Consider the following 48,637-nt stretch of genomic DNA (forward strand, 5'->3'; position numbering starts at 1 on the left):
TACCCCAATCCGTGATCTCACACATATCCGTGTTTCACGCATGGGTGACTATGTTATTCTCGATGTCAAAGCCAATGCGTTTTTACATCATATGGTGAGGAACATCACTGGCTCTTTATTGTTGATTGGTAGTGGTGAAAAGCCAGTAGATTGGTTAAAAACCCTGTTAATCGACAAAGACAGAACCAAAGCTGGGGCAACTGCCAAGCCTAATGGATTGTATTTAGTCGACGTGACTTATCCTGCTGAGTTTGATTTACCACGCAAGCCCTTAGGGCCATTATTTTTGGCGGATTAACCTTATATATTTCTTCCTTAAAACTGCACGTTTGTTGGCTGCACCGATTTTCCGCCGCCGTGCAAATGTATTGATAAGGGTATGCTTTTAACTTCTTAGACCAGTTTTATTTTCGTAAAGAATTGAATTTGTGCTTTAATAGCGGCCAACTTGGCCAGTAGGCTAAGAGAACTAAACCTTTACCCATGCCACGTGTCATACTTCATTATTCAGGCAATTAGGATTCAGATATGAGTTGGATTGAAAAAATACTACCACGCACTAAATCACCGACTAAAAGTAACGTACCTGAAGGGGTGTGGACTAAGTGTGCTGACTGCGATGCAGTGTTGTATAAGTCTGAATTAGAAAAGCAATTGGGTGTCTGCCCTAAATGTAATCACCACATGCGTATCACCGCACGTGCGCGGCTCAATAGTTTTCTCGATCAAAATGAACGTACTGAGTTAGGGGCCAATCTAGAGCCTCAGGACTTATTAAAGTTTAAAGATTCTAAACGTTACAAAGAACGTCTTGTTGCTGCACAAAAAGCCACTAATGAAAAAGATGCCTTGGTGGTCATGCAAGGTAAGCTTAAAGGCATGCCGGTAGCCGTTGCGGCTTTTGAATTTGCCTTTATGGGTGGTTCAATGGCCTCGGTCGTTGGCGCACGTTTTGTGGTCGCCGTTGAAGCCTGTTTGAAACATAACATGCCTTTGATTTGTTTTTCCACCAGTGGTGGAGCGCGTATGCAAGAAGCCTTGTTATCCTTGATGCAAATGGCAAAAACCAGTGCAGCTTTGGCTAAGATGAGTGAAAAAGGCCTACCTTACATTTCTGTTTTGACCGATCCGACAATGGGTGGTGTATCAGCTAGTTTGGCCATGTTAGGTGATATTAATGTTGCTGAGCCTAAAGCCTTGATTGGTTTTGCCGGACCTCGAGTAATCGAGCAAACAGTTCGTGAAACTTTACCTGTTGGTTTTCAGCGCAGTGAGTTTTTACTCGAAAAAGGCGCCATTGACCTGATTATTGACCGACGTGAAATGCGCGATCGCTTGCACGGTATCTTGACTAAGCTACATCATCAACATCACTAATGTCCGCTAAAAGCTCGCAAAAGGCCGCCGTACAAGCGGCCTGGTCTTTAGACCAATGGTTAGTTTATCTAGGTGAAATCCATCCCGCTAATATTGAGCTAGGACTTGAGCGAGTTGCTCAGGTTTTTCAGCGACTTAGGCTTGATTTGAGTCAACGCACCATCATTACAGTAGGTGGAACCAATGGCAAAGGCACTACTTGTGCAATGATAGAACAAGCCTTGTTGTTGCAAGGCAAAACTGTCGCCGTATTCAGCTCGCCTCATTTACTGGATTATCGTGAAAGAGTGCGTGTGCAGGGTAAGATGCTCAGTACGACAGAACATTGTCAGGCCTTTAGTAAGATTGAAGCGGCACGGCAAGATATCTCCCTGACCTATTTCGAATTTGGTACTTTGCAAGCTTTGCAATTAATGGCAGATTCTCAATGTGAGTTTTTGTTATTGGAAGTGGGTTTGGGTGGGCGCTTAGATGCCGTCAACATTGTGGATGCGGATATCGCGGTGATCACCAGTATTGATTTAGATCATCAAGAATGGCTAGGCCATACCCGTGAGGCCATTGCTACCGAAAAAGCCGGTATATTCCGCAAAGGTATTCCGGTGATCATTGGCGAACCAGAACCACCCTCAACCTTACTTGCTGCTGCTGAAAAGCTGAGGGTAAAAGCCAGTTGGCAGGGGCAGGAGTTTAATTATCAGCTGTGTGCTACTGGTTTTAATTGGTCTAATGCGACCTATCAATTTATTGATCTAATTAAACCTTTGATACCTGCACAAAACGCCTCAACGGCTTTGCAGGTGCTAAGTACCTTAGGTTTGCCTTTAGAACAGAGTTTTGTTCATCAGTTATTTAGTCAAACCAAATTAGCTGGACGGCGACAGATCATTCGCCAAAATCCCACGATCATGCTGGATGTGGCTCATAACCCTCACGCGACAAGACTATTAGCCAAAGAACTTAGTGGACAATCCTATGGACAGATAATTGCCGTAGTGGGGATGTTGGCTGATAAGGATATTCAACAAAGCCTCCTTCCCTTGGTTGATGTGGTGGATTGCTGGTATTGTGCATCATTACAAGTTCCGCGCGGTGCTCAGGCTAAGCAGTTAGTTTCTGTGTTAAGCCAAGGGAAATTGGTGTTAGAATTTGACTCAGTGAAGGCTGCCTATGGGACAGCTTGTGAAATAGCACAAAAGGATGACTTAATTTTGGTATTTGGTTCGTTTTACACAGTGGCAGAAGTATCAACTCTGTTAGAGGATAATTAAGGTGACTGCCGCTTTAAAAAACCGCTTGGTCGGTACCATTATTTTAGTTGCTATCGCGGTGATATTTTTGCCAGATTTACTCGATGGTAAAAAAGAATCTAAACAAAATCTGTTTGTTGAATTGCCACCTAAACCTAGTATTAAAAAAGTGGTTGCTCCTGATACTTTTGATAGTGAAACCGTGCAACAAGCTGCAAGCCGCAAGGTCGAAATTGTTAACGACGTTGCGCTAGACGATAAAACAAATAATCTATCTGAGCTTGAGTCAGCAGAACAAGATATCGCGCAGCAATTAGTAGCAACTCCCCCTGAAAACATTGTTGAAAGTGAATTAGCCCAAGCCACGGTAGTGGATAATAAAACACCAAAGTCTCTTGCCAGTGCAGGGTGGGTCGTGCAGTTGGGTAGTTTCAGGCACCAGAAAAATGTGCGTGAATTGCTCAGCACATTAGAAAAAAATGGTTACCGTGCTTTTAGCCGCCAAGTGCAAACTAGCTCAGGTATGTTAACTAAGGTATTTGTTGGGCCTGATTTGCAAAAAGATAAATTAGACAAAGCCTTGTCTCATTTAAAAGAAATTACCGCCTTACAAGGTAGAGTGACACCTTTTACCGTGCAATAAGGGCTGCAGCCCTTAATCACCATTGATATAAAATTTAGCAAGATTTTGACCATGCCATTTGATAGAATGCGCGCGATTTTAGTTCTTTGGTCAAGATTCGCTCTTCATACCAAAGTCTCACGAGCCAAGAAATACGAATCTTATGAATTGGATAGACTTTGCGATACTAGGTGTAATTTTACTTTCCACCGTTATTAGTTTAATTCGTGGTTTTATTAAAGAAGCAATTTCCCTCGCCATTTGGTTTAGTGCATTTTTTATTGCTAGCCAGTTTTATGCAGATTTGGCCGTTTATTTAACGCATTTTTCCGATCCCATGGTCCGCAACGGTGTGGCCATCGCGATTTTATTTGTCGCTACCTTAATCCTCGGTGGCCTCTTGAATTATCTTATTGCGCAGTTAGTGCAGTTTACTGGCTTAACAGGCACGGATAGAGCCTTGGGCGCTATTTTTGGTGCGTTACGTGGTGTACTCATTGTCAGTGCCCTGCTGTTTTTTCTCGATACTTTTACGCCCTCATCCAGTTCTGATTGGTGGCAGGCATCCATACTGGTGCCAGAATTTAGTTTAATTATTGAGTGGTTTTTCGAATATTTGCAAGGCAACTCAAGCTTTATAAAATCCGTTTAAAAAAGGTAATCTGAATGTGTGGTATTGTCGGAATTGTTGGTAAAAGCCCAGTTAACCAAGCGTTATATGATGCGTTGACTGTATTGCAACATAGAGGTCAGGATGCTGCTGGCATAGTGACCGTAGACAAGGGAAGGTTTAATTTACGTAAAGACAACGGCTTAGTAAAAGACGTTTTTCATACTCGTCACATGTTAAAACTAACCGGACAGTTAGGTATTGGTCATGTACGTTACCCCACTGCTGGTAGTTCAAGTTCTGCCGAAGCCCAGCCTTTTTATGTTAATTCACCTTTTGGTATTGCCTTTGCTCACAATGGTAATTTAACCAACGCCCATGAATTACATGATGAAGTAACTAAAGTATCACGTCGTCATATCAATACTACCTCTGACTCTGAATTACTGTTGAACATTGTTGCCCATGAATTGCAACACAGTGTTGGAATGAAACTCACCCCAGACGAGGTGTTTACAGCCGTAGCAGCGGTACACAAAAAAATTCGCGGTGCTTATGCTGTGGTTGCGACTATTATCGGTAACGGCATGTTAGCCTTTAGAGATCCTTTTGGTATCAGGCCACTTGCTTTGGGTAAACGTAAAACTGAATTTGGCGATGAATATATGGTCGCTTCAGAAAGTGTTGCTTTAGATGCTGTTGGTTTTACCTTCATCCGTGATGTAGCGCCTGGCGAAGCCATCTATGTGACAGAAGCAGGTGAGTTACACACTCAGCAATGTGCACAAAATCCGATTAGTTCACCGTGTATCTTTGAATTTGTTTATTTTGCACGTCCAGATTCCTTTATTGACGGTATTTCGGTATATGCCTCACGAGTGAATATGGGGCGTAAGCTCGGTAAAAAGATCGCACGTGAGTGGGCCGATTTAGATATTGATGTGGTCATTCCGATCCCAGAAACCTCAACCGATGTGGCTTTACAAATCGCCATCGAATTAGACAAACCTTATCGCCAAGGCTTTGTTAAAAATCGTTATATTGGCCGCACTTTTATCATGCCAGGGCAAACGATGCGCCGTAAGTCAGTGCGTCGTAAATTAAACGCCATATCGTCAGAGTTCAAAGACAAAAACGTATTGCTGGTTGATGACTCAATAGTACGTGGTACTACCTCAGAACAGATCATTGAGATGGCTCGTGAGTCTGGCGCAAAAAAGGTTTATTTTGCCTCTGCCGCGCCAGAAATTCGTTTCCCTAATGTTTACGGTATCGATATGCCCTCGGCTAATGAGTTAATTGCCTATGGCCGTGAAATTGACGAGGTGAGCGAACTTATCCGTGCTGACGGTTTGATTTTTCAAGACATTCAAGATTTGATTGACGCGGTCAGAGAACTTAATCCACAGATCACTCGTTTTGAAACTTCAGTATTTGATGGCAAGTATATAACCGGTGATATCAATCAGGCCTACTTAGAGCGTATTGATACCCAGCGTAATGAAGGGGCTAAAACCTCTGGCTTGCAAACTGAACTAAGTAACCTTGAAATGCATAATATGAGTAATGGCTAAACTGGGCTAATACTCTCAATCGGTTTTACTTTTGAAAATCCGCTGGCCCTTGGTCAGCGGATTTTTTTATTGGTATAGCGCTTGTAAATCAACAGCTTATTTGCCAATCTGAGTTTCTTTTGGCTGTTATGAACAATCATGCTTAATATTGCTACGGAAAAAATGCATCGTTTACGTGATGCGTTGATGCAGGTAAATCAGCTTGCAGACAGTAATGGCAGAGCAATTGCCGCAGAGACTGAGGCGGATATGACGGCAATGTTACAACGCTTTGAACCCTTTGCCGAAACATTGTTTTTAACCATGCTTAGTGATGGTGCGGCAGATGAAGATGAATTACTGGCTTTGCATGGTGGCTTACATATATTGTCCAACGGCAGTTTGCATCAGCAAATGATCGAAGCTATGTTGCGGCGTTTTGCACTCAATGTACAGCAGCAAGGTGTGGAATACCGCTTGCAAGTCATTGGTGCACATTTATGTCGTGATCAGGCTGATCGTGAAATTGCCTTTAAATTAGCTGCAACTGTGGCACTGGCCAACAATAAAATTGAAGATGCCGAAGAAAGGTTCCTAGTCACTATGGCTGAGTATTTTGGGATTTCCGCTAAACGCAGCCAAGTGTTATTGGGTGAAATATAAAGGTTTTTTCAGTAATAAATTACACAATATTATTCATATTCAGGTAGATGGCACTCGCTGACGCTAATGCCGTCCAGGCTAATAGTACATTGGATATGATGGCGATAACTTGCATCTACGCCTGCAAAGATACGTGGTACTTTAGCCGCGTTAACATACATTATTCCCTGTTGTTGTGTTTGCCAAGGGCGATGTAAGCCCCCTTTGGTGCGTAAGTGCATATGTCCGGCAAATACCCCCAGCACGTTTTTCCCTTGTGTAAGGGCGTAGGCTATCGCCTCGGCCAAATCAGGATCGCCCCAGTCGCCACCATCTGGTTTAAAGTCACAACCCCACATAGCTGCAGGTTCCGAACCCAGGCCCAAGGGACCATTATGACCCAGAAATATAATTTCCTGAGTGTGACAAGCATCGACCTGTTGCTTTAGCAGCTTGCTGGATTGTTCTAAATCGTGAATGCCAAAATTAGCTGTTAAGCGCTCAGCAAAGGCTAGGTTATTACCGCCCATGCTATGAGGTCTAGCAGCGATAAATGTGATGTCGAGCAAACGGGTAGTTACCCTGTGATTACTGTAACCCACTAAGGTCAGGGTTTCATGATGTGAGCCGTCGCCTAGTTCGATGTCAGCTAATAGACTCAGACCATTTTGTAAGGCAAATTCAGCCGCCAGCGCGGACATATCGTGAGTATCGTTATTGCCAGGCATCACAAGGGTAGGGCAGCTTAACTTTGATATTTGTTTGGCAACCTTTAAACTGCTGCCTGCCATGGCGTCACCCAAGTCGCCAGTAAAAAACAACAGATCATAATCAGCCGCACTAAATTGGCGTAGGTCGGTGTCATCCCAGTAAGTATGTAAGTCACCGATAATGCCGATACGCAGTTCATCTATTTGTGGACGTTTTAAGTGGGTTTGTTTGATCTGCATTCGGTATCTGTCCTTTTTTCTATGATTCAAACACAATTTTAGGCTTTGAGCATCCCTATTTTTATCCATAAAAAAACCACCGATGTGGTGGCTTTCTTCTGATAATAGTTTGATAACTATTAGTAGCTGGCGTTACCTGGAGTCCTTGGGAAGGGGATAACATCTCTTACGTTTTGCATGCCAGTGACATAAGCCACTAAACGCTCGAATCCTAAACCAAAACCTGAGTGCGGAACTGTGCCATAACGGCGTAAGTCACGATACCAACTGTAGTCTTCTTTGTTTAGGCCCATTTCTGCCAAGCGCTGATCAAATACATCTAAGCGCTCTTCTCGTTGTGATCCTCCAATGATTTCACCTATGCCAGGCGCAAGGATATCCATTGCTGCCACAGTTTTACCATCGTCGTTTATACGCATATAAAAGGCTTTAATATCTTTAGGATAGTTTTGCATGATAATAGGCGCGCCAACATGCTCTTCGGCCAAATAACGTTCGTGTTCTGAGGATAAGTCCACACCCCAAGAAACCGGGAACTCAAACTTTTTACCGCAATTTTGCAGGATCTCGATAGCATCGGTGTAGTTCATGCGCACAAAATCTTGTGAGATTACTTGTTCTAAGCGAGTTACGGCATCAGGTTTGATACGCTCGGCAAAAAACGCCATATCGTCGGCACGTTCTGTTAAGACAGCTTTAAACACATATTTCAGCATGTCTTCAGCTAATTGCGCCACATCGGCAAGATCAGCAAAAGCGACTTCTGGCTCGATCATCCAAAACTCCGCTAAGTGACGTGAGGTATTGGAGTTTTCAGCTCTAAAAGTTGGGCCAAAGGTATAAACCTTAGACATCGCAGTACAATAGGTTTCAACGTTTAACTGGCCAGATACGGTTAAAAAGGTTTCTTTGCCAAAAAAGTCCTGACTGTAGTCAACAGCACCTTGTTCGGTTGTAGGTACGTTAAGCATATCTAAGGTGGATACACGGAACATTTCCCCAGCACCTTCAGTATCACTGGCGGTTAATATGGGGGTGCTGATCCAGCAATAACCACGCTCGTGATAAAAACGGTGGATAGCCTGCGACAAACAGTTTCTAACTCGAGTTACCGCGCCCATGACATTAGTGCGTGGACGCAAATGAGCATGTTCACGTAAATATTCCATACTATGGCGTTTAGGCGCCATTGGATAGGTGTCTGGACTTTCGACCCAGCCAACAATTTCAAGGCTGTCGGCGTCGATTTCTAAAGCCTGACCTTGACCTTCAGAGGCTTGTAATTTGCCCTTAGCAATGATTGAACAACTAGTGGTCAAACGTGTGATATCTGCGTAGTTTTCCAAGGTATTTAAAGCGATAACTTGGATCGCATCAAAACAACTGCCATCGTGCAAGGCAACAAAGGATAAACCTGCTTTTGAGTCACGACGGGTTCTTACCCATCCCTTAACTGTGACATGTTCGCCAACTGTGTATTTACCGGCAAAAATATCTGCCACTGAGGCGTGTGCCATGTATTTCTTCTCCAAGCTAATTTTGGGGCATTCCCACATTTATGATATAAATTAATTTTTGCTCTAGGTTGGGATTAACCCACCAAAGGCAAAGTTGTTCAGGTTTGCCTGAGCAACTGCGTTAAACTGTACTTTGCGCCATATTGCTCAAAACGATGGGCAAGTGTGCTGACGGCTTACAAAAAATGGCGAAACACTGATTGTTACTTACAGCGTTTACTTGGCTAATTTCGCAAGGTGTGTAATCTTACTCAGGTAGCGCACAGACTCAAGAAAAATCGGTGTAGAGAAGGTATGCAGCAGCAAAAAAATAGTCAAAATGATGGCAATGGTATGATGAATAGGCGTAAACACTCCAGAGAAAACGATGCTTTGTTTAAATTTCTGGTTGGGCTTAACGTTGTTGGCTGGTTTGTATTTTTAGCCGCGTTAATTGTTTTTCATTATGCGCGCCCAGAATTTGTCTCAGGTGTGCAGGCGTTTTGGGGCGTGAGTGGTCGTCAAAACTGGTCTTATTCTCTCAGTATTTATTTAGCAGGATTATTACTGGTTTGTGTTTTGATCAGTATTTTAGTATTAATTTTGAAAGGTAAACGTAACCGGCGTGAAAAAGATTACTATGGTATTAATGGCTATGTATTGATGTTTACTGCAACGTGTAGCTTAGCTATTTTGTTCTTTGAATTAAATCATTGATGGGGACATATCAGTGAATATGTTAGATAAAATTCGTAGGCTCATTGAGTTGAGTGCAGGAGAATTTGAACATATTGACATGCAGTTAATCGCCCATCTGGATGGCACTCGCTGTATGTTAAAAGCGTGGGGCGCACGTGATGCCCTGCAACAAGCTGGTTTATTCCATCAGGCTTATAGCAAGGGCATAACAAAAGACAAAAGATTTATTAATCAGTCGCAACGCCAACTTATCGCAGACGTGATTGGCGCAGATAGCGAACTTATCGTTTATCACTATTGCGCTTGTGATCGAGAAATTTTTTTTAATAGTCTGTTAGTGCAAGAAAAACCAGATTATGTCGATCGCTTTTTACATCGTTCGGTGCAGCTTGAAGTGCAATTGCTCAACGATTTATGTGAACTGTTTGTGGCGACTGAACTAGAACTGGCCCTGAATGCTCCGCAAACTTACTTATTGCAAGACCTGAACTTCAGAACCTTTTTAGTAAAACTTCAACCTTATCTTAGTCGTGGAGCCAATAATAAAGTTAAGCAACTATTGGCTTAAGTCGCCCATAGCTTTCCTTAAGCAAATAACTCAGTGCTAAAATAACGCTCTGCGGTATCAGCCAGTATCACCACGATATTTTTGCCCCTGTACGCTGGATCTTGTCCAACTTTAATCGCAGCTAGTGCCGCAGCACCAGATGAAATACCCACAGGTAAACTTTCAATTCTGGCTAAATGACGAGCGTAGCTAATCGCGTCTTCATTGCTGATGGTAATAATCCTATCAAGCAAACTGACATCCAGTACATCGGGAATATGCCCCGAGCTTAAACCTTGAATGGCATGTACACCCGAACGCCCTTCGCTTAATACTGGGCAGGATGCAGGTTCGACTGCAATCACTTCGATCGCTGGATTACGGGCTTTTAGTGCCTTACCAATTCCGGTAATAGTGCCGCCTGTTCCCACACCTGCGACGATAACATCAACTTGTCCTAAGGTGTCGCGCCAGATTTCTTGGGCGGTACTGTTAAAGTGCATATCGGGGTTGGCTTGATTAGCAAATTGATCGAGCATCACGGCGTTAGGGTTGTCAGCCACCAAGGCTTTAGCCAGATCAATAGCGCCTTTAGTGCCAAGCTCTTTGGCGGTGGTGACTACACTGGCGCCGTAGTGCCTGATTAATTTTTGCCTTTCTATCGACATGTGCTCAGGGATGATAATAGTGAGTTTGATGCCTTTCATGGCACATATCCACGCGCAAGCCACGCCATTGTTACCTGAGGTGGCTTCGATGATCTCAGTGTTTTCAGTAAAAGCCGCAGATTGCATCAACGCATCTATCATAGCCATGGCCGGCCTGTCTTTGATGGAGCCTGCTGGATTGAAGTATTCAATTTTACCGAGTAAACGTGCATGGCAGGCAAATTTCTGACTTAAACGACTGAGTTCAACAAGCGGGGTATTGCCAATCGTTTGGGTGATGTCAGCATAAATTCTCGGAGCGGGTTGGTATTGGTTGGTTGTGTGCTTATTGTCGACAACCAGAGCAATGTTTGATGCTGGCATACGGTTTCCTTAATTAAACTATAAAACTTTTGGATTAAAAAATGAGGATTTTTAGAGGGCTAAGTATGCCACTTGTCTTGTGCAATTAATTTTCGTAATTTCTTTAAAATTCCAATAACATGGAAAATTATTCTGTATTTTTAATATATGCTGGAAATATTTAACGTGGATAGATTGGATAGAGAAATTTTGCGTTTGTTGCAACAAGACGCAACCATGGCAGTCAGCGAGATTGCTGAGAAAATAGGTTTGACCACCACACCTTGTTGGCGACGCATTCAGTCCCTTGAACAACAAGGAGTGATTAAACAGCGGGTTGCATTGTTAGATGCCAATAAACTTAATTTAGGCATGACGGTATTTGTGCAGGTTAAAGCCGGTAAACATGATATTAGCTGGCTGACGACTTTTGCCGAACATGCAGCAAAGATTGAACAAATAGTTGAGTTTTATCGCATGAGCGGAGAATATGACTACTTATTGAAGGTGATGGTAGCGGATATGCAAGCCTTCGATGAGTTTTATAAACAACTGGTGAGTGGCGTTGATTTATCCGATGTCACATCCAGTTTTGCCATGGAACAGATCAAATACACGACAGCCCTGCCAGTTTGAGCAGGCTTCATCATTCGGGAAACTAAAAATGTTAAAACTAAACCCCAAGGGAATGTTAAAAGTGGTCATTCTGGCGGGTTTTTACTCGTTAGTGGTGGCCTGTACGCCAGTAGATGCACCGGCAGAAAAAACAACAGCCACACCAGAGCAAAGCATTACACAGCAAGCCGCTGTAGCTATGCCGGATAGCTTTAGTGCAGATGCTGCTAGAGCAATATTGGAAAAAGGCGGTAATGCAGTAGATGCAGCGATCACCGCGCAATTTGTATTAGCCGTGACTTTGCCTGAAGCTGGAAATATCGGTGGTGGTGGATTTATGCTCATCCACAAGGACGGAAAAAATGACTTCATTGATTATCGTGAAAAAGCTCCTTTGAGCGCTCATCGTGATATGTATTTGGATGAAAATGGCAATGTTATCCCTAACCAATCGGTGATAGGTATTCTTGCTTCAGGTGTGCCAGGTACAGTGGCAGGTATGTGGTTAGCCCATCAAAAGTATGGCTCCTTGCCTTGGCAAGAACTGGTGCAACCCGCGGTAGAACTAGCCGAACAAGGTTTTGTGGTACATCCTAAATTAGCCGGTTACATTGAACGCCATATCGATAGATTAGCCAGCCGTGGTTTTGCCGTGAACTTCAAAGATTATTTTGTAGGTGCAAAAGCCGATGAAGTATTTAAACAAGCCGAACTAGCCGAAACCTTAAAACGCATACGTGATGAAGGTCACGATGGTTTTTATCAGGGCGAAACTGCCAAACTTATCGCTGATTTTATGCGTAAGCAAAACGGCCTGATCACAGAAGAAGATTTAGCGAATTATCAAGCTGCTGCACGTGAGCCGATTGTGGCAAACTGGCGTGGTTATCAATTATTAACGTCTCCTCCCCCCAGTTCTGGTGGTATAGCAATAGTACAGTGGTTAAAAATGTATGAGGAGATAGCATCTCAACATACAACACTTGAGCATAATTCGACTCAGTATATTCATCTGCTGGCTGAAATAGGAAAGCGTGTTTTTGCGGATCGTGCGGAATATTTAGGTGATCCTGATTTTATTGAGGTGCCAGTCACGCAATTAATTGCTGATGACTATATAACAATGCGTAGCCAGGGTATTTTGCCAGATAAAATATCAGAGACAGAAGCGATTAAACCGGGTTTAAAAGAAAGTGAAGAAACTACGCACTTTTCTATCATGGATAAATGGGGTAACGGGGTTTCCAATACCACTACTATCAATTTGGGTTTTGGTAGTTCAGTGGTGGTTGAAGGCGCGGGCTTTTTGCTTAATGATGAAATGGATGACTTTAGTGCTAAACCAGGAGTAGCCAATGCATTTGGCGCTGTGGGGGGCACGGCCAATGAAATTCAACCGCAAAAGCGTATGTTATCCTCTATGACACCCAGCATGGTATTAAAGGATGGTAAAATTAACATGATCACCGGCTCGCCCGGTGGCACTACTATTATTAGTTCAGTTTACGAGTCGATCCTTAATGCCTTGGTGTTTAACATGGACGCGCAAACTACAGTCGACAGTCCGCGTTTTCATCACCAATTATTACCCAAAGATCAAATTCGGGTGCATCCAGGTTTTGCACCTGAAGTATTAGAACAACTTGAAAAACTTGGATATAAGATCAATAACAGTCGTTTTGGTGATATGCATGTCATTATCGATAAAGACGGAAAAGTTGCTGCGGGTTCGGAAGCCAGCGGCAGAGGGAAAGCAATTGTCTTTTAGGAGCTTAACTGTAAAACTTAGTGTTTCTTGTGTTTGCTGAGCAGAATTGCAAGGTTATGACACTTAAGACTGATTAAATAAAGCCGAGGTTATTACTTCGGCTTTATTTATACTCCTGCAATTTATTTTACAATTTACTTTAAAAATTCACTCCTGATTGTTTTGGTGAATAAGGTTTAAAAAATAATAAATTCAAATGCTTATATTTATTGTAAAGGTCAAAAATTGGGAATGAATAACAAAGTTAACAGTGCTTTTATATTTATGCTGCTGAACTTATTTATAGGTCAGGCTACCGCTAATGAAATTGATGATTTCATTCAATTAGCTCAGGTTAAAACTTATGACTGCCCTGATGATAAAGATATTGCGGCCCTTGAACCCTATTTGACTAATCCACAACTTACCCCGCAGCAATCGTTTGAGTTAAAAACCATAAAATCACAAGGTCTGATTTGCATAGGGCATTTTAATCAAGCCCAAGTTTTGTTAGATGAGCTAGTTCAAGACCACCATATGCTCAAAGAGAGCCGCAGTTATGCCAGTGCCATTTATCAGCTTGGTTTTATATTGGATATTCAAGAAGACCCTAAACGTTGTGAATTTTATGCACAAGCACAAAGTCTGGCTCTGGATAAATTCAACGATATACATCTCAGTGCGCAATTGGGACAGATTACGGTATGTGAACAGGCGAGCCAGGACGAAGGAATAAAACTTGGGCAGCTTTACGCCTTACTGGAGACTTTTTTGCTAAAAGATGATCAAGAGTCTGTTGCCCATATCCATAACAATATAGGTCTGCTCTATGGCAGCATCGGACAAAATGCCTTAGCGGCCGAGCAGTACGATAAAGCCTATAAAATTGGCTTAAATGTGTATGAAGAAAAAAATCAGCTTGCCCCCTTACTTAGTTTAATTAGTGCCTATACCGGTAGCGGTGATTTTGACAATGCAAAAATAGCTATCGAAGATTTAAGTCGAGCCAATGCGAAAGTAAATACTCCGCTGACCAATAGCTGGCTGCACTTTTCACAAACTCGTTATTACTATCAACAGGCTGATTTTGAAGCCATGCGTAGCAGTATGTCAAAATGGCAGGTGTATTTACCTCAGGTATCAAATAAACAAATGGATGCTTTATATGATTGGTATAACACGGTGTTATGTATGGTTGATCACAACCGAGATTGTGTGGAGGCTTTTTTAACCAAACGGGCAGAAGAAGATGCTGTTCGTCCCAGTCGTTTAGCCAACAATAAAGATTATTTACGGTTTATGGTGGAAGCCAATTTATTTTTAGGGGATGTCGCGAGTTCTCAAAGTGCGTTTGAACATTATGCAACTAGCCTTACAGAAAAATTATGGGCACAACAATCTTCTGCAAGGGTATTGGGGGTCGCTAAGTTACATGGCGAAATTATTAGCTTGGAAGCTAATTTGGCAAAAACACAAAAACACTATTTTCAAACGTTGGTGTTAATTCTACTTGCCATCAGCATGTTATCAGCCTTGGCTTATTTTACACTCGGACGTAAATATTTACATAAATTAGGCACTGACAGTTTGACTGGTTTGCGTAATGAACAAGCGGTACTGGCAGCGATCAAACGGGTTAAAAAGCCTCTTGCCGGCAAAGTGAATGCCTTCGCCGTTTTTGACATGACTAACTTTACCGACGTAAACCAGCAGTTTGGCTATAGGGCGGGGGATAGTTTGTTAAAACGTGTGGCGCTGTGTTTATCGCAAGTAACACGAGAAAAAGATATTGTTGGTAGATTGGGGGCGGGGCAATTTATTGTCTGCTTGAAAAATATTGATGACCAAACTGCTAAAGATCTATTTGAACGCATCCAGAATGTATTGTCTGACTTAGCCTTTGATAGCGATAGTGGTGAAAAAATAAATGTAAATTCCAATATCAGCATGTATCTTGCGCAGGATGGTTTTGCGGATATTGAACAGGTATTGGAAGAGATGCGTCAGGCTCATTGTAAAACTCCTCGTGGCAGCCAAAACCAAATTGGCGGTGAAAAACCGGCTTATTTCTAACTTTTAAGCTAAAGAGAGAGTTTTTTTGACTAAGTTATTACTCGATTTAAAACATTATGATGAAGCGGGGCGAGTAAAGCCTAGCTCTGCCTTATTATTACTGATGGTTTTTTTATGTCGCAGTTTGCTCATTTTAGTGATGGCTTTGGCAGCAGGACAAGACAGCAATGCCTTGTTACGCTTGTTTTATCCTGAAGAAAAATATCTCTATATCGGTTTGGCGATTGCGCTACCCGCCTTTATTAGCTATGTGCTCATTGCATTTAGAGAAAAATTAAGTAAAACACAGCTGTATTGGCCATTTCACTTAATTAAGTATTTTTTGTTTTTTGCATGTTTACTGGATTTTATCTATCAGTGTTACTTAGCCAATTTGCATTACTGGCAGTTTTCTTGGGCCATTGCCACTATCTTAATACTTGATATGTGGTTTGCTTATTTTGTGCTTAAAGATCGTCATTTAAAGGTGTTTGTTGCAGATTGGCTGCAAGGGCGTTAAATCAGATACCTAAAGCGACACTAAAACCCCCTATAAGGCTTTTGCTACTATTGGTGCTTTTAGTACTTTTGACACTTTTGACACTTTTGATACTTTTGAAACTATTGCATTTTATTTGCCACGGCTTGTTCGAAATAATTTTTGATACTGATTTGGCTATCGTTCACCAAGCGTTGATAACAAATGCCAGCAAAAGCATAGGTATTACCTGCGTATTCCAGAACCACATAAGGAGCATCAGGGTTGGAGGCATCGTAACTCCAGTTGCCACCAATTTTATGGCGGAAAATCTCTCCAACATAAGCGCCGTAAATATTACACAAGGTAAATACCGCGTTTTCTTCTAGTGCTTGATCTCTATAACGGGCAAGCCAGCCAAGTATGACTTCATCGACCAGTTCAAGACTTTCTTCTGTGCCATCTAATAATAAGTTAAATTCTTCTTGGGTAGTGGTAATGGCATTTTGTGCACAATCAACCATTAATTCGTTTAACTCTTCTCTACTCATTTGCATGATTTTTCCTCTTATGTACTTGTTACTTGAAGATTGGCTTTTTGTTGGTGAGCGTTGCATTGTCGCAGAGCTAAAATTTGCTGATAGAGCAACTCAGTGCCTGGCCCAATTTTGTCGGCTTTGGGAGCAATCAGGTAAAAAGATATTGCTCTGAAGCTACTGCCTTTAATGTTAAGTTTATGGAGTTTTTGCTGTTTGAATGCTTCTTGTAATGTGTATTCAGGTAACCAGCAAAAACCTATACCTTGGCACATAATATCAATTGCTGCGTTAAAATCACTTACTGTCCAGCGCTGTTCTGATTTTAACCAACCTTGTTTTTCTTGGGGCGACCGGCTGGAGTCTTTGATCACAAGCTGTAAATGCTGAGCCAATTCGGAGGGCTCGACAGGGGAGTTGAGTTGAGCTAGTTCATGTTGTGGATGGCAAACCGCATAAAAATACTCCTGACAAAGTGGCTCACCTAAAAAGCCTTTGGGTATGCTACCTGCAATGACCAGATCCGCCCATTTTTCGGTTATTGCCTCTTCTGTACCCGTCAAAACCGTATTAATAATTTTAAGCCGACTGCCCCGACTGTGTGGCTGAAAGGCTTTAAGTGCAGCATACAAGTATTCACGTGGATAGGCTAAATCAGCAGCCACGGTGATCTCTGGCTCCCAATTTTGATTGATATTAGTGGCGAGTTCTTCTAAATCTTGAATATTCTGTGTCAGGTGGCGCGCGCGTCTCAACATGACTTCGCCCGCTTCTGTTAAATAGGCTTTGCGGCCAATGACTTCTAATAAAGCCACACCCAATTGATCTTGTAATTTAGTCACAGCATGATTGAGTGAGGATTGGCTTTTGTTCAGTTGAGTTGCTGCCTGCGCGTAGCCACCAAAATCGACCACTGCTTGCAGAATACGCCATTGTTCAATGGTGGTTTTTGCGCGGTACATACCATACTAATTATTCGAATGTTTCATTGGACTATTGTGACCTGAACGGCAAAACAAAACCAGTATCAATTAATGAGCGCGTTAGCTGCCATAAACACAGTTTGGTTTAGGTCACTCAAGCTTTTTTGTCATGGCTTTTTCGCTTAACTTATTGATCACCCGGGCAGCTGCGACAAAACCAAAAGTAGCAGTGACAGCAACTGAGGCACCAAAGCCACTATTACAATCTAACTTAACACTTCCACTGCTCAGGTTTTTAGTGCCACATACAGTACCGTCTGCTTGGGGATAGCGTAATTGTTCGGTTGAAAAGACACAGTCCACACCAAAACGTCTTTTACTGTTGCTGGTAAAGTTGTAAAAACGGCGCAGCTCAGAACGGAGTTTGGCGGCCAAAGGATCTTGAATGGTTTTACTTAAGTCAGTGACTGAAATTTGAGTAGGATCAATTTGCCCGCCTGCACCGCCAATAGTAATGATGGGGATTTTGTTGCGTTTACAGTAAGCAATCATACTGGCTTTGGCTTTTATACTATCGGTGGCGTCAACCACATAATCAAATTCAGCTGAAAGTAGCTCTGCGACGTTATCTGGAGTAACAAAATCTTCAATAGAATTTACTTTGCAATCAGGATTGATATTTCCGATTCGCTCTTGCATTTCAATGACTTTAGCCTTGCCAATACTGGTTTGCAGAGCATGAATTTGCCTATTGGTATTTGTGATACAGATATCATCTAAATCAATTAGGGTAATGTTACCCACAGCCGTACGGGCTAAGGCTTCAGCTACCCAACTACCCACGCCACCTATGCCCACTATACAAATATGAGCTTGGCTTAAATATTGAGTCGCAGTAATACCATAAAGGCGTTCAGTACCGCCAAAACGTTGTTTTGTTTGTTCCATCTGGTGCAAATGTATTATCTAATAAAACGCGATTATATCAGGCTCTGGACATAAAACCCCATGAGCTTAGTTCACTAAGTGCTAAGTTATTTACAAATCATGGTGAAGGAGTGCCGCCAACAAACGTGCATCTTCAAATTGCTTGGGTATAAAGATCTTTCGATTAAATTGAAGTGTTACAGTCTTAATATGCAATTTTCTTTGTTTAGTTATCGTGGTCTGATAGGGCTATAAAATTGATTCAGTTTAGTAGTTTGACAAGCTACAGACGAATAGGAGATTAAAAGATGCAAGCAACTAAGATTAAACAGATTGTGCGCGGCATACCAACGCAAGATGGGGCAGGTGTGACACTTACTCGTATTATAGGTCAGCCGGGTTTACCCAGACTTGATCCTTTTTTAATGTTGGATGAGTTTGGCTCGGATAAACCTCAGGATTATTTAGCTGGTTTTCCTGAACATCCTCATCGTGGATTTCAAACCGTCACTTATATGGTGGCGGGTAAGATGGAGCACCGCGATTCGGTCGGTAATACTGGCTTGATTGAAACCGGTGGTATTCAGTGGATGAATGCGGGCAAAGGCATTATTCATTCGGAGATGCCAAAACAAACCGAAGGATTGATGCGTGGTTTTCAATTATGGGTGAATTTACCCTCTCATGAAAAAATGTCGGAGCCAAATTATCAAGATATTAAAGCTGAGCAAGTCCCTGTGGTCACTGATATTTCAGGACTCGAAGTCAAAGTATTGGTGGGTGAGTTTAATGGTGTAACAGGACCAGTAACTGCGCAGGCGGTTAAACCAGTATTTTTAGATTGTTATTTTAGCCAGACTGAGAGTTTGTCCTTGCCGTGTGACAGTGCACACGTATTTTTTGTGTATTGTTATGAAGGTGAATTGACTTTTGGCTCACAATCATTAAACAAAGGTGAACTGGCGGTACTAGAACCAACAACAAGGATCAATTTGCAAGGTAATCCACAGAGTCGTTGCATTATTGTTGGTGGTCATCCAATCAATGAGCCTATCGTGCAATATGGCCCTTTTGTAATGAATACTGAACAAGAAATTCGCCAAGCTTATGAAGATTATCGACAAGGGCGCTTTGCCTAACATTTATTTTACTCTAATAGCACTTTAGTTACGCTGGCTTGTTGAATAAGGGACTGAGCTTTAATACTATTCAGACACTCTAATCATTGCCATCAACAGGATGGCAAATTGCCTGTTTAAAAAGGAACGTTTAATGAAGCCAGTTGTATTAGCCGGAGGCAGTGGTAGCCGTTTGTGGCCCAAATCAAGAGCAGCCTTACCCAAGCAATTTTTACGTTTAACCTGTGAATTGACTATGTTGCAAGACACGATTAAACGTTTAAAAGGTACTGCCATTGATGCGCCTATTGTGATCTGCAACGATGCGCATCGTTTTTTAGTGGCTGAGCAACTGCGTCAGGAAGATATCAAACACGGTGGCATTTTACTTGAACCCATGGGGCGCAATACCGCACCAGCTATAGCGTTAGCTGCCTTACATGCGTCCTTGTCGGGTGAAGATCCTATTTTATTGGTACTCGCTGCTGATCATTTAATCAGTGACACCGCTAAATTTCATACTGCCATTGAACAGGCACAAAAATTGGCCGAGCAGGGAAAGTTAGTGACTTTTGGCATAGTGCCGGATAGTGCTCATACCGGTTATGGTTATATCAAACGTGGTGCTGAGGTTTCCGCTAATCTCGTTGGTTATGAAGTGGCACAGTTTGTGGAAAAACCTAATCTTAGTACCGCGCAATCCTATGTAGATTCTGGCGAGTATTATTGGAACAGCGGCATGTTTATGTTTAAAGCTAGCCGCTATTTACAGGAGCTTGAGAAATATGCACCTGAAATCCTTGCCAGTTGTAAAAAAGCCATAGCCTCAGAATCTAAAGACTTAGAATTTGTGCGTTTAGATGCAGAGGTTTTTGCTGCTTGCCCTGATGATTCTATTGATTATGCCGTAATGGAAAAAACCAATGCTGCTTGCGTCGTGCCCTTAGATGCGGGCTGGAGCGATGTAGGTAGTTGGTCATCATTGTGGGAAACCGCCAAACAAAAAGATGCCAACAATAATGTGGTAATCGGCGATGCTATTTTAGATGGGGTACACAATAGTTATATTAACTCTGAACAACGTTTAATTTCTGTGGTTGGTTTAGACGACGTCGTGGTAGTAGAAACCAAAGACGCAGTTTTGGTAGCGCACAAAGATAAAGTGCAAGATATCAAAAATGTAGTTAATCAGCTGAAAGCCGAAAAACGCCCTGAGTTTGAGTTTCATCGTGAAGTATTCCGTCCTTGGGGTAGTTACGATTCCATCGATAATGGTGCGCGTTTCCAAGTAAAACGGATCACGGTTAAACCAGGTGAAAAACTCTCAGTACAAATGCATCACCACCGTGCTGAGCATTGGATCGTCGTAGCCGGAACGGCCAAAGTAACCAATGGTGAACAAACCTTATTATTATCGGAAAACCAATCAACCTATATTCCTATCGGAGTTATTCACGCTCTGGAAAATCCAGGGAAAATTCCTCTCGAATTGATTGAAGTCCAATCAGGTACTTATTTGGGTGAAGACGACATCGTACGTTTTTCAGACCGTTATGGTCGTGTTGAAAGCAAGTAGGCAAAATTAGGGAAAATTAATATGCAGTTAAGTTGTTTTAAAGCCTATGACATTCGTGGCAAATTGCTTGAGCAGTTAGATGAACATGTCGCCTACCGCATAGGGCGTGCTTTTGCTGAGTATCTCAGTGCAAAAACCGTGGTGGTGGGGGGGGATGTACGTTTAACCTCTGAGCCACTTAAATTAGCATTGGCTGCTGGTTTAATTGATGGTGGTGCTACCGTTACCGATTTGGGCATGACAGGTACTGAAGAAATCTATTTTGCTACCAAACATCTGAATGTCGATGGCGGTATTGAAGTCACAGCAAGTCATAATCCCATTGATTACAACGGTCTCAAGTTAGTTAAAGCCGGTTCACAGCCCATTAGTGGTGATACGGGCTTGTTCGCCATTAAGGAACTCGCAGAAACCTATACCCAAGCTGAAGTTGAGCAAAGCTTGTCGCGCTATATTGATAACATGGTAAGCCCTGAAGACTTTATTGCGGGCAAAAGCTCGGTGAGTACCGCTAAGTTAGCGACGAGTGGACAATACCAAGTGATTTGCACCAGTCAGGCCTATGTTGAACATATGTTGTCCTATATAGATCTTAATAATATTCGCCCTTTAAAACTGGTTGTTAACGCAGGTAACGGGGCTGCTGGTAAAGCCCTAGATGCCATAGAAACACAGCTGCGTAAACGTGGGGTGCCGGTTGAGTTTATTAAAATTCATCATCAACCTGATGGCACCTTTCCTAATGGTATCCCTAATCCCTTATTGCCCGAAAGTCGCGCAGATACTGCGAACGCGGTAATTGCCCATAAAGCAGATATGGGCATAGCGTGGGATGGTGATTTTGATCGCTGTTTTTTGTTTGATGAAAAAGGTGATTTTGTTGAGGGTTATTATATTGTTGGCCTATTAGCCAAAGCCTTTTTAGATAAAGATCCTGGCTCTAAAATTATTTATGACCCGCGGGTTTTTTGGAATACTGAAGACATAGTGCGCAGTGCGGGTGGCGTGCCGATCAAATGTAAAACCGGCCATGCTTTTATCAAAGAGCGTATGCGCGCCGATGATGCGGTGTATGGTGGCGAGATGAGTGCTCATCACTATTTCCGCGATTTTGCTTATTGTGACTCTGGCATGATCCCTTGGTTATTAGTGGCAGAGTTGATTTGTACTTCACAAAAAACTTTGTCGCAACTGGTTAAAGAGCGCATTGCGGCTTTTCCTTCATCGGGTGAAATAAATCGCACTCTGAGAGATCCTGATGCAGCAATTGCAGCCGTATTGGCCAAGTACGAAGCAAGTGCTACCTTCATTGATTACACCGATGGCATTGGTGTAGAGTTTGAAAACTGGCGCTTTAACTTACGTAAATCGAATACTGAGCCGGTGATCCGTTTAAATGTTGAGTCACGTGCTGATATTCCTTTGATGGAAGCAAAAACCCAAGAATTGTTAGCGTTATTAAAATAATCAACAAGTTATAAACTATACAAAAAAAGCGCTCATTGAGCGCTTTTTTATTATTTTACAGATACTTAGTTCTATTATTTTTTCACATGCAGCATGTATTTAGCGACAGCCAAACGTGTTTCGGCATCTAAATAGTTTTGCGGTGGCATTTCTGGATAATCGTCACGTTTTTTAGTTGGATTAGCAATAAACTCAGCCAGACCTTCAGGGTTATCCATGTATAAGGCTTGGATAATTTGCACTGGAGGACCAATCATTCTACCGGTATAAGTATGGCAACCTGCACAGATACCCAAGTAAGCAATCTTGCCTTTTTCACTGGGGTCTATTACACGAGCTGGTACAGGTTCATCAAGGATGTAAGTATCAATACTGTCAGTATTAGTGAATTCACACTCTTTCCAGTTATCGACACCTACCGTGACATATTGGTGACGGTTGATAATACAACTATCACGGCTGCCACCTACACGAATAATATCGGGTTTTCCTTGTTTGAATTCGCTCAACATAAGAGCTTTGACTTCATCAAGCGTATCGTAGCCGTTATTATCCATAAGGTTGTTTAGGATCATTACCTTGTCTGGTTTGGTATCCGATTCAGGGTCGATGGTGACATTAGGCGCATTTTCATGATCGGTAATCACAATGCCGGCAGTCTTGTTGCCAGTGATAATATTATCTTCGATGATTACTTCATCGGCTGCCATCACCAAAATACCCGTACCTGCTGGTATGCCAGCAACTGTCGAGCCCGGGGCACCGAAGTTAGGGGTATTGTTATTGGTAATAAAATTATTACGGATGATGACATCAAAAGTAGTTTTAATCGGTAAGCCTGGGGTAATAAAAGCTAGTACACCACCGGTGTTGTTGTAGACCATATTATTTTCAACAATGGCGTGACGACTGTTTTCAATCTCAATGCCTGCGACAGAATCAAACACTTCATTGTGAGCAACTTGGATGTTATCGCTCATGCCAATATAAATAGCAGCATCTGAAATACCCGAAACAATGTTGTATTCAACCAGACCATTTTTGCCTAATTGGGGGAAAATCCCATAAACCCCGGTATCTACAATAATATTGTTACTGATTTCAAAGTTATTTCCGGCCTGGCCCATAATACCGTTACCTTTGTAGCGGGTAATTTTTAGGTTTTTTACAATAACATTGTTACCAGAATACAAGATGGCGTCGTTCAACTTACCTTGACCATCTAATACTGCTCTTTTTCCTTCAACGATAACCCCGATAAGATGGATATCATCTTTATCGATATACACAGTTTCATGGTAGGTTCCGGGCATAACTTGAATCGTATCGCCTGGCTCGGCTAATTTGACCGCTTCCATAATAGAAGAGCCGTCTTTTACTACGTGAGTCTTACCTTCGACAGTACGCGCACTAACAGGTGAATTTCCTGAATTTTGTTGCTCTGCGTTTTTATCATAACCGCCAGCATAACTAGCACCGCCACCATTATTGATGACAAAATTATCATTTGAGCCACCTTTGCCTAAAAATATGCCGCCAGAAAAGGCTGCAGCTATCAGCGCCACACTTAAAAGTTTTGTTTTCATTTTTATTCTCCCTGGTTTACTAACATTGTTTTGTTGTTATAGCTGTCATCTACTGGCGACAGGCCGGAGGGCACTATCTTAGGTATTTGAGGTGTTAACGTTTCATCTGTTAATGAGCCTAAAAACTCGACAATTAAGTCGACTTCTTCAGGACTCAAATTGGGCTCCCATATATGCCAGTGAAGAAGCAGCTTTTCATCTGGCGGTACAGCGTGGCCTCGTCCTTTATTGTAAAACTCCACAGATTCTTTTAAATCGCTAAAATTTCCTGCGTGCATGTACGGCGCCGTTTTAGTGATGTTGCGTAGGGTAGGGACTTTAAATCCACCACGTAATTGGGCCGCGTTATAGGTCTTTTGTGCGCCAATATCGAAGGGAACGCCTTCTTTTTCGGCTACACCAATAACGGCAATTTGATTATTAGTAAATAAGGGCGGTTGATGGCATTCGGCGCAGCGCGCCACAAAGGAGCGAAAAATGTTTAAACCGGCTACTTCATTATCGCTCAGCGCTTGATGATAGCCATGAGCATAGTGATCATAACGACTATTAAGGGAGATTAAGCTAGTTTGAAATGCCGCAAGTGCTTCAACCAGTTGATTGAGATCAATGTCATCGCTGTCTGGAAAAGCTTGTTTGAACAACTCTGGGTAGTATTCATTAGATTTTAAACTACTCAGTAATTGCTGAGGATTGTTACCCATTTCTTTAGGGTCAAATAAAGGACCGACGGCTTGTTGTTCTAAAGTGGTCGCGCGTGCATCCCAGAAAAACTTATCCAAAAACGCCACATTCCACAAACTTGGAGCCGAGCGAGCCGCCTTGGCATGGTTGATTCCGATACTTTGTTCCAAACCATCGCTTAAACCTTTGTCTGGTCGGTGGCAACTGGCGCAGGAAACGGATTGGTCTGCTGATAATAAGGGATCAAAAAATAACAAGCGCCCTAAATCGATTTGATTTGGGGTAAAACCATCCCGGTTTGGTGGCAATGATGTTTGTGTGCCACCCAGCCCACGGTTTTGTACTGAATCATACATTTGATAAAAGCTCACCAGTTTACATGTGCCTTCTGTAGTTAGTTCAAAACTGGGTGGGCAATGTTGATTGAGTTCAAATCTAAGGTTTTGTTGTGCAATAACGCCACTGTTTGGCATTAACAACGCCGTTAGTAGAGCTAAAGTGACAAACAGGTAACGCATGTTTATTGCTGCTCGCTAATAAAAAACACAATATCCTGCAACTCTTTATCTGAGACAGCATTAGCCATCATGGCCATTTGACGACCGTATTTGTCATCTTGGTGGGTGCCTCTAATGCCTTGTTGATAGTTCGCGATTTGGCGGAGTAAATATTGGGGATCCTGACCGGCTAATTTGGGCGCCTTGAACGTAGGGTTACCTTGAGCTTCTCCACCATGGCAAGCACCACATTTAGCTTGGTAATAACGAGAGCCGTTTTTAAGGTCGCCTTTAATCGTGCCTTTGACAGATACCGCTTCGAAACTATTGATATAGCTTAAAAGTTGTTTGGTTTGTTCTGGATCACTAAGTTGTTTGGCAAAAGGAACCATCATTTTACCATGGGTATCACGTGGATCGTTTGCCCGTAAATCAGAGGCAAAATGTTCGATCTGGGTTTGCAAATACCAATCAAATTGACCAGCAAGTGAGGGGGCATTTAAGGCGCTGTTACCTTGTCCCTGCTCACCATGACAGGCACTACAAGTTTGATATGTCGTTTTACCTTGGTCGGCAAATGATGGAAAATGCAACATCATAATTAAGCTGCTTAATATTAACTTACCCCAAAAAATTTGTTTCATCGCCACACCTTAGTCTTAACTTATGGTGGCGACTATAGGCTACAAAATGCATTAGTTCTTACGGAAAGCTAGAAAACTCTGACGAATTCCAAAATAACTCAGAGCTTTTTTGATTAACTCAGTGTTAACAGAACAAAAACATATCGCTAAAATCATTGGAATTACACGGCGGCGACAAACGAGTGAGACCCCATGAGCTTAGTTCGCTAAGTGATTGGGGTGTGTGAGTGCAGCCAACAAACGAGCAGTTTCAAGGATGAAGCGTATATATCAGTTGTGCTGATTACGATACTCAGTGGGGGTAATACCATATTTATTTTTAAAAGCTTTGTTGAAAGAACTTAAACTTCTAAAGCCACTGTCTAAGGCGAGGGTCAATACCGGTAATTTTTGCTCTTCGTTTTGTGCCAGTTTTTCGGCAACTTCTTGAATACGATAAAAATTTAAAAAATCATTAAAATTACGGTAATTTAGTTCGCCGTTTATAAGGTGGCGCAGCTTGTATTCGTGGATCCCAAGGTGGCGAGAAAGTGTACTAATGGTCATGCCTTCTTCTTTATACAACTTATCTTTTTGCATGCAATCCAATATACGTTTTAACTCTGGTGAGTGTTTAGCTTTTGTCGTGGGGCTAGTCTTCTTAGCGATGGCTATATCAAATAAAGTGCCTTCTTTTAAGGCAAATAATAAAAAGTTAATCACCATTAACATTAAACACAATAGTGCGTATTTAACCGTTTCTAACCATAACCATTGCCAGTGAAACAGTTGCTCGATGACGATAACTATCACTATATAAATGGCCACAAAACCTATAACACTGACTCTGACATAGCGGCGTTCTTGCACTAAATCTACATCACTATGTCTGATGGCTTCGATTAAGGCATGGCTGATTAATACCAATTCCAGCGCCAGCGCACCATAAGTTACTAAGCCAAAAAAGGCCGGGTAATGATGTAAGTCATAATTAAAAATAATTTGCGATATATTGGCTAGAGTCGGGACGACTAGCGTCATTGACGCCACTAAATAATGCCATGGCTTGGGTTCATGGCGATCGGCAAATATGTTAAGTGAAACCAACCAAAACATACCAGGTAGGGCATTCTGAGCTACAGAATTAAGCCACCAAACAATAGACAATTTTTCTAGGGGGCCAAACAGCGGAGAGAGTAAATAGCCACAACCACAGAGCATTAACCCAATAAAAAGCAAGATCGTACGGTTTTGTTTAATACCAGAGAATAACAGTACTCCACACATGAGCATTAAGGCGAAATCTAAGTGGGCAAAAAATTGGGAACTGGCAAGCATGGATTCAAATGGGTCAATTGCGTGGGACAGTACATTAACATTCCAAAGGATTGTGACTCAACATAAAAAAGCCCACCTTGAGGTGGGCTTGCTTTTGTTGTTCGTTTTACAAACTAAAAATTGTATTTAAAATCAAGGCCTACTTCGCGACCGCGATTTATTCTGCCATAAGGCGTACCAAGAACATTGGCAGTTAGACCGCCAATACCTTCAATGTAGCGCTCATCCGTTAAATTGCGTACCCATAATCCAGCTTCCAATGCTTCACTGCCGCTAGTCCATGATAGACGCATGTTGATATCTTTTTTGTCATAGAAATATTCTTTAACCGCTAATTGAAAATCGGTCAAATTGGCGGACTGATCATTGGTGTTTTCAACGTAGACATAATCAGCATGTAAACCGATCAAACCAAAATCAAAGTCATGAGCCCAATCGATCATAGCAGTATAGTTAGCAGAGGCGTCAAACGATGAGTTTTCGGCTGCTCTTAAGTCCCCATTGGCATCATAAAAAGACGGGCGCTCGACATCGGTTTTTCTGAAATCTGACACAATACCAAAACTTAGCTCATCGGTTGCTAGCCAGCGTAGGTCGATTTCAAGTCCACGAACCTCACGGTTTTCATTGATAATGCTAGGCACAGCCGTAGGGCTGCCGGGTTGTTTGGAATCAATTGAGATCTGAAAATTATCCAACTGCGTATTATAGATGCTGATATTGGCGCTCAAACTTTTGTTTAATACCGCTTTATAACCAAACTCTAAATTGGCGCTATCTTCTGGTGCAAAAGCCTTACCGCCTGCCGCCTGATTAATAGGTACTAAAGAATCAAATCCACCGGATTTGTAACCAGTTGAATAGGAAGCAAAAATCATTTGGTCGTCAGTTAGTTCATAATTAGTCACTAAACGTCCAGTCACTTTGCCCCAACTGTCGGATGCAGTGATATCCACCATCGGGAATAATTGATTACCTACTCCTGGACGTTGTGCCACAAAAGTAGTTTCAGGGATGGTCCAGCTAAAATCTTTAGTATCTTTGGAATAACGAACCCCTCCCAATACGTGCCATTTTTCTGTGATGGCATAATCCACGTCAAAGTAGAGGCCCCAGTTGGTAAAATCACCGGTGTTAATGATGTTTTCTTGCCAAAATTGGCCGCTATAACTAGGTCCAAAAATCTCTGCTATGCCTAGTTGTTGAGAAACGATGTCATAAGTCAAATCACCGGTTGCTGATACAATTGCACCGCTCAAAGGCATGCCACCCATACCAATAGCTGCCATGATGGGATCTGCAAAACCTAAGGCATTAAGTGCTCCAGCCCATTCGTCACTGTTCCAAATATGGTCTAAAGGAAAACCTGAACCTTGGTAAAGTTGCTCAACTACACCATCAAAGGTCGCGCCTGGGCCAAACGCACCTTGTGCATGTGCATCACTATTACCACCAATAGCAGCAGCTAGTTCCTGAGCGAAAGAGCCTCGAATAACGTTGTTTAATTCACCTGTGGTTAATCTTGTGATGGTGTCAGCGGTAACATTTAATTCAGTTTGCTGGGCTACGTCTTCTTTAGAGTAAGAGAAACCAGCAACGGCGTTGAATTTTTTATTTACATAATTAAACTGTAACTCCGTATAAAGAATGCTGGAATCTTCATTGTTTGAGGTTGAAAAACTGCGGGTAATATCGCCTGTGCCATCGTCATCTTGACGGTTAATGGTTTCCCAGTCACGGTAACTTATTAGGTATTTCATCGATAATTCATCATTAAATTGATGGTCGAGTTTAGCCGTTACACCATACATATCACGGGATTCCACCCCATCGCGCACATCGTTTTCTACCTCACCGGCAAAAGGTGTTTTACCTCCGTTGTAGGCGTATTGGCTTAAACCAATAGACAATGGCGGTGCTTGTTCTAAATCATCAAGATCTATCGAAAATTGAAATTCTGTATCGCCAGATACTTCCCACAATAAGGCAACTCGTGCCGCATTATGATGGCGCGCACCTGAGTCCCAAATTTTTGAGTTTTGGTTCCACTGTGGCTCTGAAATATTTTTAACAAAACCATCCTGACTATTGGTTAACATATTGGCGCGCAAATAGACACTTTGCGACAAGGGCACATTGACCATGCCTTCGTATCGAGCAAGATTGTCAGTACCCCAACTGCCTTTAATGAAACCTTCAAAGTCTTCAGTGGGTTTGCGTGGCAGAATATTAACAACACCCATTGCAGCATTGCGGCCAAATAAGGTGCCTTGAGGACCTTTCAATACTTCGATTCGTTCTATATCAGAAAACAGCACGTTTTGTGCTGCTCGCGGCATATAAACGCCGTCGTAGAATGTGGCAGATGAGGGATCGCCTCCCGATGAAATATTGGGACTGGATATGCCGCGCATGCTTATACCGGATTGGGTCATGCTGTTATCGCCAAAATCAAAACCAGGAATAAATTTGTCAACATCACTGAGTAGGATAGAGGAGCTTTCTTCTAAGGTGTCAGCGCTAATCGTACCAACAGTAATAGGGACTTTCATCACGTTTTGCACCCGCTTTTGCGAGGTTACTTCGATGACTTCAAATTCATTGCTGTGTTTTTCCTGTTCGGCGGCATAAACAAGACTTGAACTGCATGACAATGCCAAGAACATTGCCTGGGCAATAAGGCACTTTTTAGTTTTTATTGTACTTTGGCCTTTTGCTATTTTCGTCATATAAACTTCCTCTAAAGTGAGATGGTGTGAGTTGGTACTTCTATAAGAACTACTATATGAAGGAGAAAAATTTAAAGCTTACTCATTTATATTAAACAACTGACGAATTAATCCACTAGGCTGAGTGATTATTGTAAAGCCCTTATAATGCGTGGCCTGCAAAGGAATTAAATGTAAGAATTTTGTAATAAATATGTTGTTAAGTTTTTAGCTAAAAAAAACGTAAGAGAGCTTAATTAATAATGAGCGAATAATAAAAAAGCGCTCATAAAGAGCGCTTTGTTTAGTATGCAGAGGTTTTGCTATTTTTCAATTTTTTGATAAGGGCGTTTGGTATACCCAGTATACAATTGACGAGGACGGCCGATTTTTTGACCTGGCTGACTTAACATTTCATGCCAGTGTGATACCCAGCCCACAGTTCTTGCTAGCGCAAAAATACAAGTGAACATATTAGTGGGTATGCCGATCGCTTTAAGGATAATACCTGAATAAAAATCTACGTTAGGAAAGAGTTTTTTCTCAGCGAAATAAGGGTCGCTAAGGGCAATCTTTTCTAATTCCATTGCCACGTTTAACAAAGGATCATCAATATTTAATTCTGACAATACTTCATGACAGCTTTCACGCATAACCGTGGCGCGAGGATCGAAGTTTTTATACACACGATGGCCAAAGCCCATTAAACGGAAAGGATCATTTTTGTCTTTAGCGCGGGCAATAAACTCAGGAATACGCTCGACGGTACCGATTTCTTCTAACATATTCAAACAGGCTTCGTTGGCACCACCATGAGCAGGACCCCACAAAGAAGCCACACCCGCAGCGATACACGCATAGGGATTGGCACCCGATGAACCCGCTAAACGAACGGTAGAAGTTGACGCGTTTTGCTCATGGTCAGCATGTAAAATAAAAATTCTATCAACCGCACGGGCAACTGCCGGACTAATTTTATAATCTTCGGCAGGTACCGAAAACATCATATTCAAGAAATTTTCAGCATAACTAAGATCATTACGTGGATATACAAAGGGTTGACCAATGTTGTATTTGTAACACATGGCTACCAAAGTAGGCATTTTTGCCACCAAACGATAGGCACTACGTAATCTTTGCTCTGGATCAGTGATATTTAAATCATCATGATAAAATGATGCCATCGCACCTACTGTGCCACACAACATCGCCATAGGATGGGCATCACGTCTAAAACCTCTGAAGAAGTTATTAACTTGATCATGCACTAAGGTGTGGCGAGTGATGGTGTTTTTGAAATCCTGATACTCTTCGGTATTTGGCGTTTTGTCATGTAATAACATATAACAAACTTCAATATAGTCTGCGTCTCTGGCCAATTCTTCTATTGAATAACCGCGGTGCAATAATACACCTTTGGCCCCATCAATATAGGTAATGGAGGACTCGCAAGAGCCTGTTGCCATAAAACCGGGATCGTAAGTGAAATAACCGTTGCTGCCTAAGTTGCGAATGTCGATTACATCGTGTCCTGCTGAACCAGACAATATAGGTAGTTCAATTTCTTTGTCACCGGCTTTTAAAATGGCTGTGTTGTCTGCCATAAGTTGCTCTCCTCAGACTGGTACTTGTTGAAAAAACAGCAATTGATTCTGTTTACTCGGGGAAAATCGCCGCTATTTGTACTGATAATGTCGTGTTATGTCAATTTTAATGCTCAGTTAAAAGTTTAAATTTTATTTTAACTTAGAGCTTTTTCAAAAAAGCATCAAATCCGCATCGGATAAGCCATTAATAATGAACAATAATTGTAATTAGCTAATTCGCTGGATATACTTTGCCATCTTGTTTGACTGATAGCAAAGGCATTAATTTATTAATAATTTGCTAACAATCTTGCAACATTCTCATGGATGAGAACAATGTTTTTTAGCAAGCGCAATAACGCAACGTAAAGGCGCAATAATGACAAAACATCCTACAGGTATAAGAGCAAAAAACGTGAAAAAACAAAGACCAGTTAATTTACAACTTAATACTATTAGTTTCCCCCCTGCAGCTATCACTTCTATTCTTCATCGTATTACCGGCGTCGCGCTGTTTTTTGCGTTGTTGTTTGTGATTGGAGCGTGGGCCTGCTCAGTATCTTCACCAGAGGGTTTCGAGGCTGTTCAGCAACAGATGAATGGTTGGTTGGGTAAAGTTATCGCCATAGGGACTATTTCTGCACTGAGTTATCACATCTTAGGTGGTGTGAGACATCTGATTATGGATATGGGCGTGTGGGAAGAACTTGAATCCGGTAACAATAGCGCCAAAGCGATTATTGGTATTTGGATTGTCTTAACAGTAGTGGTAGGAGTTTTATTATGGTAACGAGTCAGGCTAGTTTAAAACGTGATGGGGTACAGGACTTTGTTACGATAAGAGCCACCGCCATCATAATGACGGCATTTTCATTGTTTATGTTGTGGTATTTTATCTCGACACCAACTGTTACTTACGAAGGTTGGCATGCTTTGTTTTCTCATCTAGGCATGAAGGTGTTTACTTTTGCAACTCTGCTTTCCATTATGTTGCATGTCAGAATTGGTTTGTGGCAGGTATTAACAGACTATGTTAAAGCTGCTGGTTTACGTGCCGCCGTTCAGTTTGTACTTAATTTAATTGCCTTCGTCTACGTTGCCGTGGGTCTTTTTGTGTTGTGGGGTATTTAAATGGGTATTACAGTTCATGAGTATGATGCAGTAGTCGTAGGTGCCGGTGGTGCTGGCATGCGTGCTGCGTTACAAATTTCTCAATCTGGCAAATCTTGCGCCTTATTGTCAAAAGTTTTTCCAACCCGTTCGCATACCGTTTCTGCCCAAGGTGGTATTACCGTTGCGTTGGGTAATGCCCACGAAGATAACTGGGAATGGCACATGTATGACACCGTCAAAGGCTCTGATTACATTGGTGATCAAGATGCCATTGAATATATGTGTAAAACCGGCCCTGAAGCCATTATCGAAATGGAAAACATGGGTTTACCTTTTTCACGTTTTGAAAACGGCAAAATTTATCAACGTCCTTTTGGTGGCCAATCTAAAAATTTTGGTGGTGAGCAAGGGGCACGTACTGCCGCCGCGGCTGACCGCACCGGCCATGCTCTATTGCATTTGCTTTATCAACAAAACGTTAAAAACAAAACAAAAGTATTCAGCGAATGGTATGCCCTTGATTTAGTTAAAAACCAAGACGGTGATGTTGTCGGTTGTACCGCCATTGATATCGAATCGGGTGAAGTGGTTTATTTCAAATCTAAAGCCGTGGTATTAGCCACTGGTGGTGCGGGGCGTATTTTTGCTTCTACTACTAACGCCCACATTAATACTGGTGATGGTGTAGGTATGGCACTACGTGCTGGCGTTCCCATGCAAGATATGGAAATGTGGCAATTCCACCCAACCGGTATCGCTGGTGCGGGTACCTTGGTAACTGAAGGTTGCCGTGGTGAAGGTGGTTACCTGCTAAATAAAGATGGCGAACGTTTTATGGAACGTTATGCGCCTAACGCTAAAGATTTAGCGGGTCGTGATGTGGTTGCTCGCTCAATGATGACTGAGATCCGTGAAGGTCGTGGCTGTGATGGTCCTTGGGGTCCTCATCTTAAATTAAAACTTGATCACTTAGGTAAAGATGTTCTTGAATCTCGTTTGCCAGGTATTCTTGAATTATCACGTACTTTTGCTCATGTGGATCCTGTTAAAGAGCCCATCCCGGTTATCCCTACTTGCCATTATATGATGGGTGGTATTCCAACTAACGTTGATGGCCAAGCTTTAAGCATAGATTTACAAGGCAATGCAACGCCGATTAAAGGTTTGTTTGCCTGTGGTGAAATTGCTTGTGTATCTGTGCATGGCGCTAACCGTTTAGGTGGTAACTCACTATTAGACTTAGTCGTATTTGGTCGCGCAACGGGCTTGCATTTAGGTAAAGCCATTGATGGAATTGAAGCACGTGATGCGTCTACTGATGATGTTGATGCCGCTCTAGCTCGTTTTAATCGTTGGGAAAACTCAGCGGTGGGTAAAGGCGAAGATCCAGTGCAAATCAAAAAAGACTTACAGCAATGTATGCAACTTAACTTCTCGGTATTCCGTGAAGGTGATGCCATGGCACAAGGTCTTAAAGAGTTAGGTGAAATCCGTGAACGTCTGCAAACTGCACGTTTGGATGACAAGAGTAACGACTTTAATACTATGCGTATCGAATGTTTAGAGTTGGATAACTTAATGGAAACTGCTTACAGCACGGCTGTAGCAGCAAATTTCCGTACTGAAAGTCGTGGCGCTCATAGCCGTTTTGACTTCCCGGATCGTGATGACGAAAACTGGTTGTGTCACTCGGTTTATTTACCTGAAAATGACACTATGTTGAAACGTGAAGTGAACATGACACCCAAACTTCGTGAAGCATTTCCACCTAAAGCCAGAACGTACTAATAGGAGTAACGAGAGTGAACTTAAATTTTTCGATTTACCGTTACAATCCTGATGTTGATAACGCACCTAAGATGCAAGACTACCAGTTAGTAGTCGATGAAGGCCAAGACATGATGGTCTTGGATGCTTTGATTTTACTTAAAGAGCAAGATCCAACTTTGTCTTTCCGTCGTTCATGTCGTGAAGGTGTATGTGGTTCTGATGGCGTTAACATGAATGGTAAAAATGGCCTTGCATGTATTACTCCCTTATCTGCCCTTAAAGGTAATAAGTTTGTCATTCGTCCATTACCAGGTTTACCTGTGGTACGTGACTTAGTCGTTGATATGACCCAGTTCTATGCACAATATGAAAAAATCAAACCTTTCTTGATTAATGATGATAATCAACCGCCAGCCCGTGAGTTTTTGCAATCACCTGAAGAGCGTGAAAAGTTAGATGGTTTGTATGAATGTATACTGTGTGCATGTTGTTCGACTTCATGCCCATCATTCTGGTGGAATCCTGATAAATTTATTGGTCCTGCTGGTTTGTTGCATGCTTATCGGTTTTTAGCTGATAGCCGTGATACCGCAACGGAAGAAAGATTAAGTAACTTAGACGACGCATTTAGTGTGTTTCGCTGTCATGGCATCATGAACTGTGTCAGTGTTTGCCCTAAAGGATTAAATCCGACTAAGGCAATTGGACAGATTAAATCCATGTTGTTAAAACGCGCTGTTTAGTTAAAATTGTCATTCATGCGTGAATGGCAATAACGTGTTTTTTGCTCTAACTAGCCTTTCAATAATTGGCTAGCCTAAAAGTACCGTGTGCAATTGCACATATAATTGTAAGTCTTATCAAATCAAGGGACGACAATGCAACAAAGCGTGATGAAAGCATGGTGGGAATCGTCTCACATGGCTGGTGGCAACGCTGCTTATGTAGAAGAAATGTATGAAGCGTATTTAGATAACGCTCAAAGTGTCTCTGAACAATGGCGCGCGATTTTCGATAATTTACCGAAAGTTGATGGTGTATCAGTCGAATCAAAACACAGTGTTATTCGTGAACAATTTCGTTCATTAGCTGCATTAGGCCCCGCAGCCAGAGCTGGTGGCGCAGTCGCTGCAGCTAGCAATAACACCAGTGATGAAAAACAAGTCAAAGTATTGCAGTTAATTAACGCATTCCGATTTCGTGGTCATCAACATGCCAATCTTGACCCATTACAACTTTGGAAACAGCCCAGAGTTCGGGACTTAGAATTATCTCACCACAATCTTTCCGAGCAAGATTTTCATACGGTTTATAATGTAGGCTCTTATGCCATAGGTAAAGAAACCTTGCCTTTGGGAGAGTTGTTTCAGTCGCTTAATCGTACCTATTGCGGTTCTATCGGCACTGAATACATGCACATTACGGATACTGAGCAAAAGCGTTGGTTGCAAAACCGTATAGAGTCAGTGCAAGCTAAACCTGAAATTTCACGTGACGAAAAAGTCGCTATTTTAAAAGGTTTAGTGGCTGCTGATGGTATGGAAAAATACCTAGGAGCTAAGTTTCCTGGTGCCAAACGCTTTTCGCTAGAAGGTGGTGATTCTTTAGTACCTATGCTTAAAGGCCTGATCTCTCATGCGGGCGCTTGTGGTACTAAAGAAGTGGTTATTGGTATGGCCCACCGTGGTCGCCTTAACGTACTGGTTAACGTACTAGGTAAAAACCCATCCGTATTGTTTGATGAGTTTGCTGGTAAACATGATCATAGTTTGGGGGCCGGTGATGTAAAATATCACGCGGGTTACTCATCTGATTTTGCGACGCCAGGTGGTAATGTCCATTTAGCCTTAGCATTTAACCCTTCGCATTTAGAAATCGTTAATCCTGTGGTTATTGGTTCAGTGCGTGCTCGTTTAGATCGCCGTAACTGTACCGATGGCTCACTCGTATTGCCTATTACTATTCATGGTGATTCGGCGATTGCTGGGCAGGGTGTAGTACAAGAAACCTTTAATATGTCACAAACTCGTGGCTTTAAAGTGGGTGGTACTGTACGTATTGTTATCAACAACCAAGTGGGTTTCACAACCTCTAAAACCGAAGATACCCGTTCTACTCAATATTGTACTGACATCGCTAAAATGGTGCAGGCGCCAATATTACACGTGAATGCTGATGATCCAGAAGCCGTTTTGTTTGTTACTAAACTAGCCTTAGATTATCGTAACCAGTTTAAACGCGATGTGGTAATTGACTTAGTTTGTTATCGTCGTCATGGTCACAATGAAGCTGACGAGCCTAATGCCACTCAGCCATTGATGTATCAAAAAATTAAAAAACATCCTGTACCGCGTGAACTTTACGCTGATCAGTTGGTGGCCGAAGGCAGTATCGAAGCTCATGAAATTGAAAAATTGATAAGCGATTATCGTGCAGCCCTTGATCATGGAGCCTGTGTCTTAGAAGAATGGCGTCCAATGACTGAACACTCTGTCGATTGGAGTCCTTATCTTGGCCATGACTGGGATATGACTTATGCGGGTGATATTAGTGTCGAGAAGCTCAAAGAGTTAGGTACTAAGTTGTGTACTTATCCCCAAGACTACGAACTTCAGTCGCGCGTCGCTAAAATATATCAAGATCGTGAGTCTATGATTGCCGAAGAAAAGCCTCTGGATTGGGGGATGGCAGAAAACCTTGCTTATGCGTCTATTGTCGAATCAGGCAATAAAATACGTATGACAGGTCAGGATTCAGGTCGTGGTACTTTCTTCCACAGGCACGCCGTATTACATAATCAAAAAGATGGCTCTGCGCACATGCCGTTGGCACATATCAGTGCTGAGCAAGGTAAAATTGAAATCTTTGATTCGGTATTATCTGAAGCTGCGGTTTTGGCGTTTGAATTTGGTTATGCCACAGCAGAGCCAGGTTGTTTAACGATTTGGGAAGCGCAATTTGGTGATTTTGCCAACGGTGCCCAAGTGGTAATCGATCAATTCCTTAGCTCAGGTGAAGCAAAATGGGGACGCCTTTGTGGTTTGACTCTATTATTGCCACATGGCTATGAAGGTCAAGGTCCTGAGCATAGCTCGGCGAGATTAGAACGCTTTTTACAAATGAGTGCGGATCACAATTGGCAAGTGTGTGTACCTTCTACACCTGCTCAAGTTTTTAACATGTTACGCCGTCAAATCTTGCGTCCTACACGTAAGCCATTGATAGTTATGTCGCCTAAGTCTTTGTTGCGTCATCCTTTAGCTGTTTCGTCGATGGAAGAATTGGCCGAAGGTGTATTTCACAATGTTATTGGTGAAGTGGATGAACTAGATCCGAAGCAAGTAAAACGTGTTGTTATGTGTTCTGGTAAGGTCTATTACGACTTACTTGAGCAACGTCGCAAAAATGAACAAACTGATGTGGCGATAATACGAATTGAACAGTTATATCCATTCCCACAAGCGCAAATTCTTGAAGTCGTGAGTCAGTTTAGTCATGTTAACGACTGGGTCTGGTGTCAGGAAGAACCTCAAAACCAAGGTGCTTGGTATTGTAGCCAACATAATTTTTGGTCCTGTATACCAGAAAGCGCTAAGTTGAAATACGCTGGCCGGGATGCATCTGCTTCTCCTGCAGTAGGGTATATTTCCGTTCACAACCAACAGCAAGCTGACTTGATAGCAGATGCATTAACGATTAAATAAGGAACCAGTATGACTATTGATATTAAAGTACCGGTATTGCCAGAATCAGTAGCAGATGCGTCTATCGCTACATGGCATGTTGCTGTAGGTGATAAAGTTAGTCGCGATCAGAGTTTGGTTGATATTGAAACCGACAAAGTTGTACTTGAAGTGGTTGCACCAGCTGATGGTGTAGTGAGTGAAATTCTTTTTGCACAAGGTGACACTGTTCTTGGTGAACAGGTTATCGCTAAATTCGAATCCGGTGCCAGCGCTGCAAAAACAAGCAGTGCTCCAGCTCCTAGTAAAGCAGATACATCTAATAAAAAAGGTGAAGCAGTGGAAATTAAGGTACCTGTACTGCCCGAATCAGTGGCAGATGCGACAATAGCGACTTGGCATGTTAAGCCTGGTGAAGCCATTTCTCGTGACCAAAATTTGGTTGATATTGAAACCGATAAGGTCGTTTTAGAAGTAGTAGCACCTGCCGATGGTATGTTGAGTGAAATTCTGGCTGAAGAAGGCGCCACGGTAAATGGAGAGCAAGTTATTGCCCATTTCACTGCAGGTACTTTACCTGCTGCTAGTGGTGCACCAGCCAAAGCCGAGTCAGCAGCTCCTGCCGCTGAAGAAAATGATGCATTGAGCCCGTCAGTTAGACGTTTGCTTGCTGAAAAAGGCCTTGATGCTACCAAGATCAAAGGCACAGGCAAAGGCGGTCGTGTTACAAAAGAAGACGTTGAGAAATTCTTGCAAGCACCAGCACCTTCTACAGCAAAAGCAGGTTCAGCGGCTCCAGTACCTGCATTAGCCTTAGGTAATCGTACTGAAAAACGTGTACCTATGACACGTTTACGTAAAACCATTGCTACACGTTTGTTAGAATCTAAAAACAGCACAGCGATGTTAACGACCTTCAACGAAGTTAACATGAAACCCATCATGGACTTACGCAAACAATATCAAGACAGTTTTGAAAAACGTCATGGTATCCGTTTAGGTTTTATGTCGTTTTATGTTAAAGCCGTAACTGAAGCTTTAAAACGCTTCCCAGAAGTGAATGCCTCAATTGATGGTGATGATATTTGTTATCACAACTATTTTGACATCTCGATTGCGGTGTCTACACCTCGTGGCTTAGTGACGCCAATCTTACGTGATTGTGATGCTCTCGGTATGGCTGGAATTGAATCGGGTATTCGTGACCTCGCACTTAAAGGTCGTGATGGCAAGTTGACCATGGAAGATATGCAAGGCGGTAACTTTACCATTACTAACGGTGGTGTGTTTGGTTCGTTGTTGTCTACGCCCATTATCAATCTGCCACAAAGTGCGATTTTAGGTATGCATAAAATTCAAGACAGACCAATGGCTGTAAATGGCAAAGTAGAAATATTGCCTATGATGTATTTAGCACTTTCTTATGATCACCGGATCATCGACGGCAAAGAGTCGGTCGGTTTCTTGGTAACCATTAAAGAAATGCTGGAAGACCCTACACGTCTATTATTGGACGTGTAATAAAAGAAGATGGGTGGGAGGTTAAACTCACCCATCATTTTGCCGTTTTCTACATTAAGAACGGCCCCAAAATCAAGCTGCTAATTAGCGGTTTTTTTCTTAATTAAAACGGATAGATAAACCATGAATTTGCATGAATATCAAGGCAAGCAGCTATTCAAAGAGTATGGCTTACCAGTTTCTGAAGGTTTCGCTTGTGATACTCCTGAAGCAGCGGCTGAAGCAGCTGACAAAATTGGCGGAACTGAGTGGGTTGTTAAGTGTCAAGTACACGCAGGCGGTCGCGGTAAAGCTGGCGGTGTTAAGTTAGTTAAATCTAAAGATGAAATCAAAGCTTTTGCGCAAAAATGGCTTGGTCAAAACTTAGTGACTTTTCAGACTGACGAAAAAGGTCAGCCAGTATCTAAAATCCTAGTTGAGTCTTGTACTGATATCGCTGATGAGCTGTATTTAGGTGCTGTAGTTGACCGTACTTCACGTCGTATCGTGTTTATGGCTTCTACTGAAGGTGGTGTTGAAATTGAGACTGTTGCTCATGAAACACCTGAAAAAATCCTTAAAGCTGAAATCGATCCTATCGTTGGTGCTCAACCTTATCAAGCCCGTGAAATGGCGTTTAAATTAGGCCTGCAAGGCGTTCAAATTAAACAGTTCACGCAAATTTTCCTAGGTTTGGCAAAAATGTTTGTTGACCTAGATATTGCTTTAATTGAAATCAATCCTTTGGTTATTAAAGCAGATGGCAACATTCACTGTTTAGATGCCAAAGTGGCTATTGATGGCAACGCGGCTTATCGCCAACCTAAAGTGCGCGCAATGCACGATCCATCACAAGATGATGCTCGTGAAGCTGAAGCCGCTAAATGGGAACTTAACTATGTGGCCCTAGACGGCAACGTAGGTTGTATGGTTAACGGCGCCGGTCTTGCTATGGGTACGATGGATATTGTTAACCTACACGGTGGCAAACCAGCTAACTTCCTAGATGTTGGCGGCGGTGCAACTAAACAACGTGTTGCTGAAGCATTCAAAATCATCTTATCTGACAGCAATGTTAAAGCGGTATTGGTTAACATCTTTGGTGGCATCGTACGTTGTGACATGATCGCTGAAGGTATTATCGGTGCAGTTAAAGAAGTGGGTGTAAACGTTCCTGTTGTGGTTCGTCTTGAAGGTACTAACGCTGAACTAGGCCGTGAAGTGCTAGCTAAGTCTGGCCTTGATATCATTGCTGCAAGCAGTTTAACTGATGCAGCTCAGCAAGTTGTTAAAGCCGCGGAGGGCAAATAATGTCTATATTAATTAATAAAGACACCAAAGTTATCTGTCAGGGTTTTACTGGTGGTCAGGGAACTTTTCACTCTGAGCAAGCGATTGCTTATGGTACAAAAATGGTTGGTGGTGTTACGCCTGGTAAAGGCGGTACAACCCATTTAGATCTTCCGGTATTTAATACAGTACGTGAAGCAGTACAAGCAACAGGCGCAACTGCCTCTGTTATCTATGTACCTGCAGCGTTTTGTAAAGATTCTATCGTTGAAGCAGCTGATGCCGGTATCGAGTTGATCATTTGTATCACTGAAGGTATTCCGACTATCGACATGTTGTTTGTGAAAGAGTATTTGAACGTTAAAGGCGTTCGTATGATCGGTCCAAACTGCCCAGGCGTAATCACTCCTGGTGAATGTAAAATCGGTATCATGCCTGGTCATATTCATAAGCCTGGTAAAGTCGGTATCGTTTCACGTTCAGGTACTCTGACCTATGAAGCAGTAAAACAAACGACTGACGAAGGTTTTGGTCAATCAACTTGTGTTGGTATAGGTGGTGATCCTATCCCTGGTTCAAACTTTATCGACATTTTGAAATTGTTCCAAGACGATCCTCAAACTGAAGCTATTGTCATGATAGGTGAAATCGGTGGTTCAGCAGAAGAAGAAGCCGCCGCATTTATCAAAGCTAACGTGACTAAACCTGTTGTTTCTTATATCGCAGGTGTAACTGCACCTGCTGGAAAACGTATGGGCCATGCTGGCGCCATTATTTCTGGCGGCCAAGGTACGGCTGATGAGAAATTTAAAGCTTTAGAAGACGCCGGTGTTAAAACCGTACGCTCTTTAGCTGATATTGGTAAAGGCTTACGCGAAGTTACTGGTTGGTAATACGCCTTTTCTAGTTATACAAGAACCCGCCAACTGGCGGGTTTTTTTTATTTTATCTGACTGGCCAACCACTGATGAATAAAATGGCTCACTGGCTTTGCTTGTTCCCCTAATATGCCTTGAGCTGCTTTGGGGATATGGGCTATGGCACTTTCATCCTGATTAAATAGATAATGTTGCATGATACTTTGCCAGGCTTGTTGTTGATCTATTGGCATGTTTTTGAACGCCTGCAATGCATGGATCAACATAGGAAAGGGCAACTGACTGGAAACATAGTTATCACTCCACCAGTAATTAATAAGCACGTTAAAGGGGGATAACGACTCAACATGGTGCCACCAAGGAGTGGGTATGTATATCGCATCACCAGCTTCTAATTCTACAGACAATGCGTTGGCATAGGCTTGTTCATATAGAGGGAATTGGCTTAAATCTGGGGCGCGTAAATTAACTAGACTGATGGGTTGTCCGGCTGGAGTAAAGTCTAGTGGACCGATATAGAGATTCTTAATTTGTTCTGGCTGAAACAAAGTGAAACGCCTTTTACCAGCGGCTACTACGGCAATATTATTTGCTTCATCAAAGTGTGCAGGGACAGTTACCTTGTTACCAATCCAAATAAATGATTGGGTATTTGGCAGTAATTTATTAGGTAGCTGGGCAATAAGTTCAGGATAATTTTGTTTAAGGCTCACAGACTGCAAGCAATACCGCGTTTTATTATCCTTTTCTAACATAAGATCGATGCTGTCACTTAATGTACTATTTTTGACAGTAAAGTTTTTACCACTCAAGTCATGGTTATAAAAAAGTCGCCCCAAGGTATCTTCTGGCAGACTGATTAACTTTAACTTTTGTTGATGATCAAAACCCTTTAAATATTCAGCGGCTAGAGCAAGGGATTGTTGTGATTTTTTAACTATTTCCCAATCGGCGGCAAAATTTTTGAGTATCAGAGGTTGATAACTTTGATTAATTTTTTCGTTAAAATTATCTATCGTTACGTCACTCACACTAGCTGGAGAGGGGAGGTTTTCTAATTTGGCTAATTCAGCCTGACGTTTTTTGAGCATAGTTTTAAACTGTAGGTAAACACCTAACAACGGTAGCATATTTTATTATTCAATAGGCAATACAACTGCTTGAATCGATGCTGATGCATTCGTATTCAAACTGTACATAGTCTTATCTTTGGATTTTCTCAACAATAAGCCACTCATTTAACTCACGGATTAACAAGCCATTTACATTTTGATGTTGAGTTTTCTTCATGAAGTTCTGATGTTTTATTTGTGAGGGGTTCTGAATACGTATGCATTAAGTCAGGGCCACTTTTGAATACGTATGCAATGCATTGAGCAATGAGTCGTACTGCCTGTAGGATCCTGTCTAGAACAACAAAAGTGTAACAATTGAAAACAGTTTATTAACGTTTTCAACTAATTACATCTTTAACTTTCAAAAGCACGGGACTCACACATGAAAAATTTTAAACCAAATCTAATAAAAGCCGCTCTAATTACCAGCGGATTTGCCGTTGGTATGACACCAGCACTGGCACAAGAAAGTGATGTACAAGACGAAAACTTAGAAGTCATTCAAGTTTCAGGTATTCGTGGCAGCTTAATGCGTGCTCAAGCTTTGAAAATGGATAATAGTTCCATCGTTGAAGTGTTGTCGGCTGAAGATATCGGTAAATTACCTGATACCAGTGTGGCAGAGTCATTGGCTCGTTTGCCGGGTATTGCGGGTGAACGTCGGAACGGTCGTACCAGTGGTTTATCGATTCGTGGTTTTAACGAAAACTACGTTGGTACTTCATTAAATGGTCGTGAATTATTAGGTATGGGTGATAACCGTGGGGTTGAATATGACCTTTACCCAACTGAAATCGTAACCAATGTTGTGGTGTATAAAACCCCAGAAGCAGGATTAACCACGCAAGGTATTGGTGGTACTGTTGATTTACAAACCATCAAGCCTTTAGGCCAAAAACGCACTATCGCGTTTAATGCTGATTATGAGCAAAACGGCCAAGATTCAGCTAACCCAGATTACGACAATAAAGGACACCGTTTGTCTTTTAACTATGTAGATTCTTTTGCCGATGACACTATTGGTTTAGCTTTAGTTATCGCTTCAATGGAAACCCCGCGTCAAGAAGAGCAATTCCGTGGTTGGGGCTATGCAACGGTAAATCAAGATTCTGATCGCCGTGCAACGGATAGCGTTGCATCTTCTGCTGGTGACGTAGTCTCTGGTGGTCATGATTCATTTGTACGTTCTGCCATGATGGAGCGTGATTCTATTGCTGCCGTAGTACAGTGGGCACCTTCAGATAAATTAAATGTGCAACTTGATGCACTTTATATCGATTTCTCAGAGAACGATGTTAGACGTGGTTTGGAAGAAGGCGGTGCCGAATGGGGCACTGGCGCTTATAACATTACTGGTGTAGAAGACGGTTTAGTCACTTCTGGTTACTACGATGGTTTTTATTCAGTCATTCGTAATGACGGCCGTAGTCAAGATGCTGAGCTTTCAACTATAGGGCTTAATGTTGAATATCAAATCAATGATAATTGGTCAGCGGTATTGGATTATTCTACTGGCAAAGTTGATAAAACCATCGCCGACATTGAAAGTTATTCTGGTGTAGGCCGTGCTGGTATTGATGGACGTCCGATTACTGCACGTTCTTGGCAACAAACGTCTACTGGCGTGGTGTTTTCTGACCACCCGACTATGGCACCTCTTGATTTAACTGATCCAAGCATTATTACTCTTGCGGGCCCACAAGCCTGGGGTGGTAGCTTAGATCCAGTCGCCGCTTTTCAAGGAGTAGATGGTTTTGCACCGAATACAGCTCAAGATGGATTTGTTAACAAACCTGTTTTTGCCGAAGATTTAGATAGTTTGCGTTTAGAAATAAACGGTGCAGTTGATTGGAGTATTTTTACGCAATTTACCGCTGGTGTGGTTTATTCAGAAAGAACCAAATCTAAAGTAAACAATGGTGCCTATTTAACCGCTCCAACATGGCCTAGTGACGGCCCTATCCCTGATGTACTGGGTTATGCGGACCTAAGCTTTTTAGGCATTAAAGGTGTAGTTGCTTATGATGGTTTAGCCTTGTACAACAGTGGTTACTATATTGCTACTAATGCCGCTGATCTTGAAACCGGTCGTTTGGGTGATACCTACGAAGTTAAAGAAGAATTAACCACTGTCTTTGCGCGTTTAGACATCGATACCGAAATAAGTGGTATGTATTTACGTGGTAATGTGGGTGTGCAAGTGGTCAGTGCTGATCAAAAATCATTTGGTTTTGGTACGGTAACGGGTCCAACGCGTTATGTTGATGCAACCCCGTTAGAAGGTGGTGATTCTTATACTGACGTATTGCCTACTTTAAACTTAAGCTTAGAAGTGGCGGATAATCAGTTTGTACGTACCGGTTTATCTAAAGTATTAACTCGTCCACGTATGGATGACATGCGTCCTAATACAACAGTCAGTTTCTCATTCAATGACAATACTATATTAAATCCGAATGTAGGTCAGGGACCGTTTTCTGGTAATGGTGGTAACCCATTATTGAAACCTATTGAAGCCAACCAATTTGACTTAAGCTATGAAAACTATTTTGCTGAAGATGGATTTTTCGCGGTTAGTTTCTTCTTTAAAGATTTGAAAAACTGGCATGAGACAGGTATCACGGTATCTGACTTCTCTGAATACTACATTCCTGGTTATCACGATTCTTCGGATTTAACGGATAATCAACCACCAGCCACTTTCCTTGGTACTGTGACTTACCGTCAAGACGGTTTACAAGGCACAGTTAAAGGGTGGGAATTGCAAGGTAGCATTCCAATGTCTATGTTGCATGATTCACTAGAAGGCTTTGGTGTTGTTGCCAGCGCAACCTTCTTAGACGGTGAATTTGATGATGGTTCACAAATCCCTGGTTTATCAGACGAAGCTTATAGCTTAACCGCTTATTACGAAAATAGTGGTTTTGAAATACGTTTATCCGGTACTAAGCGTAGTAGTTTCTTGTCAGAAACTCGTGGTATTAGTTTGTCTTTGGTTAATGCCACTGACAACGGTGGTGAGCTGTTAGATGCTCAGATTGGCTATGACTTTAGCGAATCTGGTATCGAAGGACTAGAAGGTTTGCGTGTTACGCTTAAAGGCCAAAACTTGACAGATGAGCCTACCATTCAATCTAACGGTGCTGATGCTCGCCAGATCACTCAGTACCAAAGTTACGGCCGTAACTTCTTGTTAGGTTTGAACTATAGCTTCTAAAGCAAACACTAGGGTTTACGCTGGCAGTCTCGTAGCAACTCGCTACGAGACTAAATTTCTAATTAGGGGCAGCACGTTGTTGAACCCATGTCTTACCCCAGTTAGCATAGCAACTGGGGTTTTTTAATTATTAGCGAACTATGCATAAACCAATAAAAAAAGTCGTCATTGTAGGTGGGGGAACAGCCGGTTGGATTTCCGCTGCCTTACTCAAAAAAGTAATTGGGGCTCCTATTGATGTTGAACTCGTAGAGTCGGAATCCATTGGTACAGTGGGAGTGGGGGAAGCCACCATTCCGCCAATTCGCTTGCTTAATAATGTATTGGGTTTGAATGAGTCAGAATTTTTGGCTAAAACCAAAGGTACTATCAAACTGGGCATTCAGTTTGAAAACTGGCGAGTCGAAGGTGAAAGTTATTTTCACTCCTTTGGGGCAGCTGGCAAAAGCATGGCTTTTTGTCATTTCCATCATTTTTGGCAACGAGCGCAATCTCTGGGTTTAAATACGAGCATATGGGATTACGACTTAAATTATCTGGCCGCTAAAGCAGGCAAGTTCGCACAAATAAACAGTAAAGATCCCATCATAGAACTGCCTTACGCCTACCATTTTGACGCAGGTTTATACGCCAAATATTTACGTGAAGTCAGTGAGCGTATGGGCGTACTGCGTACCGAAGGTTTGATAGAACACGTTGAACAAGATAAAGACAGCGGTTTTATTAGTACCTTAGTACTACAAGACGGCCGTAAAATTGCCGGTGATTTGTTTATAGATTGCTCTGGGTTTCGAGGATTGTTGATCCAGCAACAGCTCGGTGCAGGTTTTGATGACTGGAGTCACTGGTTACCTTGTGACCGCGCCATAGCCGTGCCCTCAGAACGTCATGCCACTACACTACCTTACACTCGCTCTATTGCCCATGCAGGCGGTTGGCAATGGCGTATTCCTTTGCAACATCGTAACGGTAATGGTGTGGTCTACAGCAGTCAGCATTATTCACAGCAACAAGCCTTAGATTTGTTATTGAATAATCTTGATTCTAAAGCCATAGGTGAGCCTAATTTTATTAAGTTTCAAACGGGGCGCCGCCGCCAGCAGTGGGCTCGTAATGTGGTTGCTGTTGGCCTATCCAGTGGCTTTTTAGAGCCATTAGAATCAACCAGTATTCATTTAATTCAATCGGCCATTGTCCGTTTGATCCACATGTTTCCTCATCAAGGTATTAAAGCCATTGATGTGGCTGAATATAATCGCCAGTCCAAAGTTGAATATGAGCAAATACGTGATTTTATTATTTTGCACTACCATGTGAACGAGCGTAACGACAGCCATTTTTGGCGCGATTTACGCAACATGGAAGTGCCCGATAGTTTGCGGCATAAAATTGAATTGTTCAGAGCCACGGGCAGATTGTTTCGTGAGCAAAACGATTTATTCCTCGAAAGTTCGTGGTTGCAGGTGTTGGTGGGGCAGGGAATAGTGCCACAAGATTATCACCCCATTGCCAATAACCTGAGTAAAGATAAGTTGTTTGAGATGCTCAATACCATTCAAGCCATTAAAAATGAACCTTTGGCAAAATTACCAAGCCACGATGACTTTTTACAATCCTTTTGCACTAAGCCAAACTAGGGCCTTTGTTTAGATGAAGATATGTATTGTTGGTGGTGGCACCGCAGGTTGGATGGCCGCTAATTTATTTGCTAAAAAATGGGCAGATAAAAATATTGAAATTACCCTGCTTGAATCACCTGAAGTCGGCATAGTTGGTGTAGGTGAGGGTTCAACCCCAACCCTCAAACGCTTTTTCCAAATGCTGGACATAGCCGAAAGCGAGTGGATGCCACAATGTAATGCGACCTATAAGGTGAATATTCGTTTTGCGGGCTGGAGTCCACAATCGGGCATAGCCAGTTACAGTCATCCTTTTATTTCCCAGCTCGATACCTTTACCCAACGTGCTTTATTTGTAAATTGCCGCACCCGTCGTTTAGGGCTTGCTACCCATACTAACCCGGAAGACTTTTTGATCAATGGTGTTTTGGCCCAACATAATGCCGGGCCACTTACGCCAAAAAACTTTCCGTTTAGAATGGAATACGGCTATCACTTTGATTCTCATTTGTTAGGCGAATTTCTGGCTACTTTAGCAAAAAAATGTGGAGTGGTGCATAAACAAAGTAAGGTCGTCACGGTGACTAAACAGGCTAATGGCGACATTGCCAGTCTTATCACCAGTGAGCAACAAGAGCTTGCCGCCGATTGGTTTGTTGATTGTAGTGGTTTTGCTAGTGTGTTGATGCAGCAACATCTTGGGGTGAAATTTAATTCCTACAAAGATAACTTGTTTAACGATTCAGCCGTGGTGATGCCAAGCAAAATCGACGCCGTCATTCCGGTAGAAACCAAGGCCACGGCCATCAAAAACGGTTGGTGCTGGAAAATCCCTCTGACCAATAGATACGGCAATGGCTATGTTTACAGTAGTGATTTTATTAACACTGAGCAGGCAGAACTAGAGTTTCGTCAGCATTTAAATGCGCTGGATGATCCTCAGGCCTGTCGCCATTTGAAAATGAAAGTAGGCAGTCTTGAAACCCATTGGCAAAATAACTGTATTGCACTGGGGTTATCCCAAGGCTTTATTGAGCCTTTAGAAGCTACGGCTTTGCATCTGGTACAGATTTGCACCGAGCTGTTTATGGACAAATTTGCCGCGGGTGGTTTTAGTCGTCTGCATCAGGCTGATTATAACCTTGCGGCTAAAGAACGTTTTGAGCGCGTGCGTGATTACATCGTTGCCCATTACAAATTAAATACCCGCGATGACAGTGATTACTGGCGGGGGG

At 42.3% G+C, this 48,637-nt stretch carries 39 protein-coding genes and 1 pseudogene; 27 read left to right on the forward strand and 13 right to left on the reverse strand.

Annotated elements, in window-relative coordinates:
• The 7 genes and pseudogenes from truA to AX660_RS01140 all read left to right on the forward strand — a co-directional run.
• Positions 1 to 298: pseudogene (truA, locus tag AX660_RS01110) on the forward strand (tRNA pseudouridine(38-40) synthase TruA); the annotation flags it as partial.
• A gap of 230 nt (positions 299 to 528) precedes the next feature.
• Entirely contained in the window at positions 529 to 1,377 is an 849-nt protein-coding gene (gene accD / locus AX660_RS01115) for an acetyl-CoA carboxylase, carboxyltransferase subunit beta (RefSeq protein WP_068371278.1), read from the forward strand.
• Positions 1,377 to 2,648, forward strand: coding sequence for a bifunctional tetrahydrofolate synthase/dihydrofolate synthase (gene folC / locus AX660_RS01120; protein ID WP_068371282.1), 1,272 nt, complete (start codon positions 1,377 to 1,379; stop codon positions 2,646 to 2,648). The genes accD and folC overlap by 1 nt, the downstream gene beginning before the upstream one ends.
• A gap of 1 nt (position 2,649) precedes the next feature.
• Complete coding sequence (locus tag AX660_RS01125) at positions 2,650 to 3,270, forward strand: SPOR domain-containing protein (RefSeq protein WP_068371285.1); 621 nt, start codon at positions 2,650 to 2,652, stop codon at positions 3,268 to 3,270.
• A gap of 142 nt (positions 3,271 to 3,412) precedes the next feature.
• Positions 3,413 to 3,901, forward strand: a complete 489-nt coding sequence (locus AX660_RS01130) for a CvpA family protein (RefSeq protein ID WP_068371287.1) — start codon at positions 3,413 to 3,415, stop codon at positions 3,899 to 3,901.
• Positions 3,902 to 3,915: 14 nt separating this feature from the next.
• Positions 3,916 to 5,433, forward strand: a complete 1,518-nt coding sequence (purF, locus tag AX660_RS01135; protein WP_068371289.1) for an amidophosphoribosyltransferase — start codon at positions 3,916 to 3,918, stop codon at positions 5,431 to 5,433.
• A gap of 138 nt (positions 5,434 to 5,571) precedes the next feature.
• Positions 5,572 to 6,075 (forward strand): tellurite resistance TerB family protein, encoded by a 504-nt coding sequence (locus AX660_RS01140; RefSeq protein WP_068371294.1) that lies wholly within the window; start codon positions 5,572 to 5,574, stop codon positions 6,073 to 6,075.
• Between the two features lie 29 nt (positions 6,076 to 6,104).
• Here AX660_RS01140 and AX660_RS01145 read toward each other — a convergent pair whose 3' ends face one another.
• The gene (locus AX660_RS01145; RefSeq protein WP_068371298.1) at positions 6,105 to 7,004 is read right to left on the reverse strand and encodes a metallophosphoesterase; all 900 of its coding nucleotides are present in this window, start codon (positions 7,002 to 7,004) and stop codon (positions 6,105 to 6,107) included.
• A gap of 119 nt (positions 7,005 to 7,123) precedes the next feature.
• Positions 7,124 to 8,521, reverse strand: coding sequence for an asparagine--tRNA ligase (gene asnS, locus AX660_RS01150; RefSeq protein WP_068371301.1), 1,398 nt, complete (start codon positions 8,519 to 8,521; stop codon positions 7,124 to 7,126).
• Positions 8,522 to 8,815: 294 nt separating this feature from the next.
• Here asnS and AX660_RS01155 point away from each other — a divergent pair, with 294 nt between their 5' ends.
• The gene (locus AX660_RS01155; protein ID WP_235594627.1) at positions 8,816 to 9,217 is read left to right on the forward strand and encodes a hypothetical protein; all 402 of its coding nucleotides are present in this window, start codon (positions 8,816 to 8,818) and stop codon (positions 9,215 to 9,217) included.
• 19 nt (positions 9,218 to 9,236) lie between these two features.
• The gene (locus tag AX660_RS01160) at positions 9,237 to 9,767 is read left to right on the forward strand and encodes a DUF6817 domain-containing protein (protein ID WP_068371303.1); all 531 of its coding nucleotides are present in this window, start codon (positions 9,237 to 9,239) and stop codon (positions 9,765 to 9,767) included.
• Positions 9,768 to 9,784: 17 nt separating this feature from the next.
• Here AX660_RS01160 and cysK read toward each other — a convergent pair whose 3' ends face one another.
• A complete protein-coding gene (gene cysK / locus AX660_RS01165; RefSeq protein WP_082768687.1) occupies positions 9,785 to 10,777 on the reverse strand; it encodes a cysteine synthase A in 993 nt (330 codons plus the stop codon).
• Between the two features lie 165 nt (positions 10,778 to 10,942).
• On the opposite strand from cysK, the gene AX660_RS01170 reads away from it, so the two are divergent.
• From AX660_RS01170 to AX660_RS01185, 4 genes are all read left to right on the forward strand, one after another.
• Positions 10,943 to 11,392, forward strand: coding sequence for an Lrp/AsnC family transcriptional regulator (locus AX660_RS01170; protein ID WP_068372019.1), 450 nt, complete (start codon positions 10,943 to 10,945; stop codon positions 11,390 to 11,392).
• Positions 11,393 to 11,420: 28 nt separating this feature from the next.
• Complete coding sequence (gene ggt, locus AX660_RS01175) at positions 11,421 to 13,139, forward strand: gamma-glutamyltransferase (RefSeq protein ID WP_407669329.1); 1,719 nt, start codon at positions 11,421 to 11,423, stop codon at positions 13,137 to 13,139.
• A gap of 231 nt (positions 13,140 to 13,370) precedes the next feature.
• A complete protein-coding gene (locus AX660_RS01180; protein ID WP_068371307.1) occupies positions 13,371 to 15,191 on the forward strand; it encodes a GGDEF domain-containing protein in 1,821 nt (606 codons plus the stop codon).
• Between the two features lie 25 nt (positions 15,192 to 15,216).
• Positions 15,217 to 15,690: a DUF2919 domain-containing protein gene (locus AX660_RS01185; protein WP_068371310.1), complete on the forward strand. Its 474-nt coding sequence runs from the start codon at positions 15,217 to 15,219 to the stop codon at positions 15,688 to 15,690.
• Positions 15,691 to 15,791: 101 nt separating this feature from the next.
• Here AX660_RS01185 and AX660_RS01190 read toward each other — a convergent pair whose 3' ends face one another.
• From AX660_RS01190 to tcdA, 3 genes are all read right to left on the reverse strand, one after another.
• A complete protein-coding gene (locus tag AX660_RS01190; protein ID WP_068371312.1) occupies positions 15,792 to 16,205 on the reverse strand; it encodes a hypothetical protein in 414 nt (137 codons plus the stop codon).
• A gap of 11 nt (positions 16,206 to 16,216) precedes the next feature.
• Positions 16,217 to 17,146: a LysR family transcriptional regulator gene (locus AX660_RS01195; RefSeq protein WP_068371315.1), complete on the reverse strand. Its 930-nt coding sequence runs from the start codon at positions 17,144 to 17,146 to the stop codon at positions 16,217 to 16,219.
• 111 nt (positions 17,147 to 17,257) lie between these two features.
• On the reverse strand, positions 17,258 to 18,055 hold the full coding sequence (gene tcdA / locus AX660_RS01200; RefSeq protein ID WP_068371318.1) for a tRNA cyclic N6-threonylcarbamoyladenosine(37) synthase TcdA: 798 nt from the start codon (positions 18,053 to 18,055) through the stop codon (positions 17,258 to 17,260).
• A 287-nt stretch (positions 18,056 to 18,342) separates the two neighbouring features.
• Between tcdA and AX660_RS01205 the strand changes: the two genes are divergently transcribed.
• The 3 genes from AX660_RS01205 to AX660_RS01215 all read left to right on the forward strand — a co-directional run bounded on the left by AX660_RS01205 (position 18,343) and on the right by AX660_RS01215 (position 22,195).
• Positions 18,343 to 19,173 carry a pirin family protein gene (locus AX660_RS01205; RefSeq protein WP_068371321.1) on the forward strand — a complete coding sequence of 277 codons (831 nt, stop codon included), beginning with the start codon at positions 18,343 to 18,345 and terminating at the stop codon, positions 19,171 to 19,173.
• A gap of 133 nt (positions 19,174 to 19,306) precedes the next feature.
• Positions 19,307 to 20,728, forward strand: a complete 1,422-nt coding sequence (locus AX660_RS01210) for a mannose-1-phosphate guanylyltransferase/mannose-6-phosphate isomerase (protein WP_068371324.1) — start codon at positions 19,307 to 19,309, stop codon at positions 20,726 to 20,728.
• A 21-nt stretch (positions 20,729 to 20,749) separates the two neighbouring features.
• On the forward strand, positions 20,750 to 22,195 hold the full coding sequence (locus AX660_RS01215; RefSeq protein WP_068371327.1) for a phosphohexomutase domain-containing protein: 1,446 nt from the start codon (positions 20,750 to 20,752) through the stop codon (positions 22,193 to 22,195).
• 74 nt (positions 22,196 to 22,269) lie between these two features.
• Here the strand turns inward: AX660_RS01215 and AX660_RS01220 are convergent, their stop codons facing one another.
• From AX660_RS01220 to gltA, 6 genes are all read right to left on the reverse strand, one after another.
• On the reverse strand, positions 22,270 to 23,781 hold the full coding sequence (locus AX660_RS01220) for a parallel beta-helix domain-containing protein (RefSeq protein ID WP_068371329.1): 1,512 nt from the start codon (positions 23,779 to 23,781) through the stop codon (positions 22,270 to 22,272).
• A gap of 2 nt (positions 23,782 to 23,783) precedes the next feature.
• A complete protein-coding gene (locus AX660_RS01225; RefSeq protein ID WP_068371333.1) occupies positions 23,784 to 24,983 on the reverse strand; it encodes a cytochrome-c peroxidase in 1,200 nt (399 codons plus the stop codon).
• 2 nt (positions 24,984 to 24,985) lie between these two features.
• On the reverse strand, positions 24,986 to 25,606 hold the full coding sequence (locus AX660_RS01230; RefSeq protein WP_068371336.1) for a c-type cytochrome: 621 nt from the start codon (positions 25,604 to 25,606) through the stop codon (positions 24,986 to 24,988).
• 270 nt (positions 25,607 to 25,876) lie between these two features.
• On the reverse strand, positions 25,877 to 26,923 hold the full coding sequence (locus AX660_RS01235; RefSeq protein ID WP_068371339.1) for a helix-turn-helix domain-containing protein: 1,047 nt from the start codon (positions 26,921 to 26,923) through the stop codon (positions 25,877 to 25,879).
• A gap of 113 nt (positions 26,924 to 27,036) precedes the next feature.
• The gene (locus AX660_RS01240; protein ID WP_068371343.1) at positions 27,037 to 29,652 is read right to left on the reverse strand and encodes a TonB-dependent receptor; all 2,616 of its coding nucleotides are present in this window, start codon (positions 29,650 to 29,652) and stop codon (positions 27,037 to 27,039) included.
• A gap of 302 nt (positions 29,653 to 29,954) precedes the next feature.
• Entirely contained in the window at positions 29,955 to 31,235 is a 1,281-nt protein-coding gene (gene gltA / locus AX660_RS01245) for a citrate synthase (protein ID WP_068371346.1), read from the reverse strand.
• A 397-nt stretch (positions 31,236 to 31,632) separates the two neighbouring features.
• Between gltA and sdhC the strand changes: the two genes are divergently transcribed.
• From sdhC to sucD, 8 genes are all read left to right on the forward strand, one after another.
• Positions 31,633 to 32,007, forward strand: coding sequence for a succinate dehydrogenase, cytochrome b556 subunit (sdhC, locus tag AX660_RS01250; protein WP_068372025.1), 375 nt, complete (start codon positions 31,633 to 31,635; stop codon positions 32,005 to 32,007).
• On the forward strand, positions 32,001 to 32,348 hold the full coding sequence (gene sdhD, locus AX660_RS01255) for a succinate dehydrogenase, hydrophobic membrane anchor protein (RefSeq protein WP_068371349.1): 348 nt from the start codon (positions 32,001 to 32,003) through the stop codon (positions 32,346 to 32,348). The genes sdhC and sdhD overlap by 7 nt, the downstream gene beginning before the upstream one ends.
• Positions 32,349 to 34,118, forward strand: coding sequence for a succinate dehydrogenase flavoprotein subunit (sdhA, locus tag AX660_RS01260; protein WP_068371351.1), 1,770 nt, complete (start codon positions 32,349 to 32,351; stop codon positions 34,116 to 34,118).
• Between the two features lie 14 nt (positions 34,119 to 34,132).
• On the forward strand, positions 34,133 to 34,843 hold the full coding sequence (locus tag AX660_RS01265; protein WP_068371354.1) for a succinate dehydrogenase iron-sulfur subunit: 711 nt from the start codon (positions 34,133 to 34,135) through the stop codon (positions 34,841 to 34,843).
• A gap of 135 nt (positions 34,844 to 34,978) precedes the next feature.
• Positions 34,979 to 37,804, forward strand: a complete 2,826-nt coding sequence (locus AX660_RS01270; RefSeq protein WP_068371358.1) for a 2-oxoglutarate dehydrogenase E1 component — start codon at positions 34,979 to 34,981, stop codon at positions 37,802 to 37,804.
• A 9-nt stretch (positions 37,805 to 37,813) separates the two neighbouring features.
• Entirely contained in the window at positions 37,814 to 39,304 is a 1,491-nt protein-coding gene (gene odhB, locus AX660_RS01275) for a 2-oxoglutarate dehydrogenase complex dihydrolipoyllysine-residue succinyltransferase (RefSeq protein ID WP_068371364.1), read from the forward strand.
• A 123-nt stretch (positions 39,305 to 39,427) separates the two neighbouring features.
• On the forward strand, positions 39,428 to 40,594 hold the full coding sequence (gene sucC / locus AX660_RS01280; protein WP_068371367.1) for an ADP-forming succinate--CoA ligase subunit beta: 1,167 nt from the start codon (positions 39,428 to 39,430) through the stop codon (positions 40,592 to 40,594).
• Entirely contained in the window at positions 40,594 to 41,466 is an 873-nt protein-coding gene (sucD, locus tag AX660_RS01285; protein WP_068371376.1) for a succinate--CoA ligase subunit alpha, read from the forward strand. Before sucC ends, sucD begins: the two co-directional genes overlap by 1 nt.
• A gap of 47 nt (positions 41,467 to 41,513) precedes the next feature.
• Here the strand turns inward: sucD and AX660_RS01290 are convergent, their stop codons facing one another.
• Positions 41,514 to 42,542 (reverse strand): cupin-like domain-containing protein, encoded by a 1,029-nt coding sequence (locus AX660_RS01290; RefSeq protein WP_082768706.1) that lies wholly within the window; start codon positions 42,540 to 42,542, stop codon positions 41,514 to 41,516.
• A 406-nt stretch (positions 42,543 to 42,948) separates the two neighbouring features.
• Here AX660_RS01290 and AX660_RS01295 point away from each other — a divergent pair, with 406 nt between their 5' ends.
• The 3 genes from AX660_RS01295 to AX660_RS01305 all read left to right on the forward strand — a co-directional run.
• Complete coding sequence (locus AX660_RS01295; protein WP_068371380.1) at positions 42,949 to 45,783, forward strand: TonB-dependent receptor; 2,835 nt, start codon at positions 42,949 to 42,951, stop codon at positions 45,781 to 45,783.
• A 140-nt stretch (positions 45,784 to 45,923) separates the two neighbouring features.
• A complete protein-coding gene (locus AX660_RS01300; protein ID WP_068371384.1) occupies positions 45,924 to 47,420 on the forward strand; it encodes a tryptophan halogenase family protein in 1,497 nt (498 codons plus the stop codon).
• A gap of 13 nt (positions 47,421 to 47,433) precedes the next feature.
• The coding region (locus tag AX660_RS01305; protein ID WP_068371386.1) for a tryptophan halogenase family protein at positions 47,434 to 48,637 on the forward strand (1,204 nt) is incomplete at its 3' end.

The sequence above is a fragment of the Paraglaciecola hydrolytica genome (assembly GCF_001565895.1).
GTDB lineage: Bacteria > Pseudomonadota > Gammaproteobacteria > Enterobacterales > Alteromonadaceae > Paraglaciecola > Paraglaciecola hydrolytica.

Bases quoted from the DNA above. Each gene is read 5' to 3' on its own strand.
- accD (WP_068371278.1), top strand. From the start codon at position 529: ATGAGTTGGATTGAAAAAATACTACCACGCACTAAATCACCGACTAAA.
- folC (WP_068371282.1), top strand. From the start codon at position 1,377: ATGTCCGCTAAAAGCTCGCAAAAGGCCGCCGTACAAGCGGCCTGGTCT.
- AX660_RS01130 (WP_068371287.1), top strand. From the start codon at position 3,413: ATGAATTGGATAGACTTTGCGATACTAGGTGTAATTTTACTTTCCACC.
- purF (WP_068371289.1), top strand. From the start codon at position 3,916: ATGTGTGGTATTGTCGGAATTGTTGGTAAAAGCCCAGTTAACCAAGCG.
- AX660_RS01140 (WP_068371294.1), top strand. From the start codon at position 5,572: ATGCTTAATATTGCTACGGAAAAAATGCATCGTTTACGTGATGCGTTG.
- AX660_RS01145 (WP_068371298.1), bottom strand. From the start codon at position 7,004: ATGCAGATCAAACAAACCCACTTAAAACGTCCACAAATAGATGAACTG.
- asnS (WP_068371301.1), bottom strand. From the start codon at position 8,521: ATGGCACACGCCTCAGTGGCAGATATTTTTGCCGGTAAATACACAGTT.
- AX660_RS01155 (WP_235594627.1), top strand. From the start codon at position 8,816: ATGCAGCAGCAAAAAAATAGTCAAAATGATGGCAATGGTATGATGAAT.
- AX660_RS01160 (WP_068371303.1), top strand. From the start codon at position 9,237: ATGTTAGATAAAATTCGTAGGCTCATTGAGTTGAGTGCAGGAGAATTT.
- cysK (WP_082768687.1), bottom strand. From the start codon at position 10,777: ATGCCAGCATCAAACATTGCTCTGGTTGTCGACAATAAGCACACAACC.
- ggt (WP_407669329.1), top strand. From the start codon at position 11,421: ATGTTAAAACTAAACCCCAAGGGAATGTTAAAAGTGGTCATTCTGGCG.
- AX660_RS01180 (WP_068371307.1), top strand. From the start codon at position 13,371: ATGAATAACAAAGTTAACAGTGCTTTTATATTTATGCTGCTGAACTTA.
- AX660_RS01190 (WP_068371312.1), bottom strand. From the start codon at position 16,205: ATGCAAATGAGTAGAGAAGAGTTAAACGAATTAATGGTTGATTGTGCA.
- AX660_RS01195 (WP_068371315.1), bottom strand. From the start codon at position 17,146: ATGTACCGCGCAAAAACCACCATTGAACAATGGCGTATTCTGCAAGCA.
- tcdA (WP_068371318.1), bottom strand. From the start codon at position 18,055: ATGGAACAAACAAAACAACGTTTTGGCGGTACTGAACGCCTTTATGGT.
- AX660_RS01205 (WP_068371321.1), top strand. From the start codon at position 18,343: ATGCAAGCAACTAAGATTAAACAGATTGTGCGCGGCATACCAACGCAA.
- AX660_RS01210 (WP_068371324.1), top strand. From the start codon at position 19,307: ATGAAGCCAGTTGTATTAGCCGGAGGCAGTGGTAGCCGTTTGTGGCCC.
- AX660_RS01215 (WP_068371327.1), top strand. From the start codon at position 20,750: ATGCAGTTAAGTTGTTTTAAAGCCTATGACATTCGTGGCAAATTGCTT.
- AX660_RS01220 (WP_068371329.1), bottom strand. From the start codon at position 23,781: ATGAAAACAAAACTTTTAAGTGTGGCGCTGATAGCTGCAGCCTTTTCT.
- AX660_RS01225 (WP_068371333.1), bottom strand. From the start codon at position 24,983: ATGCGTTACCTGTTTGTCACTTTAGCTCTACTAACGGCGTTGTTAATG.
- AX660_RS01230 (WP_068371336.1), bottom strand. From the start codon at position 25,606: ATGAAACAAATTTTTTGGGGTAAGTTAATATTAAGCAGCTTAATTATG.
- AX660_RS01235 (WP_068371339.1), bottom strand. From the start codon at position 26,923: ATGCTTGCCAGTTCCCAATTTTTTGCCCACTTAGATTTCGCCTTAATG.
- AX660_RS01240 (WP_068371343.1), bottom strand. From the start codon at position 29,652: ATGACGAAAATAGCAAAAGGCCAAAGTACAATAAAAACTAAAAAGTGC.
- gltA (WP_068371346.1), bottom strand. From the start codon at position 31,235: ATGGCAGACAACACAGCCATTTTAAAAGCCGGTGACAAAGAAATTGAA.
- sdhD (WP_068371349.1), top strand. From the start codon at position 32,001: ATGGTAACGAGTCAGGCTAGTTTAAAACGTGATGGGGTACAGGACTTT.
- sdhA (WP_068371351.1), top strand. From the start codon at position 32,349: ATGGGTATTACAGTTCATGAGTATGATGCAGTAGTCGTAGGTGCCGGT.
- AX660_RS01270 (WP_068371358.1), top strand. From the start codon at position 34,979: ATGCAACAAAGCGTGATGAAAGCATGGTGGGAATCGTCTCACATGGCT.
- odhB (WP_068371364.1), top strand. From the start codon at position 37,814: ATGACTATTGATATTAAAGTACCGGTATTGCCAGAATCAGTAGCAGAT.
- sucC (WP_068371367.1), top strand. From the start codon at position 39,428: ATGAATTTGCATGAATATCAAGGCAAGCAGCTATTCAAAGAGTATGGC.
- sucD (WP_068371376.1), top strand. From the start codon at position 40,594: ATGTCTATATTAATTAATAAAGACACCAAAGTTATCTGTCAGGGTTTT.
- AX660_RS01290 (WP_082768706.1), bottom strand. From the start codon at position 42,542: ATGCTCAAAAAACGTCAGGCTGAATTAGCCAAATTAGAAAACCTCCCC.
- AX660_RS01295 (WP_068371380.1), top strand. From the start codon at position 42,949: ATGAAAAATTTTAAACCAAATCTAATAAAAGCCGCTCTAATTACCAGC.
- AX660_RS01300 (WP_068371384.1), top strand. From the start codon at position 45,924: ATGCATAAACCAATAAAAAAAGTCGTCATTGTAGGTGGGGGAACAGCC.